General features: G+C 66.9%; 51 protein-coding genes and 1 riboswitch (2 of these 52 cut by a window edge). Of the genes, 29 read left to right on the forward strand and 22 right to left on the reverse strand.

Going from position 1 to position 56973, the window contains the following annotated elements; all coding sequences use genetic code 11:
• Positions 1-208, reverse strand: the 5' portion of a protein-coding gene (locus tag ACQY9P_RS00550; RefSeq protein ID WP_421737196.1) for a type I secretion system permease/ATPase. The gene continues 1514 nt to the left of window position 1, outside the view; the window shows 208 of its 1722 coding nt (coding positions 1-208); the start codon lies at positions 206-208; its stop codon lies off the left edge, out of view.
• A gap of 317 nt (positions 209-525) precedes the next feature.
• Entirely contained in the window at positions 526-3780 is a 3255-nt protein-coding gene (locus ACQY9P_RS00555) for an S-layer protein RsaA (RefSeq protein WP_428150954.1), read from the reverse strand.
• A 262-nt stretch (positions 3781-4042) separates the two neighbouring features.
• Between ACQY9P_RS00555 and ACQY9P_RS00560 the strand changes: the two genes are divergently transcribed.
• The 6 genes from ACQY9P_RS00560 (at position 4043) to ACQY9P_RS00585 (ending at position 11231) form a co-directional block, all read left to right on the forward strand.
• Positions 4043-4342: a helix-turn-helix domain-containing protein gene (locus tag ACQY9P_RS00560; RefSeq protein ID WP_421737195.1), complete on the forward strand. Its 300-nt coding sequence runs from the start codon at positions 4043-4045 to the stop codon at positions 4340-4342.
• Positions 4343-4409: 67 nt separating this feature from the next.
• Positions 4410-5936, forward strand: a complete 1527-nt coding sequence (locus ACQY9P_RS00565; RefSeq protein WP_421737194.1) for a hypothetical protein — start codon at positions 4410-4412, stop codon at positions 5934-5936.
• A gap of 163 nt (positions 5937-6099) precedes the next feature.
• Positions 6100-7314, forward strand: a complete 1215-nt coding sequence (locus ACQY9P_RS00570) for an FkbM family methyltransferase (RefSeq protein WP_421737193.1) — start codon at positions 6100-6102, stop codon at positions 7312-7314.
• A 9-nt stretch (positions 7315-7323) separates the two neighbouring features.
• Positions 7324-8625 carry a glycosyltransferase family 4 protein gene (locus tag ACQY9P_RS00575; RefSeq protein ID WP_421737192.1) on the forward strand — a complete coding sequence of 434 codons (1302 nt, stop codon included), beginning with the start codon at positions 7324-7326 and terminating at the stop codon, positions 8623-8625.
• Positions 8626-8932: 307 nt separating this feature from the next.
• Positions 8933-10927, forward strand: coding sequence for a M10 family metallopeptidase C-terminal domain-containing protein (locus tag ACQY9P_RS00580; RefSeq protein WP_421737191.1), 1995 nt, complete (start codon positions 8933-8935; stop codon positions 10925-10927).
• Between the two features lie 151 nt (positions 10928-11078).
• A complete protein-coding gene (locus ACQY9P_RS00585) occupies positions 11079-11231 on the forward strand; it encodes a hypothetical protein (RefSeq protein ID WP_421737190.1) in 153 nt (50 codons plus the stop codon).
• Positions 11232-11304: 73 nt separating this feature from the next.
• Here the strand turns inward: ACQY9P_RS00585 and ACQY9P_RS00590 are convergent, their stop codons facing one another.
• Positions 11305-12099: a TOBE domain-containing protein gene (locus ACQY9P_RS00590; RefSeq protein ID WP_421737189.1), complete on the reverse strand. Its 795-nt coding sequence runs from the start codon at positions 12097-12099 to the stop codon at positions 11305-11307.
• Between the two features lie 86 nt (positions 12100-12185).
• On the opposite strand from ACQY9P_RS00590, the gene modA reads away from it, so the two are divergent.
• Both modA and modB read left to right on the forward strand, forming a co-directional pair.
• Positions 12186-12956, forward strand: a complete 771-nt coding sequence (modA, locus tag ACQY9P_RS00595) for a molybdate ABC transporter substrate-binding protein (protein ID WP_421737188.1) — start codon at positions 12186-12188, stop codon at positions 12954-12956.
• A 7-nt stretch (positions 12957-12963) separates the two neighbouring features.
• Entirely contained in the window at positions 12964-13626 is a 663-nt protein-coding gene (gene modB / locus ACQY9P_RS00600) for a molybdate ABC transporter permease subunit (protein WP_421737187.1), read from the forward strand.
• Here modB and ACQY9P_RS00605 read toward each other — a convergent pair.
• The 5 genes from ACQY9P_RS00605 to ACQY9P_RS00625 all read right to left on the reverse strand — a co-directional run bounded on the left by ACQY9P_RS00605 (position 13623) and on the right by ACQY9P_RS00625 (position 20628).
• On the reverse strand, positions 13623-14096 hold the full coding sequence (locus ACQY9P_RS00605) for a low molecular weight protein-tyrosine-phosphatase (protein WP_421737186.1): 474 nt from the start codon (positions 14094-14096) through the stop codon (positions 13623-13625). The two genes, modB and ACQY9P_RS00605, sit on opposite strands and share 4 nt — an antisense overlap.
• Positions 14093-17689, reverse strand: coding sequence for a hydantoinase B/oxoprolinase family protein (locus tag ACQY9P_RS00610; RefSeq protein ID WP_421737185.1), 3597 nt, complete (start codon positions 17687-17689; stop codon positions 14093-14095). The genes ACQY9P_RS00605 and ACQY9P_RS00610 overlap by 4 nt, the downstream gene beginning before the upstream one ends.
• A gap of 177 nt (positions 17690-17866) precedes the next feature.
• Positions 17867-18442, reverse strand: coding sequence for a TMEM165/GDT1 family protein (locus ACQY9P_RS00615; RefSeq protein WP_421737184.1), 576 nt, complete (start codon positions 18440-18442; stop codon positions 17867-17869).
• An 89-nt stretch (positions 18443-18531) separates the two neighbouring features.
• A riboswitch (yybP-ykoY riboswitch) is annotated at positions 18532-18640 on the reverse strand.
• 137 nt (positions 18641-18777) lie between these two features.
• Positions 18778-19515, reverse strand: coding sequence for a DUF2793 domain-containing protein (locus ACQY9P_RS00620; protein WP_421737183.1), 738 nt, complete (start codon positions 19513-19515; stop codon positions 18778-18780).
• Positions 19516-19620: 105 nt separating this feature from the next.
• Positions 19621-20628, reverse strand: a complete 1008-nt coding sequence (locus tag ACQY9P_RS00625; RefSeq protein WP_421737182.1) for an NAD(P)H-dependent flavin oxidoreductase — start codon at positions 20626-20628, stop codon at positions 19621-19623.
• Between the two features lie 227 nt (positions 20629-20855).
• Here ACQY9P_RS00625 and ACQY9P_RS00630 point away from each other — a divergent pair, with 227 nt between their 5' ends.
• On the forward strand, positions 20856-22247 hold the full coding sequence (locus ACQY9P_RS00630) for a methylmalonyl-CoA mutase family protein (RefSeq protein WP_421738280.1): 1392 nt from the start codon (positions 20856-20858) through the stop codon (positions 22245-22247).
• Positions 22248-22250: 3 nt separating this feature from the next.
• Positions 22251-24404, forward strand: a complete 2154-nt coding sequence (scpA, locus tag ACQY9P_RS00635; protein WP_421737181.1) for a methylmalonyl-CoA mutase — start codon at positions 22251-22253, stop codon at positions 24402-24404.
• An 18-nt stretch (positions 24405-24422) separates the two neighbouring features.
• Here the strand turns inward: scpA and ACQY9P_RS00640 are convergent, their stop codons facing one another.
• Both ACQY9P_RS00640 and ACQY9P_RS00645 read right to left on the reverse strand, forming a co-directional pair.
• On the reverse strand, positions 24423-24875 hold the full coding sequence (locus ACQY9P_RS00640; RefSeq protein WP_421737180.1) for a DUF4112 domain-containing protein: 453 nt from the start codon (positions 24873-24875) through the stop codon (positions 24423-24425).
• Positions 24876-24919: 44 nt separating this feature from the next.
• Positions 24920-25384 carry a DUF4112 domain-containing protein gene (locus tag ACQY9P_RS00645; protein ID WP_421738279.1) on the reverse strand — a complete coding sequence of 155 codons (465 nt, stop codon included), beginning with the start codon at positions 25382-25384 and terminating at the stop codon, positions 24920-24922.
• A gap of 191 nt (positions 25385-25575) precedes the next feature.
• Between ACQY9P_RS00645 and ACQY9P_RS00650 the strand changes: the two genes are divergently transcribed.
• Positions 25576-25893, forward strand: coding sequence for a heavy metal-binding domain-containing protein (locus tag ACQY9P_RS00650; protein WP_421737179.1), 318 nt, complete (start codon positions 25576-25578; stop codon positions 25891-25893).
• A gap of 4 nt (positions 25894-25897) precedes the next feature.
• On the opposite strand, the gene ACQY9P_RS00655 is transcribed toward ACQY9P_RS00650, so the two are convergent.
• Both ACQY9P_RS00655 and ACQY9P_RS00660 read right to left on the reverse strand, forming a co-directional pair.
• Positions 25898-26686, reverse strand: a complete 789-nt coding sequence (locus ACQY9P_RS00655) for a hypothetical protein (RefSeq protein WP_421737178.1) — start codon at positions 26684-26686, stop codon at positions 25898-25900.
• 76 nt (positions 26687-26762) lie between these two features.
• Positions 26763-29726: a TonB-dependent receptor plug domain-containing protein gene (locus ACQY9P_RS00660; RefSeq protein ID WP_421737177.1), complete on the reverse strand. Its 2964-nt coding sequence runs from the start codon at positions 29724-29726 to the stop codon at positions 26763-26765.
• Between the two features lie 212 nt (positions 29727-29938).
• On the opposite strand from ACQY9P_RS00660, the gene ACQY9P_RS00665 reads away from it, so the two are divergent.
• Positions 29939-31984: an alpha/beta hydrolase family protein gene (locus ACQY9P_RS00665; RefSeq protein WP_421737176.1), complete on the forward strand. Its 2046-nt coding sequence runs from the start codon at positions 29939-29941 to the stop codon at positions 31982-31984.
• Between the two features lie 6 nt (positions 31985-31990).
• Here ACQY9P_RS00665 and phaH read toward each other — a convergent pair whose 3' ends face one another.
• The 3 genes from phaH to rlmJ all read right to left on the reverse strand — a co-directional run bounded on the left by phaH (position 31991) and on the right by rlmJ (position 34947).
• Entirely contained in the window at positions 31991-32758 is a 768-nt protein-coding gene (gene phaH / locus ACQY9P_RS00670; protein WP_421737175.1) for a phasin PhaH, read from the reverse strand.
• A gap of 84 nt (positions 32759-32842) precedes the next feature.
• Positions 32843-34120: a chromate efflux transporter gene (gene chrA, locus ACQY9P_RS00675; RefSeq protein ID WP_421737174.1), complete on the reverse strand. Its 1278-nt coding sequence runs from the start codon at positions 34118-34120 to the stop codon at positions 32843-32845.
• Positions 34117-34947, reverse strand: a complete 831-nt coding sequence (gene rlmJ, locus ACQY9P_RS00680; protein ID WP_421737173.1) for a 23S rRNA (adenine(2030)-N(6))-methyltransferase RlmJ — start codon at positions 34945-34947, stop codon at positions 34117-34119. The genes chrA and rlmJ overlap by 4 nt, the downstream gene beginning before the upstream one ends.
• 66 nt (positions 34948-35013) lie before the next feature.
• Between rlmJ and ACQY9P_RS00685 the strand changes: the two genes are divergently transcribed.
• Positions 35014-36024: a DNA topoisomerase IB gene (locus ACQY9P_RS00685; RefSeq protein WP_421737172.1), complete on the forward strand. Its 1011-nt coding sequence runs from the start codon at positions 35014-35016 to the stop codon at positions 36022-36024.
• Here ACQY9P_RS00685 and ACQY9P_RS00690 read toward each other — a convergent pair.
• Both ACQY9P_RS00690 and ACQY9P_RS00695 read right to left on the reverse strand, forming a co-directional pair.
• Entirely contained in the window at positions 36021-36458 is a 438-nt protein-coding gene (locus ACQY9P_RS00690; RefSeq protein WP_421737171.1) for a hypothetical protein, read from the reverse strand. The two genes, ACQY9P_RS00685 and ACQY9P_RS00690, sit on opposite strands and share 4 nt — an antisense overlap.
• 91 nt (positions 36459-36549) lie before the next feature.
• On the reverse strand, positions 36550-37530 hold the full coding sequence (locus ACQY9P_RS00695; protein WP_421737170.1) for a helix-turn-helix transcriptional regulator: 981 nt from the start codon (positions 37528-37530) through the stop codon (positions 36550-36552).
• A 70-nt stretch (positions 37531-37600) separates the two neighbouring features.
• Between ACQY9P_RS00695 and ACQY9P_RS00700 the strand changes: the two genes are divergently transcribed.
• Both ACQY9P_RS00700 and ACQY9P_RS00705 read left to right on the forward strand, forming a co-directional pair.
• Entirely contained in the window at positions 37601-37945 is a 345-nt protein-coding gene (locus ACQY9P_RS00700; protein WP_421737169.1) for a hypothetical protein, read from the forward strand.
• A gap of 288 nt (positions 37946-38233) precedes the next feature.
• Positions 38234-40855 (forward strand): TonB-dependent receptor plug domain-containing protein, encoded by a 2622-nt coding sequence (locus tag ACQY9P_RS00705; RefSeq protein ID WP_421737168.1) that lies wholly within the window; start codon positions 38234-38236, stop codon positions 40853-40855.
• Between the two features lie 101 nt (positions 40856-40956).
• On the opposite strand, the gene ACQY9P_RS00710 is transcribed toward ACQY9P_RS00705, so the two are convergent.
• On the reverse strand, positions 40957-41502 hold the full coding sequence (locus ACQY9P_RS00710; RefSeq protein WP_421737167.1) for a GNAT family N-acetyltransferase: 546 nt from the start codon (positions 41500-41502) through the stop codon (positions 40957-40959).
• Positions 41503-41806: 304 nt separating this feature from the next.
• Between ACQY9P_RS00710 and ACQY9P_RS00715 the strand changes: the two genes are divergently transcribed.
• The 6 genes from ACQY9P_RS00715 to ACQY9P_RS00740 all read left to right on the forward strand — a co-directional run bounded on the left by ACQY9P_RS00715 (position 41807) and on the right by ACQY9P_RS00740 (position 47101).
• On the forward strand, positions 41807-43411 hold the full coding sequence (locus ACQY9P_RS00715) for a flavin monoamine oxidase family protein (protein WP_421737166.1): 1605 nt from the start codon (positions 41807-41809) through the stop codon (positions 43409-43411).
• A gap of 14 nt (positions 43412-43425) precedes the next feature.
• Positions 43426-43815, forward strand: coding sequence for a c-type cytochrome (locus ACQY9P_RS00720; RefSeq protein WP_421737165.1), 390 nt, complete (start codon positions 43426-43428; stop codon positions 43813-43815).
• A gap of 23 nt (positions 43816-43838) precedes the next feature.
• Complete coding sequence (locus tag ACQY9P_RS00725) at positions 43839-44333, forward strand: RidA family protein (RefSeq protein ID WP_421737164.1); 495 nt, start codon at positions 43839-43841, stop codon at positions 44331-44333.
• A gap of 328 nt (positions 44334-44661) precedes the next feature.
• A complete protein-coding gene (purB, locus tag ACQY9P_RS00730; RefSeq protein ID WP_421737163.1) occupies positions 44662-45972 on the forward strand; it encodes an adenylosuccinate lyase in 1311 nt (436 codons plus the stop codon).
• Between the two features lie 2 nt (positions 45973-45974).
• Positions 45975-46577 (forward strand): 2OG-Fe(II) oxygenase family protein, encoded by a 603-nt coding sequence (locus ACQY9P_RS00735; RefSeq protein WP_421737162.1) that lies wholly within the window; start codon positions 45975-45977, stop codon positions 46575-46577.
• The gene (locus ACQY9P_RS00740) at positions 46574-47101 is read left to right on the forward strand and encodes a DNA-deoxyinosine glycosylase (RefSeq protein ID WP_421737161.1); all 528 of its coding nucleotides are present in this window, start codon (positions 46574-46576) and stop codon (positions 47099-47101) included. The genes ACQY9P_RS00735 and ACQY9P_RS00740 overlap by 4 nt, the downstream gene beginning before the upstream one ends.
• On the opposite strand, the gene ACQY9P_RS00745 is transcribed toward ACQY9P_RS00740, so the two are convergent.
• Together ACQY9P_RS00745 and ACQY9P_RS00750 are read right to left on the reverse strand one after the other, a co-directional pair.
• A complete protein-coding gene (locus ACQY9P_RS00745; RefSeq protein ID WP_421737160.1) occupies positions 47085-47471 on the reverse strand; it encodes a type II toxin-antitoxin system VapC family toxin in 387 nt (128 codons plus the stop codon). The genes ACQY9P_RS00740 and ACQY9P_RS00745 overlap by 17 nt on opposite strands.
• Entirely contained in the window at positions 47468-47710 is a 243-nt protein-coding gene (locus tag ACQY9P_RS00750) for a type II toxin-antitoxin system Phd/YefM family antitoxin (RefSeq protein WP_421737159.1), read from the reverse strand. Before ACQY9P_RS00750 ends, ACQY9P_RS00745 begins: the two co-directional genes overlap by 4 nt.
• 143 nt (positions 47711-47853) lie before the next feature.
• On the opposite strand from ACQY9P_RS00750, the gene ACQY9P_RS00755 reads away from it, so the two are divergent.
• From ACQY9P_RS00755 to ACQY9P_RS00770, 4 genes are all read left to right on the forward strand, one after another.
• Positions 47854-49860, forward strand: coding sequence for a M13 family metallopeptidase (locus ACQY9P_RS00755; protein WP_421737158.1), 2007 nt, complete (start codon positions 47854-47856; stop codon positions 49858-49860).
• A gap of 95 nt (positions 49861-49955) precedes the next feature.
• On the forward strand, positions 49956-51332 hold the full coding sequence (locus tag ACQY9P_RS00760; RefSeq protein ID WP_421737157.1) for an ethanolamine ammonia-lyase subunit EutB: 1377 nt from the start codon (positions 49956-49958) through the stop codon (positions 51330-51332).
• Positions 51329-52108, forward strand: a complete 780-nt coding sequence (gene eutC, locus ACQY9P_RS00765; RefSeq protein ID WP_421737156.1) for an ethanolamine ammonia-lyase subunit EutC — start codon at positions 51329-51331, stop codon at positions 52106-52108. Before ACQY9P_RS00760 ends, eutC begins: the two co-directional genes overlap by 4 nt.
• 174 nt (positions 52109-52282) lie before the next feature.
• Positions 52283-53776 carry an amino acid permease gene (locus ACQY9P_RS00770; RefSeq protein ID WP_421737155.1) on the forward strand — a complete coding sequence of 498 codons (1494 nt, stop codon included), beginning with the start codon at positions 52283-52285 and terminating at the stop codon, positions 53774-53776.
• A gap of 62 nt (positions 53777-53838) precedes the next feature.
• On the opposite strand, the gene ACQY9P_RS00775 is transcribed toward ACQY9P_RS00770, so the two are convergent.
• Positions 53839-54156 (reverse strand): DUF1476 domain-containing protein, encoded by a 318-nt coding sequence (locus ACQY9P_RS00775; protein WP_421737154.1) that lies wholly within the window; start codon positions 54154-54156, stop codon positions 53839-53841.
• A 367-nt stretch (positions 54157-54523) separates the two neighbouring features.
• On the opposite strand from ACQY9P_RS00775, the gene purC reads away from it, so the two are divergent.
• From purC to ACQY9P_RS00790, 3 genes are all read left to right on the forward strand, one after another.
• Positions 54524-55282: a phosphoribosylaminoimidazolesuccinocarboxamide synthase gene (purC, locus tag ACQY9P_RS00780; RefSeq protein ID WP_421737153.1), complete on the forward strand. Its 759-nt coding sequence runs from the start codon at positions 54524-54526 to the stop codon at positions 55280-55282.
• Positions 55283-55448: 166 nt separating this feature from the next.
• The gene (purS, locus tag ACQY9P_RS00785) at positions 55449-55688 is read left to right on the forward strand and encodes a phosphoribosylformylglycinamidine synthase subunit PurS (protein WP_421737152.1); all 240 of its coding nucleotides are present in this window, start codon (positions 55449-55451) and stop codon (positions 55686-55688) included.
• A gap of 12 nt (positions 55689-55700) precedes the next feature.
• On the forward strand, positions 55701-55931 hold the full coding sequence (locus tag ACQY9P_RS00790; RefSeq protein WP_421737151.1) for a hypothetical protein: 231 nt from the start codon (positions 55701-55703) through the stop codon (positions 55929-55931).
• 9 nt (positions 55932-55940) lie between these two features.
• Here the strand turns inward: ACQY9P_RS00790 and ACQY9P_RS00795 are convergent, their stop codons facing one another.
• On the reverse strand, positions 55941-56567 hold the full coding sequence (locus ACQY9P_RS00795; protein WP_421737150.1) for a TetR/AcrR family transcriptional regulator: 627 nt from the start codon (positions 56565-56567) through the stop codon (positions 55941-55943).
• An 86-nt stretch (positions 56568-56653) separates the two neighbouring features.
• Between ACQY9P_RS00795 and ACQY9P_RS00800 the strand changes: the two genes are divergently transcribed.
• On the forward strand, positions 56654-56973 hold the 5' portion of the coding sequence (locus tag ACQY9P_RS00800; protein ID WP_421737149.1) for a cytochrome P450. It continues 955 nt past the right edge of the window; 320 of the gene's 1275 nt are visible here — the first part of the coding sequence; it begins with the start codon at positions 56654-56656; its stop codon lies off the right edge, out of view.

Raw genomic sequence — 56973 nt, forward strand, 5'->3', positions numbered from 1 at the left:
GGAAGATGCAGATCAGCGTCAGCACGACCAGGGTCATGACATTGCGGCTGGACAGCACGCGGTCATAGACCTGGAGCATGTAGAGCGGGCTGACCAGGGCCAGGATGTTGATGAAGAAGCTGAACACCATGGCGGTGATCAGGGCCGGCCGGGCGGCGTTGGCCGCCACGTTCAACGGCGTGAGCTTCTCGATTTTCTTAGCTGACATCAGGGTTCACAGACCAAGCCGTAGGATGCGGATCGACGACTATCGCCGCGCCGCGATCGACCACGCAATTGTGGCCAAAAATTAGTCGCCGCGCGGCCCCCGCGATAGCGCGCCCGACGGCGCGTTCCCCGGTTGCGGCACAAGCCGAATTCGCCCCGTAGCGCCCCCTCTCGTCCGGTGTCAAGCGGCTTCGCCCCGACCGGTCCAAGGCGGAGCTTGGGTCCTCGCAACAAAAAAGCGCCGCTCCGGAAAACCGAAGCGGCGCGATCTTGGCCAAGTCGCCAGCCGGAGAGAACCCCGGCTGGCTTCCAGGTCTCTTAGGCGAAGGTCAGCGTGTTGCTGCCGGCAGCGTAGGAAGCCGAAGCGAGACCCGACGAGGTCGTACCCGCCAGCTTCACAACGATGTCGCCAGCGTCGAGGTTGGTCGACGCACCGAGGTGCTCCACGATGTAGGTGTCAGCGCCATACACGAACCAGTAGATCTGGGCGTTCGTGTCACCAGCGGCGGTGATCGCGAGGTCCAGAGCGTTGGCGAGCGTGACGGCGGCACCAACGTTGGCGGCGGTGCTGTTGAACACTTCCGTACCGCCGTTGGCGAACACGAGCGAGTCACCGGTCCCGGTCGCGTCAGCGATCGTGATGGTGACGCCAACCGAGGCGGCCACGTTCACCGCGTCCGTACCGCCACCCAGGGTGATGGACGAAGCGTGAGCCGAGGTCGTGATCGTGTCGTCGCCAGCGCCGGCGTTAACCGTCGAAGCGCCGCCCAGGGTGATGACGTCGTTGCCAGCGCCCGAGTTGATCGTGGCAGCGCTGTTGACGACGATGGTGTCGGCGCCGTCGCCGGTCGAAACCGTGAGGGCCTTCGTCAGAGCAGCAACCGTAACCGAGTCATCGGCCGAGCCGGTCGTGATCGTCAGACCACCTTCAGCAACGCCCAGGTTGGCGGTGTTGAGGGTGACGATGCCCGTAGCGGCCGACGCGTTGATCGCGCTGACGCCATTGCCGTCGCCGCCAGCGCCGGCGGTGCCGAAGGCGCCGGTGAAGCTGATCGTGGTGGCTTGAGCGCCCGTAACGGTCAGGGTGCGAGCAGCCGCGTCCGTCAGCGAGATCGTGTTGGTCGTGAAGCCCGAAGCGGCGCCCGAATTGATGGACACAGCTTCGATGCCAGCGATCGAAACGATCTTGGCGTCGACGGTGTTCGGGGCCGAGATCTTGGAGCCGCCAACACCGGCGAAGCCGATGGTGTAGGCGTCAGCCGAACCCGAAACGCCCGAGAACGTCAGGGTGGTGGTGCCCGCGGCGGCCGTACCGGTGACCGACAGCGATTGAGCGGTGGTCACGTTCGAGAACGTACCGTTGCCGCCACCAGCGCCCAGTTCCAGCGACGTGATGGTCGAACCCGTCAGCAGAGCGGCGTCGAGCGTGTTGGCGCCCAGACCCAGCACTTCGAAGTTCTTGAACATCGAGCCGTTGCCGGCGTTGATCAGGGCCGAGGCGACCGTGTCGGAGCCGGCGCCGCCGTCAACGACGGTGCTGCCCGAAGCGGTGATCACCGTGGTGCCCAGCAGACGGTCGTCGCCGCCACCCAGGGTAACCGACGAAGCGGTCGGCAGAGCGCCAACCAGCGTCACGTAGTCGGCGCCAGCGCCGCCAGCGTAGGTGACCTTGGTCGCGTCGATCGACACCGTGGTGGTGCCGGTCGTGCCGGTCGTGTCAACCTTCGTCAGGGTGGTCAGGCCGTTGAGCGTAGCCGTCAGGCCAGCGGTACCCGAAACGTTAACCGTGGTGGCGGCGGTGAGGCCGGCAGCCGAGGTCAGGGTCAGGAGGCTGTTGCCGGCGACGTTCAGGGTCGTCGCGGCCGAACCAACGATGTTGGCAACGGTAGCAGCGCCCGAGGTCGTGGCGTTGATGGTCTTGTACTGAGCGCCCGTGATCGCGCCGGTCGAACCCTTACCAAGGTTCAGGGCCAGAGCGGTCGTGGTGTAGCCCGCGCCCGAGTTGACCGTGACGGCGCCGACGGTGCCCGACAGGTTCAGGGTCGCCAGCGAGTTGTCAGCGATCGTAACGGCGCCGGCGTTGGCGACGGTGACGGTGGCGATCGTGCCGGCCTTCGTCGCGTGAGCGCCATTGGCGTCATTGATGGTCACGGCGCCGGCGGTAACGCCAACGACCGAAGCACCGGCCGTAGCGGAAGCCGTTTGCGAGACCGAGACCGAGGTGGTGGCCGAGGTGCCGGTAGCCGTAACGGCGCCCAGAACGGCGGTCGTGTTGACCACGGCGTTCGTCGCGACTTGCGTCACGCCGATGCTGGTGCCGCCGGTGACGGCGATGTTGCCTTGCGTGTTGGCGCCGGTTTCGGTGGCCTTCACGGTGACAGCGCCGGTCGGAGCGGTGGTGCCGCCAACCGTGATCGTGCCGGTGCCGGCCGAGGTGGCCGTAACCGAAACCGACGAACCGCCTTCAACAGCGATGGCGCCAGCGGCTTGGGTGGCGTCGGTGACCGTGACGGCGGTGGTGCCGGCGGCGGTGACCGAAGTCGCGCCGATCGAGGTCACGCCAACCGAGGTCAGGCCGCTGAAGCCGCTGACGTCAGCCGTCACAGCGCCGATCGAGACGATGGTGGCGGCTTCGACGTTGGCGACCTTCAGACCAGCGATGGAGCTCAGGTTCAGAGCACCGGCGACATCAACGATGGCGAGGGTGTCGTTGCCGGCGCCGCCGTCGATCGAGTCGAGCGTCGTCAGGGTGGTGTTGGTGGCGTTGATGACGTCGTTGGCCGAGGTCAGGGCCAGGGTGTCAACGCCGGTCGTCAGAGCGGTGGTGACCGAGGCCTGCGTGCCCGGATAGGCCGTCAGGATGTTGACGCCAGCGGCGTTGTCGGTCGACAGCGTGCCGTCAACCAGGTCGTTGATCAGAGCGGTGGTCGCGGCGGCATAGCCACCCAGGCCCGACGTCGTGGCGGCCGACAGGATTTCGCCGATCAGGGCGGCCTTGACGGCCAGATCGATGTCAGCAGCGGCGGTCAGGCCGGTGTTGGCCTTCACGAACGCGGTCAGATAATCGATGTTGGCTTGACGGCTCAGGTAAGCAACGGCGGCGGCGACATCAACGCCAGCGGCGGTGGCGACGGCGTTGCCGATGATCTTGTCATAGGCCGTGGCGACCGTCTGAGCGATCGAGACCGAACCGTAGGAAGCGGCGAAAGCGGCGGCGCCTTCACCAGCGCCCGTGGCGAGGTTGATCGAGAAGTTGATGAAGCGGTTTTCCTGAGCGAACTTCGAGTAGTAAGCGTCGTTCAGGTCGTTGGTGTTGGTGGTCGAGTCAACCAGGTAGTCCAGGCCAGCGGCCGACGGGGCGTGGCCCGTGAAGAACTGGTAGGTTTCGACGGCGACGGCCGTCGTGGCGTTGACCAGCTTCAGGGTGTTGGCGAGCGCGACGGCGTCGGTGACGCCGCCCGTTTGCGATTGCGTGGCGTAGGCGTCGAGGGTCAGCGTGGTCGCCGAGTCAGGCGCCTTGCCGAGGTTGGCGTTGGTGTACGCAGTCACCAACTGAGCCGTAGTATAGGCCATCGGATAGTCTCCCAAAAAAATCCCAACCCCCTGCGGCGCGTTGGCACACATGGGAGCAGTGAGGGCTATAGAGCAAATGACATACGCCGACAATCCGGAATTTTGAGCCGTGCAGCATTTTCCATACCGGTACAGCAAATACGAATGTCGTAATCCTTGAACCCCCCGGTTTTCGCGCGTATATAGAATGCGTGATTTCACCTGCCGGACGAGCTGGCGCGCCCCGCGCGGCTCTCCCCCGGTCTGGCGCGGGACAGTAGTAATGTACGGTAATCCACAACGCCGGAACGCCTCGGACGTTCAGGACCTGCGCCGCGAAGGCGGTCGCTGGCTCAAGGAGCGTCGCGAGGAGATCGGCCTGTCGCAGCGTCAGCTGGCGGCCAAGGTCGGCGCCGACTATTATACCTTCATCTCGCAGCTGGAGACGGGTCGCGGCCGCATTCCGCCGGACCGTTACCGCGACTGGGCCCGCGCCCTTGAGGTGCCGGAAAAGGTGTTCGTTCGCGAACTGCTCCGCTTCTACGATCCCACCACCTACGAAATCCTGTTCAGCGAAGACTAGTTCGTCTAGGGTGCCGTTAACCGACAAAAGTCGGACTACGGGTCGGGCGTAAGGAAACTACCGCCGCATGGTCGCGCAGATCGTCTCTTTCTTTCAGCGGACGCCCCGCTTCTCGCCGACTCCGGCTGACTGGAGTCAGCAGGAACTGGCCGAATTCTATCGGGTCGAGAACGCCCTGATCCGCGCGGGCATCCGCGTCGGCACCGATCGCGGCCTGAGCGACGAGAACGAGCCCTGGTTCATCTTCTATCGCGCCGATGACGGCGAGGTGGTGATCCATTTCGCGCGCATCGACGGCGAGTACCTGATCGCCGGCCCGGCCTATGAAGAGATCGCGCGGGGCTACGACTTCTCGGCCCTGGTGCGCAACATGATCGCGCGCCATCCGCTGGTTCGCCGGTCGCACCAGAACGACAACGTCTCGATCCACCCCGCCGCCCTGCTGATCGCCGTCGTCGGCACCGCCTTCTTCAAGACGGGCGAAGCGCGCGCGGCCGAGACCAAGGATGGCGCGCCCAGCCGCCCTGCCCTGCTGTTCGGCTCCAGCGCGCCCATCGCCGTGCAGGCCGCCGCCCCGCAGCATATCGATTCCGTCCAGATCCCCGCCAACCAGGCGGTGCTGATCCTGGCCGCCGCGCTGCTGGCCTCGAACTATTCGGTGGAAGCCGCGAGCATCGACGCCGCGACCCGCGCCGCCCTCAAGGCGACGGCCGCCGCCCTGGATTTCAGCGGCGTGTCGCACACGCCGGTCGGTCCCGCCCCGGAGGCCGTCGGCCCCGGCGCGGCCCACGCCGTGACGCCCGACGCCTCGGCCGCCCAGCACATGTCGTCGGTGCTGTCGCTGGTGGCGATGCTGAGCACCATGCCGCAGGATCACGTCCTGGCCGAGAGCGCCGCGCCCCCGGAAACGGCGCTGACACAAGCGGCTCTGCGTCACGACCCGATCTTCAACGCCGTGCCGGCCACGTCGGAAGACCATGGCTGGTCGATCGACGTGCGCCTCAGCGCCGGCGCGCTGCCGTCTGTCGAGGCCATCCAGCTGGTTCGCGGCTATCTGGGCGAAGCCGGCTACGGCAAGATCTCGGTGATCGAAGTCACCAAGCTGCCCGAAGTGCTGGCCGACCTGATCAATCGCGGCGAGCACGTGTTCACCCCGGTCACACCGGACACCACGACCACTCCGCCGATCACGCCACAGCCCGTCACCCCGACGACGCCCGACGCCAGCGGCGGCGGCGGCGGCGATAGCGGCGGCGGCGGCAATGGCGGCGGCGGCGATAGCGGCGGCGGCGGCAATGGCGGCGATGGCGGCCATACTGGCTACACGCCCCTGCCGATCGAGCCGACGCCGCAGCCCACGGCCTTCGCCACGACGGAAATGGTCAAGCAGTTCATCGACTACTTCATCAGCCACACTAGCGACGTGACGGTGATGCAAAACGGGCCGTCGATCGTAATGTTCGACTCGCGCGTGCTGCATCACGTGGAAACGATCGTTCACCTGACCAGCCTGACCTTCGACTTCGCCGACGGCGGGTCGATCAGCCTCGTGGGCGACTCCTCCTCCTTCCTCAATAATCATTTTCTGACCTGAGCCCACGCGGCGGAGTCTTCGAGACTTCGCCGTGTTTCTGGCCCGGGTTTCTGGGCCAGGTTTCTGGTATGGCTGAACCGCAAGAGCGGCGGGTGCTTGATTCCGCGCTCAAGGAAGGACTGTCTTGAGGCCCGCACGTATGGATCTGGCGATCCGATCCGCCATGCGCGCGCCGCGGATCGCCCCTGAAACCGCCACCGCTCCGGAACCGCAGGGTGGTCCGCCGCCCAAACGCCGTTTCGGTCTGGCCCGGCGGTTGCTGGCGCCCGTGCTGGCGCCCCTGGCCCACTATGCACGCCGCTACCTGCAGGCCTCGGTCGAGCACCAGTTGCACGAAACGCGCGCCCATCTGCTGGCCGTGTCGCAGGACCTGGCGCGGGTCAATGACCGGCTGGATCGCACCGAGCAGGCTCTGGACGCCGTCCTGCGCCGCCAGGACAGCGCCACCGAAGTGATGCGCGCCGTCGCCGCCCAGCTGTCGGTGATCCAGACCCAGGGCGCCAGGACGTCCGACGACCTGATCCGGCTGCCTGGCCTGTTCGGCCCCCGCTTCGACGAGATCGAGATCAAGCTGCGCCCGCTGGTGCCGTATGACGACGAGTCGGTCGCCGTGCGGATGCATGAGGGCTATGTCGTCGCGCCGCGCAGTTCGCCCAACTTCGTCACCATGCTGGCCAACGCCTCCAGTCGGGGTCTCGAGCCCGGCACGCGCGACGTGCTGCGCCGCTTGATCCAGCCGGGCATGACCGTCGCCGATATCGGCGCCAATATCGGCCTGCTGACCCTGGTCTGCGCCTGGTCCACCGGCCCGAGCGGCCGGGTGATTGCCTTCGAGCCCGAAGCCGTGCCGCGCGCCAATCTGAACAAGATGATCTCGCTGAACGGCCTCAGCTGGGTCGAGGTCCGCGACCAGGCCGTCGGCGCCGCCGCCGGCCGGCTGACCTTCCACGTCAGCGACATCATCGGCCACAGCTCGCTGTACGCCCTGCCCGAGGACGAGGAAGCCCGCGCCCGCATCGTCGAGGTCGAGGTGCTGCCGCTGGACAAGGTGCTGGCCGGCAAGCGCCTGGACGTGGCCAAGATCGACGTCGAGGGCGCCGAGCTGGACGTGCTGGCCGGCATGGCCGCCGCGCTCAAGGGCAATCCCGACCTAGCCATCGTCGCCGAGTTCGGTCCGGTCCACGTCAAGCGCGTGGGCCAGACGCCGGCGGGCTGGTTCAAGACCTTCGCCCAGGCCGGCTTCAAGCCGTACATGATCAACGAGACCACCGGCGACTGCGAACCCTGCACCGCCGCCAGCGCGGCCAAGGTCGTCTCGGCCAATATCGCGTTCGTACGGCCCGGCGGCGACGCCGAACGCCGCCTCCTGAAGCTGTAGAGACCCGCCATGAAGATCGCCTGGGTGACGCCGTTCGCGCTGCGGTCCTCGATCGGCCGGGTCAGCGCCGAGGTCACCCGTGTCCTGGCCTCGCGCGGCCATGAGGTCGAGATCCTGCGCTGCGAGGACGAGAACGACGCGAGCGAGCCTTTGCACCCCACCCGCCTGCCCGTCCGGCACTGGCGGGCCTATCCCCTGCACGATCTGAAGACCGAGTTCGACCTGGTGGTGGTCAATATCGGCGACAACTACCCGTTCCACGCCGGGATCTTCCACGTGCTGGAAGCCGCCAGCTGCCTGGGCGTGTTCCACGACTTCTATATCTACAACCTGTTCTCCGGCTGGCTGCACTTCAACCATCTGGACTATCGCCGTCACGACGCGGAGATCATCGCGACCTATGGCCCGGACAGGACCGAGGACGCCGTCGCGACCCGCTCGGGCCTGCGCGACATCAGCCAGATCGCCGAACGGATCCCCATGGCCGAATGGCTGGCCGCGCGCTGCGGCGGGGCCATCGCCCACGCCCGGTTCTACGCGCCGCGTCTGGAGGCCGCCTGCCCCGGCCCGGTCTCGGTCCAGCCTCTTTGCTGCCCCGACCGCGCCACGCCGCCCCCTCCGCCCGTCGCCGGCGATCGCCTGACCCTGACTACCGTCGGGGTGATGAACGCCAACAAGCGCGTGGCCGACATCATCCAGGCCATCGGCGGATCGCCGCGCCTGCGGGACTGCGTCTATCGCCTGGTGGGCCCCATCTCGCCCGAGGAGCAGGCCCGCCTGGAAGCCCTGGCCGAGGAGGTGGGTTTCGCGGGTCTGGAGATCGACGGCGCCGTGGACGACGCCCAACTGGACCAGCGCCTGGCGCAGGCCGACATCATCTGCTGCCTGCGCAAGCCGGTGCTGGAAGGCGCCTCGGGCTCCGCGATCGAAGGCATGCTCAGCGGCCGCCCCACCGTGGTGGCGCGCGCCGGCTTCTACGGCGAACTGCCCGAGGATCTGGTCTTCAAGGTCGATGGGGCGATCGATGTCGCCGAGATCCGCGCCGTGCTGGAGCGCCTGGCTGACGATCCCGAACTGCGGCTGCGCACCGGCAAGGCCGCGCGCGCCTGGGCCCTGACCACGCTGAACGCCGAACGCTATGTCGATGGCGTCGAGGCGATGGCCCAGGCCATGATCCTCAACCGGCCCCTGCTCGAGATCGGCCGACGGATCGGCGGCGAACTCAAGGCGCTAGGCCTGGACGAGACCGACCCCGCCGCCGACCGCATCGGCGCGACGTTGCAGAAGCTGTTCGCGCCGCTGGACGCCTAGAGCGCGACGACAGGTTGCCTGTTCGCCTGTGGCGCCCCTGCCAAGTTTAAAGACTTAAGATCTCACGGCAAAGCTTTAAGGGCTTGGCAATATTTCGGAAAATTTCCTCACGAAACCTTGACAGTAAGGAGCGGGCAATTCAGCACGAAACCTTGTGATTTCCAAGGGCACGTCTCATCCTGCCATAGGGATTTGACGTGAGCATTGTACCGGGTGAGGCTGACTGTGCGAAATCGCCGCAAGCTCGCACTATTGCCGTCCGCAGCCATCGGACTCTTATACGCCTGTAACCGTATGGATTCTTCCGATGAGCCTAGATTCCTTTCCCGCAGCGCCCGAGGCCCTGAGCATCGACGTCGAGACTGGCGACGTGTTCAGCGCGTTCGTGAACGCGGACTCCCGGATGGGTGTGGTCGCCGGCAAACAGAGCCTGACCGTAAGCGGCGCCGCCTACCAGCTGCTGCGTAGTGAGCCCGGCTGGTCCAGTGCGCTGGGGGTGTCCTTCACGGTCAGTTACGGCTTCCGATCGACCGCGCCGTCCTCGATGCCGACCGACACCACCGATTTCACCCGCTTCAACGCCGCCCAGATCTACCAGGCCGAACAGGCCCTCACCGCCTGGTCCGACGTCGCCAACATCACCTTCGTCCGCGTGGGCGAAGGCGCCAACGGCGAGGCCGCCTATACCAACGCGGCCTCCATTCTGTTCTCGAACTACAGCGACACCTCCAGCACCGCCGCCTCGGCCTTCGCCTTCTATCCGGGCAATGTCGCCGCCTCCGCGAGATCCGGCGACGTCTGGGTCAATACCTCGCTGTCGTACAACCGCGCGCCCACCGGCTCGAACTATGGCGGGATGACCCTCGTCCACGAGATCGGCCATGCGATCGGCCTGGCCCACCCCTCCGACTATGACGCCTCCGACACCGCCAAGGCGACCTATGCCGCCAGCGCCGGCTATTACGAGGACAGTCGTCAGTACACGGTGATGAGCTATTTCAGCGAGACCAACACCGGCGGCCAGTTCAATGGCATCTACGCCTCGGCCCCACTGCTTGACGACATCGCCGCCGCCCAACTGGCCTATGGCGCCAACATGACCACCCGCACGGGTGACACGGTCTATGGCTTCAACGCCAATGCCGGTCGTGACTGGTTCGAGACCAGTTCGGCGTCGCGCAAGCTGATCTTCGCGGTGTGGGACGCCGGCGGCGTCGATACGCTGGACTTCTCCGGCTACGCCAACAACCAGACCATCGACCTGCGGCAGGGCTTCTTCTCAAGCGTCGGCGGACTGGTCGGCAACGTCACCATCGCCATCGGCGCGGATATCGAAAACGCGCGGGGCGGTACGGGCTCCGACATCATCGTCGGCAACGCCCTGGCCAATGTGCTGGAAGGCGGAGCCGGCGCGGATTCGCTGGATGGCGGCGCCGGTCGGGACTCGGCGCGCTATTCCGGCGCGTTCGGGCGCTACACCCTGACCGCGACCTCTGACGGCGGCTGGACCATCCGCGACACTGGTTCCGACGGCCAGGACAGCCTGCTGAACATCGAGACCCTGCTCTTCACCGACCGCTCGGTGTCGATGGTCGACAGCCGGGTGGCGACGGCCATGAACAACATCCTCCGGCTGAAGGCCTTCACGACGGCCGCCGAACCGCTGACCAGCAGCCTGGGCGCTAGCATGGCGGCCGGCGCCCTGAAGGCCGAGGCGATCGCCCAGGTCATCAAGACGGCGGCCGACACCAGCGCCGTGGCGGTGCTGACCTACCAGTTCTTCACCGGCAAGACCCCGTCCTCGGCCGGGATGGACTATCTGATCGCGCCCGACGGCCCGAACGCCAACAATCTCAATAGCGCCTACTACCAGAGCTTCGGGTTCGAGAACCGCTACATCAACTTCGCGGTCAACCTGGGCAAGATCGGCGAGGGCGCGACCGCGTTCGCGTCCAAGTACGGCGCCCTGACCCTGTTCGACGCCACCAAGCAGGCCTATGGCGTGATCTTCGGCGCCGCGCCCACGGACGAAAAGGTCCACACGCTGCTGGACGCCACGTTCACCCTGAACGGAGCGACCCTGACACGGGCCGACTATTTCAACGCCTATGGCCTGGACGGCCTGAACGGCCAGGGCACCAAGGCGGCCATGGTCGGCTGGCTGCTGGCCGAAGCCGAGAAGGCGCATGTCGGCGTCTACGCCCTCTCCGCCGAGTCGTTCTTCAACGCGCTGGCGAACGGCGATGTTCTGGGCGTCGACCTGATCGGCGTCTATGCCAAGCCGGAATACAATCTGGTCTGACCGCCATTGCCGGCGCCGCTCAAACCGGCAACGCCGACCGAGCGCCAGCGTGACCGCGACTCGGGCTGACAATCCAGCGTGACCGTGGCAGCGTGCGGCGGGGTTTGTAGAGCGACGGTCGTCCGACGCCCCCGCATTCAAGAGCAGTTCCATGACCACCACGCCTCCCGAAGACGACACCCCCGAGACCGAAGCGCCGCACGCCGCCAAGGTTGGCGTCATCGACACCGGTCACAACGTCACCAGCGCGGCTGGCGAACCGATCAACGGCCTGCTGGCCGACATCGCCGACGGCGACATCTGATATCCGGCGCCGTCGCGCCGCGAGTCTTGATCGTAGCGTGACGGCCTCTGATGCGGCGGCCAGATTTTCCGCCCTATTCGACCGCGAGAATGACGTTCGCGGGCTCGATAACGGCAACGACCGACGCACCGACCACGATTCCCGCCCCATCGATCCCGGACCGTGGCGTTGTCGCCACCAGCGTCTTTCCCGCGGCAAGGGTCAGGCGGATTTCACTGGTGGTCTCTCCATCCTCGCGATCAACAACCACCCCGGCCAGCGCGTTGGGCCCAGATGCCGCCTCGCGACCGAGCGAGACGAAGCTGGACTTGATCAGGGCGATCGCGGGCTTGCCGATCGCCAGGCCCAGTTCGTCGCAGCTGCGGCGGGTAATCACCGAAACAATCTCGACACCGTCCCCCAGCGCCAGGGCGACCTCGACAGTGACCGCGCCGAGCGCGATGCGGGTCACCACGCCGCGCAGGGCGTTACGGGCGCTGGTGCGCAGTCCCAGACTCCAGAACAGGTCGCCCAGCCCGGTGTCGCCCCCCGAGCTCAAGCCGACCTCCAGCCGCGTCAGGACCGCGCCGATCTCGCGCTCGACCTGACGGAATGCCTTGATCACCGCGTGGCCGCGAGGGGTGATCACCGCCGCGCCGCCGGCTCTGCCACCCGAACTGGCGGCAATCAACGGCGCGTCAAACAGGTTGTTCAGCGCCTGGATGGCGTCCCAGGCGCCCTTGTAGCTAAGGCCCAGCTGTTTGGCCGCCGCGGCGATCGAGCCGCGTTCCCCGACCGCTTCCAGCAAGGCGATGCGTTCCAGCCCGACACGAGCCAGCGCCCCCCGACGCAGAACAAGCGAAGCGCTGAGATCGCCCTCGGCGGACATGGTTGCTCCTGATCGGGCGGGACAGCGTTATGTAGTCTTGCTACATAACGCTGGTTCGTCGCCGGCTCCAAGTCCCCAGGTCTCGCATGCCCGTTCCCCAACGCCTGCTCGCCGCCACCTTCGCCGCCCTTGCCGGAGGCGCGCTGTCGCTGCTGCTCGGGGCCTCGGCTCTGGCCGCCGAGACCAAGGTCGCGGTCGCCGCCAACTTTACCGAGCCGGCCAAGGAGATCGCCGCCCGGTTCCAGGCTCGCACCGGCCACAAGGCGACCCTGAGCTTTGGTTCTTCAGGCCAGTTCTACACCCAGATCGCCAACGGCGCGCCGTTCGAGGTGTTCCTGTCGGCCGACGCCGAGCGCCCGACCCGGGCCGAGGCCGAGGGCCTGGCCGTGGCGGGCACGCGCTTCACCTACGCCACCGGTCGGCTGGTGCTGTGGAGCAGGACGCCCGGCCTGATCGACGGCAACGGCGCGGTGCTGGCCAAGGGCGGGTTCGAAAAGCTGGCCATCGCCGACCCCAAGGCCGCGCCCTATGGGCAGGCGGCGGTCGAGACCCTGACCCGTCTCAAGCTCTATGATGCGGTGAAGCCGAAGATCGTGACCGGCTCGTCCATCACCCAGGCCTTCCAGTATGTGCAGACCGGCGCGGCGGAACTGGGTTTCGTGGCCCTGTCACAGGTGATCAACGAACCGGGCGGCTCGCGCTGGATCGTACCCGCCGCCGACCACACGCCCATCGACCAGCAGGCCGTGCTCCTGAAGACCGGCGCGAACAACGACGCCGCCAAGGCGTTCCTGGCGTTCTTGAAGAGCCGCGAAGCCAAGGCCATCATCAAGCGCTACGGCTACGAGGTTCGCTAGAAATCCCATGCTTTCGGTGCTGTGGCTGACGATCAAGCTGGCGGGGATCACCACAGCCCTGCTGCTGGTTCTCGCCACGCCCCTGGCCTGGTGGCTGGCGCGCGGCGCCTCGCGCTGGAAGCCCGTGGTCGGGGCCGTAGTCGCCCTGCCGATCGTGCTGCCGCCGACGGTGCTGGGCTTCTATTTGCTGATCGCTCTGGGACCGCACAGCGTGCTGATGGCGCCGTTGCAGGCGTTCGGCGTCCGCACCCTGGCCTTTACCTTCGAGGGGCTGGTGATCGGCTCGCTGATCTATTCCCTGCCCTTCTCCGTCCAACCCCTGCGCAACGCCTTCATCGCCATCGGCGACGAGCCGCTGGAGGCCGCCGCCTGTCTGGGCGCGACGCGGTGGCAGGCCTTCGCGCGCGTGGCCCTGCCGCTGGCCCTGCCCGGCTACGCCGTCGCCGCCATCCTGGCCTTCGCCCACACGGTCGGCGAGTTCGGCGTGGTGATGATGCTGGGCGGCGGCATCCCCGGTCAGACCCAGGTGCTGTCGGTCGAGATCTTCCAGTTGGTCGAACAACTGCGCTGGGGCGAGGCGCACCGGCTGGCGGCGCTGCTGCTGGCCTTCGGCTTTACGGTGACGCTGACCCTGCTGCTGCTTGAAAGGCGGGCGACCAAGGCTAGCTAGTCCGTCCGCGTCGCCAGCGACAGCGCCAGGCCCTTGGCCGCCGCCGTGACCTCCCTCCAGGTCACGTCAAAGCCCGCCTCATTGCCACAGTAGGGATCGGCCACCGCGCGTCCCTCCAGCCCGTCGGCATAGTCCAGCAACAGGCCAAGCTCGGCCGCGCCATCGACAGGCCGCAGCGCCCTGAGAGCCTTCAGATTGTCGTGGTCGAGGGCCAGGATGTGGGTGAACCGCCGGAAGTCGTCGGGCGTCACCTTGCGGGCCCTCTGGCCGCTGATATCGACGCCGTTGCGACGCGCGACGGCGATGGCGCGGCGATCAGGCGGATGGCCCTTGTGCCAGCCACCGGTCCCGGCGGAATCGATCACCACGTCCAGGCCCAGGCGCTGGGCCTCGGTGCGAAAGGCGCCTTCGGCCAGGGGCGAGCGACAGATGTTGCCCATGCAGACGAACAGAACCGAATGACCGCTCATGCCGCGCCCCAGCCGCCGCCGCCCGGCGTTTCGATGATGATGGCGTCGCCCGCCGCGACCTCGACCAGATCGGTGGCCGCCAGAACCTGAACCGTTCCACCGGCGCGCTCGACCCGCGCTGTCCCCAACGCCCCGCTACCACCCCCCGCCAGTCCGAACGGCGGCACGCGACGACGGTTGGACAGCAGGGTGGCGGTCATCGGCTCGCGAAAGCCGATCCGGCGGACCACCCCGTCTCCGCCGTGATGCGCGCCCGTTCCCCCTGAACCACGCCGGATCGAAAAGGCCTCGACGACCACAGGATAGCGGGTCTCCAGCACCTCCGGGTCAGTCAGGCGGCTGTTGGTCATGTGGGTCTGGACGGCGTCAGTCCCGTCAAAAGTGGGTCCGGCGCCCGAGCCGCCGCAGATGGTCTCGTAATACTGGCGGCGCTCGTCGCCAAAGGTGAAGTTGTTCATCGTGCCCTGCGCGCCCGCCATGACCCCCAGCGCGCCGTACAGCGCGTCGACCACGACCTGACTGGTCTCGACATTGCCGGCTACCACCGCCGCCGGATAGCGCGGCCGCAGCATCGAGCCCTCGGGAATCACCAGCTGCACGGGCCGCAGGCAGCCGTCGTTCATCGGGATCTCGTCATCGACCAGGGTGCGGAACACATAGAGCGCCGCCGCCCGGCAGATCGAGGCCGGGGCGTTGAAGTTGGTCGGGACCTGATCGCTGGTGCCGGTGAAATCGACACGCGCGGTGCGGGCGTGCTGGTCAACGGTGATCGCCACCTTCACCACGCTGCCATCGTCGAGCTCATAGGCGAACGCGCCGTCATTCAGGGTCGCCAGCACCCGCCGGACAGCCTCCTCGGCGTTGTCCTGCACATGGGCCATGTAGGCTTCCACCACGTCCTGTCCAAACTCGGCGACGAGACCCGTCAGGCTTTCGGCCCCCCGCGCGCAGGCGGCGATCTGGGCCTTGAGGTCGCCGATGTTCTGGTCGGGATTGCGAGCCGGCCACTTGCCCGAGGCGAGCAGGGCGCGGGTCTCGGCCTCCAGGAACCGCCCGCCTTCGACCAGCAGGAAGTTCTCGATCAGCACCCCCTCCTCCTCGACCGTGCGGCTGTTCGGCGGCATCGAGCCCGGCGTGATCCCGCCGATGTCGCCCTGGTGCCCGCGTGCGGCGACGTAGAACAACAGGGCAGCGTTCTTGTCGAACACAGGCATGACCACGGTGACGTCCGGCAGGTGGGTGCCGCCCTTATAGGGGGCGTTGAGCATGTAGACGTCGCCCGGCTTCATGCCGCGTCCATCGCTCTGCCGCGCCTCGCGGATGGCCCGAACGCTGTCGCCCATCGAGCCCAGATGCACCGGCATGTGCGGGGCGTTGGCGATCAGGTTTCCGTCGCGGTCGAACAGGGCGCAGGAGAAGTCGAGCCGCTCCTTGATGTTCACCGAATAGGCCGTGTTCTGCAGCGCGAAACCCATCTCCTCGGCTACGGCCATGAAGAGGTTGTTGAACACTTCCAGCATCACCGGATCGGCCTTTGTCCCGATGGCGCGGCGGGTCGGCAAGGCCTCGATGCGGTCAAGGATAAGGTTCAGCTGCGCGTCCACGGTCGCGCGCCAGCCGGGCTCGACGACGGTGGTGCCGGTGGCTTCGCGGATGATGGCGGGGCCCTTGACCTCGGCGCCCACGGCCAGGACCTCGCGGTCGAACACCGGGGCCGCCCTGGTCTGTCCGGCCATGCGGACATCGACCGTGGTCAGGGCCACGGGCGCGCCCGAGGCGCGAGACCCCAGATCCGGCGCCGCTCCGGCGTCCGAATGACCGATGGCTTCCACCGACAGAGTCTCGACCACGAGCGCCGTGGTTGGCGAGGTGAAGCCGAAGCGGCGCTGATGCATCTCTTCGAACGCGGCGCGGACGCCCGCCTCGTCGGCCAGCGGCACGACCAGCGGCGTGTCGGTCCCGGCATATTTCACGCGCAGCGTGGACTGGGTCTCGACCGAGGCCATCGGCACGGCCTGGGCGCGCAGGGCGGCCTCGGCCTCGACAGACAGCGCCTTCGCCTGCTGGGCCAGATCAGCGGCGGCCTGCGCCAGCGGTCGCTCCACCGTCGCTTCGCGGATCAGCCGCAGATCCGCCAGACCCATTCCGTAGGCGGACAATACCCCGGCGAACGGGTGGATCATCACCTTCGTCATGCCCAGCGCGTCGGCCACCAGACAGGCATGCTGTCCGCCCGCGCCGCCGAAACAGGCCAGCACATAGCGGGTGACGTCATAACCCCGCTGGATCGAGATCTGGCGCACGGCCTTGGCCATGTTCTCGACGGCGATGGTCAGGAAGCCCTCGGCGATCGCTTCGGGGGCCATGGCCTCGCCGGTGGCGGCCAGGATCTCGGCGGCCAGAGTGTCGAAGCCGGCAGCCACCGCCCGCGCGTCCAGCGGCTGGTCCGCATTGGGACCGAACACGGCGGGGAAGAACGCCGGCCTCAACTTGCCCAGCATGACGTTGCAGTCGGTGACCGTCAGCGGTCCGCCACGGCGATAGGCGGCCGGACCGGGCACGGCGCCGGCCGAGGCCGGTCCCACCCGCAGCCTCGCGCCGTCGAACCCGCAGATCGAGCCGCCGCCGGCCGCCACGGTGTGGATGTTCATCATCGGCGCGCGCATCCGCACGCCGGCCACCACGGTCTCGAAGGCCCGTTCGTAGTCGCCGGCATAGTGGCAGACGTCGGTCGAGGTGCCGCCCATGTCGAAGCCGATCACGCGGTCAAAGCCCGCCTCCTCCGCCGTGCGCGCCATGCCCACCACCCCGCCGGCGGGACCCGACAGGATGGCGTCCTTGCCCCTGAAAGCCCGCGCGTCGGTCAGGCCGCCGTTCGACTGCATGAACAGCAGCCGCGTGTCCTCGCCCAGCTCGCTTGCCACGCGGTCGACATAGCGGCGCAGGATCGGCGACAGATAGGCGTCGACCACCGTGGTGTCGCCGCGCCCGACCAGCTTCATCAGCGCGCTGACCTCGTGACTGACCGAAACCTGGGAGAAGCCGATGTCGCGGGCGATGGCGGCGACGCGGGCCTCATGATCGGTGAAGCGGAAGCCGTGCATCAGCACCACGGCCACGGCCCTGAAGCCGGCGTCGAAAGCGGCTCGCAGGCCCGCCCGCGCGGTGTCCTCGTCCAGCGGTCGCAGCACAGCGCCCTCGACGCTCACCCGCTCGTCGATCTCGACCACGCGGTCGTACAGGGCTTCGGGCTTGACGATGTGGCGGTCGAACAGTTTCGGGCGCGCCTGGTAGCCGATCCGCAGAGCGTCGGCGTGGCCGGCGGTGATCGCCAGCACGGTCGGCTCGCCCTTGCGTTCCAGCAGGGCGTTGGTGGCCACCGTGGTGCCCATCTTGACCGCGTCGATGGACGCGCCGGCCGGCAGCAGGGCCCGTACGCCCGCCACGGCGGCGTCGGCATAGTGTTCCGGATTTTCCGACAGCAGCTTATGGGTGACCAGCGATCCGTCGGGTCGCCGCGCGACGATGTCGGTGAAGGTGCCGCCGCGATCGATCCAGAACTCCCAGCCTCGCAGGTTCTGATCGTCAGTCATGAGGCGGCGGGGCTCCGAGTCCATTTGCCGTCCATACCTCTTCCGCTCTTCCCGGCGAAGGCCGGGACCCAGATTCATCCCGTGAGTCTGGGATGGACGCGCAGACCGCCTGGATCAGACTCGCGATGCTCAGGGTTCGATCTGGGCCCCGGCCTTCGCCGGGGAGAACGGGAGGATTTAGCGGAACACCCCCGCCGCCTGCGCGATGCCCCAGATCCCAAGGCCCAGGAAGATCAGCGCCGCGCCGATGCGCACGTACTTCAACGGCACGATCTTCGTCGCCGCCTCGCCCAGATACACCGCCGGGATGTTGGCGATCATCATGCCAAGGGTCGTGCCGGCGGCCACCCAGGCGATCGAATGGAACTTGGCCCCCAGGGCCACCGTGGCGATCTGGGTCTTGTCGCCCATCTCGACCAGGAAGAAGGCGATCGTGGTGGTCAGGAAGACGCCGTAGCGGCCAGCTTTGGAGCCATCCTCGTCATCGGCCTTGTCCGGAATCAGCGCCCAGGCGGCCATGGCGATGAATGAGATGGCGATGGCCCACTGAAACCAGGCGCCGCTCAGCAAGCCGGAGACCCAGTAGCCCGCCGTCGCCGCCAGGGCGTGGTTGGCCAGGGTGGCGACCAGGATGCCCAGGATGATCGGCACGGGCTTCTTGAACCGGGTGGCCAGGATGATGGCCAGCAGCTGGGTCTTGTCGCCGATCTCGGCGATGGCCACGACCAGGGTCGAAACGAATAGAGCTTCCATGACTTCAGATAACCTTCCGGGCCGGGCGCATGCCAATAGCGTCGACGTCCCACCCGGCCCGGGAGGATATCGGCGCCATTGGTCTCGCCATGGAAGCGGATCATCGCTTCCCTCCCCGCGCCATGGCCCCGAAAGACCAAGTGTGTTGACGCTGGGCCCGCTGATCGTCGCGGGCGGCTACTCCCCAAAGGTGAGCGGCGTTTAGCGGTAGGATCGCCCGTGGTCAATCTCCCTTCCCCCTCGATGGGGGAAGGGTCGGGGATGGGGGTGATGCGGCGGGGGCGACTGAACCGCCCGATCACCCCCACCCAACCCTCCCCTATCAAGGGGGAGGGCTATACACTTGCCGGCGCATCGAACCGCAGCAGATGCACCGCCACCCGCACCTTGCCGCCGGTGAAGGTCCCGCCCGCCGCCGTCAGCAGCACCGGTGTGTCGGCATAATAGGCCGTCGGGCCGATCACCCCGACATTGCTGGCGTTCTTGGCTACGCCCAGCGATCCGCCGAACTTGGAGGCTTCGCCCGTCACGCCGCAGCTGTAGGAGGTCGCTCCGGTCACCGCGACGGTGGTCCGCGTCGAGACCGCCAGCACGATGGCCCGCGCCGGGATGACCATGGCCGTCGAGGTCGTGGCGCCCGACAGCGTCGTCTCCTCCTCACGGATCTCCATCCGGGTGCTGGCCAGGCCCGGCGAGACAGCGGCGGTCAGGCTCTTGAAGGTGGCCGACAGCGGGACCCAGGCGGCGCCGTCGAAGGCGACCATCTGGTTCTCGTCCTTGACCCAGGCCAGCACGCCCTCGGCGGGCGCCAGAGCCTCCCAGGCGCCGGCCTCGAACCGCATCAGGGTCCCGACCGACTGACCGGCCCAGGCCGCGCCCGTCGCGGCGGCCGGCAGGATCCAGACGCCACCCGCGACCGGACTGGCGGGTTGCGCGGCGACCCCGCGACTCTCGACCGCCAGCTGGACCAGACCGTCCAGCCGGGCGAGGCTTTCATTGATGGGAATATGCTTCTGGGCCTGGGCGGCGACCACATAGGGCAGGCCCAGGCGCGGGGTGGTTTCGTCAAACATGCAAGATCCTCAAAGGCGTTGAACTCGCCTTGAGGATCACCCGGCCGGGAGAGCCGGGGATCGAACCTCGTCGATCCCCGTTTCCATGCCCGTTCGAGCGTGTCGCTACTCGGCCGCGAAAGCCAGGTGGCTGCCCGAAGTCAGGGCGGTCTTGGCGGCCAGTTCGGCCTTGGCCTGCTCGTACTCTTGCGCGAACTTGGCGATGAGTTCGCCGGCGGTCAGCACGTCTTCAATCGCGCCGATGCCCTGGCCGCAGCCCCAGATGTCGCGCCAGGCCTTGGCTTCCTGGTTGCCGCCCGAGCCGAAGTTCATCTTCGACGGATCGCTGACCGGCAGGTTGTCCGGATCCAGGCCCGCCTTGATCACGGACGGGCGCAGATAGTTGCCGTGCACGCCGGTGAAGAGGTTGGAATAGAGGATGTCGTCGGCGTGGCTCTCGACGATCATGTCCTTGTAGCCCTGCACTGCATTGGCTTCCTGGGTCGCGATGAAGGCCGAGCCGATATAGGCCAGGTCCGCGCCCATGGCCTGGGCGGCCAGGATCGAGCGGCCGCAGGCGATGGCGCCCGACAGGGCCAACGGTCCTTCGAACCAGCCGCGGATCTCCTGGATCAGGGCCAGGGGCGACAGGGTGCCGGCGTGGCCGCCCGCGCCGGCCGCGACGGCGATCAGGCCATCGGCGCCCTTTTCGATCGCCTTGCGGGCAAAGCGATCGGTGATGACGTCATGCAGGGTGATGCCGCCATAGGAATGGATCGCGTTGTTCAGATCCTCGCGCGCGCCCAGCGAGGTGATGACCACCGGCACCTTGTGCTTGACGCACATCTCGATGTCTTCCTCGAGACGATTGTTGGTCTTGTGGACGATCTGGTTGACCGCGAACGGCGCCGACGGCGCTTCGGGATGAGCCTTGTCGTGAGCGGCAAGTTCCTCGGTGATGCGGGCCAGCCACTCGTCCAGCTGCGAGATCGGCCGGGCATTCAGGGCCGGGAACGAGCCGACGATGCCGGCCTTGCACTGGGCGATCACCAGGTCCGGATTGCTGATGATGAACAGTGGCGAGGCGATGACCGGCAGTCGAAGACGGTCGCGCAGGATCGGCGGCAAGGCCATGAAGGACGGCTCCCTGAGGGCGGCGTTGCGCGCCGCGCATGTAAACAGCGTTAGCTTAAACGCCCGTTCGCATCCGGCGCAAGGCTTGACGGCCCTAAGGGCACGGGCGCATCACCGTCGAAAAAGAAAATGCTGCACCGCAGGAGAGAGACGTATTGACCCAGTCCGCCACGCCTCTGGCCGATGATTTCGCCGGACAGGACGACGCGACGTCGCGCGCCCGCTGGATGGCTCTGGTCGAGAAAACCCTCAAGGGCCAAAGCTTCGATGAGGCCCTGACGGTCAGGACGCCCGACGGCATCACCCTGCAGCCGCTCTACACAGCCGCGGACGGCGTGATCGTCGCCCGAGACCTGCGCGCGCGCGACGCCGACCGTCCCTGGGACCTGCGGATGCGCATGGCCCATGCCGATCCCGCGCGCGCGTCGAAGGATATCCTGGTCGACCTGCAAAACGGCGCCGCCTCGGTGCTGCTGGCCGTCGATCCGGCCGGCGTCAAGGGCGTGGCCATCGGCTCGGCCGATGACATGGCCAGGGCGCTGGACAATGTCCTGATCGACCTGGCGCCCGTCGCGCTGGACGCCGGCTATCTGGGTCCGAAGGCCGCCGACTGGCTGGGCGCCGTGGCCAAGGCCGCACCCAATGCGCCGATGGCCTTTCACATGGATCCCCTGACCGCCTTCGCGCAATCGGGAACCAGCCCCGGTCCAATCGAGAGCCACATCTTCAACGCCGCGACGGTGGGCGCGCGTCTGGCGACCACCTACGCCCGGGCCAGCCTGTTCCTGGCGACCGGGCGCGCCGCGCACGAGGCCGGCGGTTCCAACGTCGAAGAGCTGGCGCTGATGATCGCCAGCGCCCTGGCCTATGCCAAGGCCCTGGTCCGCTCGGGCCTGTCGATGGAAGAAGCCTTCGGCCGCATCGTGCTGGGCGTCAGCCTGGACGGCGAGTATTTCACCGGCGTCGCCAAGGTCCGCGCCGCGCGGGCCCTGTGGGCGCGGCTGACCCAGGCCTGCGGCGTCAGCGTTGCGGCTGCCATCGAGGCGCGGTCCTCGGATCGGATGCTGACGACCAAGGACGCCTGGACCAACCTGCTGCGCCTGACCTCCGCCGGGTTCGCCGGCGCGGTGGGCGGGGCGGACGCCATCGTGCTGGGCGCCTTCACCGACGCCATCGGCCTGCCCACCACCTTCGCCCGCCGTCAGGCCCGCAACACCCAGCTGGTGCTGATGGAAGAGAGCAATCTGGGCCGCGTCGCCGATCCGGCGGGCGGCTCCTGGTATCTGGACAGCCTCACCGATCAGATCGCCAGCGCCGCCTGGACCCGCTTCCAGGCCATTGAGGCCGCCGGCGGAGTGGTCAGGGCGCTGGAAGCTGGCCTGATCGCCGACGCCGTCGCCGCCGGCCGCGCGTCGCAGGAAGCCGCCTTCGCCGACAAGAGCCGCAAGATCCTGGGCGTCACCGTCTTCCCCAACGCCGACGACAAGGCCGCCGAGGTCGAGACCGTCGATCCGTCCGCGTTCGCCGTGGAGGGGCCTGATCCAACGCTGCCGGGGCCGGATTCGACGTGCCCCGCCCTGACGCCCATCCGCTTCGCCGCCGCCTTCGAGGGAGCCTGAGCCATGACCAAGTTCCCTGACTTCACCACCATCGCCTTCGCCGAGGTCGCCGCCGACGCCGCCCCCGAAGGCGCCGTCTGGAGCACGCCCGAGGGCGTCGATGTCGCCCCCGCCTTCACCGCCGCCGATGTCGAAGGCCTGGACTTCACGGGCGGCTATCCCGGTGTCGCGCCGTTCGTGCGCGGCCCCTACCCGACCATGTACGTCACAAACCCGTGGACGGTGCGGCAGTATGCGGGCTTCTCGACGGCCGAGGACTCCAACGCCTTCTATCGGCGCAACCTGGCCGCCGGTCAGATGGGTCTGTCGGTGGCCTTCGACCTGGCCACCCACCGGGGCTACGACTCCGACCACGAGCGGGTGAAGGGCGATGTCGGCATGGCGGGCGTCGCCATCGACTCGATCCTGGACATGCGCACCCTCTTCTCGGGCATCCCGCTCGACAAGATGAGCGTGTCTATGACCATGAACGGCGCGGTGCTGCCGATCCTGGCGCTCTATATCGTGGCGGCCGAGGAACAGGGCGTTTCGCCCGACAAGCTGTCGGGGACCATCCAGAACGACATCCTCAAGGAGTTCATGGTCCGCAACACCTACATCTATCCGCCCGCGCCTTCGATGCGGATCATTTCCGACATCTTTTCATACACTTCGGCCAAGATGCCGAAGTTCAACTCGATCTCGATCAGCGGCTATCACATGCAGGAGGCCGGAGCGACGGCCGACCTGGAGCTGGCCTACACCCTGGCCGACGGCGTCGAATACGCCCGGGCCGGCGTCGCGGCGGGCATGAGCATCGACACCTTCGCGCCGCGCCTGTCGTTCTTCTGGGCGATCGGCATGAACTACTTCATGGAAGTGGCGAAGATGCGCGCCGCCCGCCTGCTTTGGGCCCGGCTGATGAAGCGCGAGTTCGATCCCAAGGACGACCGCAGCCTCTCGCTGCGCACCCACAGCCAGACTTCGGGCTGGTCGCTGGCGGCGCAGGACGTGTTCAACAACGTCTCGCGCACCTGCGTCGAAGCCATGGCCGCCGTGAACGGCCAGACCCAGAGCCTGCACACCAACGCCCTGGACGAAGCCCTGGCCCTGCCCACCGACTTCTCGGCCCGCATCGCCCGCAACACCCAGCTGTTCCTGCAGATGGAAAGCGGCACGACCCGCGTCGCTGACCCCTGGGGCGGCAGCTACTATGTCGAGCGCCTCACCTATGAGCTGGCCCAGAAGGCCCTCGCCCATATCGAGGAGGTCGAAAAGGCCGGCGGCATGGCCAAGGCGATCGAGCGCGGCATTCCCAAGCTGCGCATCGAGGAAGCCGCCGCCAAGACCCAGGCCCGCATCGACGCCAATCGCCAGAGCGTGGTGGGCGTCAACCGCTACAAGCCTGACGTCGAGGACGTCATCCCGATGCTGAAGGTCGACAACAGCTCGGTGCGCAAGCAGCAGCTGGAAAAGCTGGCCCGCCTGAAGGCCGAGCGCGATCCGGCCCGCACGCAAGCCGCCCTGGATGCGCTGGAAGCCGGCGCGCGGGGTGACGGCAACCTGCTGGCCCTGGCCGTCGATGCCGCCCGCGCCCACGCCACGGTGGGCGAGATCAGCTATGCGCTGGAGAAGGTGTTCGGCCGCCACCGCGCCGTGATCCAGGCCATCGAGGGCGTCTATGGCAAGGAAGCCGGCGCCGATCCCAAGGCCGCCCGCGCCCGGGCCATGGTCGCCGCATTCAAGGAAGCCGACGGCGGCCCGCCGCGCATCATGGTCGCCAAGATGGGCCAGGACGGCCACGACCGCGGCCAGAAGGTGATCGCCAGCGCCTTCTCGGACCTCGGCTTCAAGGTCGAGATCGGCCCGCTGTTCCAGACCCCGGCCGAAGCGGCCGAGGAAGCCATCAAGGCCGGCGTCCACGTCGTCGGGGCCTCGTCCCTGGCCGCCGGCCACCTGACCCTGGTGCCGGAACTGAAGGCCGAACTGGCCAAGCGCGACCGCTCCGACATCGTGGTGGTGGTGGGCGGCGTAATCCCGCCCCAGGACTTCCAGGCCCTGCTCGACGCCGGCGCCGCCAGCATCTTCCCACCGGGCACGGTGATCGCGGAAGCGGCCATCGAGGTGCTGGAGAAACTGAACGTTCAGCTGGGCTACACCCAGGGCGCGACGGCCTGAGGCGGAAGCCGTCGGGCTTCAGGGCCGCTTGGCGGCCTTGCGGCGCTGCTTGGGTGACATCGCCGCCGCGATATCGTCCGGCAGGCCGTGCCGCGCCTCGATGTCCTTCTGCAGCGCCTTGGCCGCCATCAGGTGGCCGGGGAAGATCATGTCGACCATCGAGCCCGCGATGGGCACGGCGTCCGTGGCGGTATCCATGACCACATAGGTCAGCATCCGCAGCAGGGTGAAGGGCGAAGCGCCGCCCTGCAGGCCATGCATCAGGAGCAATCCGCCGGCGCCCATGCTGTAGAGCGGCCCGACAACTGGCACCCAGGACAGCACGCCGTCCAGGCCCAGGCCGAAGGGGCCGATGCCGATCAGGCGGTCGGACAGCCGCTTGACGGTGTCGGCGGACTTCCAGGCCCGGTGCGCGCGGGCGCGTTTGCTGTCGCCATGGGCGGAGACGTGCGGGGCGGCTTCAATGGTCATGCTCGATCAACGCCTCGCCCGCCGGATGGTTGTCTGTCGCCGCGTCAGCCCAGGAAGACGACCCGACGCTTTTCCTTGCCTGCCTGGATGCGGGCCAGCAGGTCGCGATATTCGGCGGTCCCCTGCGCCTCTTTCCGCGTGCCCTCGAAATAGATGGTGTCGTCCATGTGCTTGACCAGCATGTCGGCCGACCATTTGTGGCCAGTAAACAGCATGTCGGCCACCTTGCCGGCCACGGGCAGCGCCCCGGCGACGGTGTCGATCAGGATGATGGCGGTGATCTGGATCACGATCATCGGCGCGGCGCGGGCGCGGACGGCGTCCATGATGATCAGCCCGCCGGCCCCCAGGCTGTAGAGCTCGCCGGCGCCCGGGATCCAGGTCAGCAGGCCGTCCAGGCCAACACCCAGCGGTCCAATGCCGACCACATTGTCGGACAGCTTCTTCACCCGCTCCACATTGCTCCGGATGTTGTGCAGGTCGAGATGCGACTTGGCGAAGATCACCAGAAAACTCCGGGGGCGAAGACTGGCGTCAATCTGCCTTAACCCTTGGCTTGCAGGAAGTGGGAGAACGCCAGATTCCCCCGTCGCGCGAGAACGACGCCATAAAGTCTCGCTTTCCGGGGGAGCCTCTCGGCAACAGCGGCATTTGCGCCTAAGTTAAGGACGTTGGCGTGCGCGTCGCACAGGGGTTTTTCATGCTCATCTCGACCACGCCCTTCATCGAAGGTCGGCCGGTTCAGGACTACAAGGGCGCGATCTACGCCCAGTCGATCCTTGGCGCGAACGTGGTGCTGGACCTGATGGCGGCCATCCGCGACTTCATCGGCGGCCATTCCAAGTCCTATGAGCGGGTCCTGGCCCGCGCCCGCGAGGACGCCCTGAACAACCTGGTCAAGGAAGCCGAGAAGCTGGGCGCCAACGCCATCCTGGCCGTCGACCTCGACTACAACACCGTCGGCCCTAACGGCTCGATGATGATGGTCTCGGTGTCGGGCACGGCGGTGGTTCTTTAGGGCCTCAAGCGTAGCCCAGCAGCGCCCGCAGGCCGGGCGCGTGGAAATCCACCACCCGCTTGTGAACGTCCGACAGCGTCTTGGGCAGTTCCGCCGTGATGTTCAGGTTCTCGCTGGCCGTGCGGCTTTCGCGGCGGTCCGCGCCGGCCTCGACGCGGTCGCGCCAGTCGGCGGGCAGGTCCAGGCCGCAGTCGGCCAGCAGCTTGCCGAAGAAGGCCTCGGCCCGCTTCGACCCCAGGTCGTTGAGGCTGTCGACGATATCCTCGTAGCGCACGATGACCGCGCTGGAGCCCATCCAGGCCACGGCGTTCATGCTGAAGATGTCCTTCAGGTCGGGCACGCGGCCGTGCGCGCCCAGGATCATCATCATGATCACGTCCTCGATCGCGGCGCCGCCGTTCTTGATGTGGTTCAGGTTGCCCTGGAATTCGTCGGACAGGTAGAAGCGCGCCCGCGCCAGCACCCAGTCATAGGGATCGCGCACCAGCACGATGTGGCGCACGTCGCGCAGGGCGATCGCTGACTCGTCCGAGAACAGCATGTGGCCCCAGCTGATCATCGGCCTGGCCGCAGAGAAGGCGTCCGCCGCGTACTGTCGCAGGATGGCGTGCTGGATGTATTCGCGCCGCCAGTGCTGCTCGGGCGCGACGAACATCCGCAGGATATTGCGGATCAGGTGGGTGCCGGCCTTGGGCACGCTGTTGAGATAGACTGGCGTCGAAAGGGTCGCGCGATCAAAGCGCAGGCCGATCTCGTCCAGATTGTCGGGCTTGCCCCGGATGATGGCGTTCACGCGAGACACTCCCTGGGTACGCAAAAACGGCGGCGGGTCGCCCCGCCGCCGTCGATGTTAGCGCAATGGACCGAGACTAGAAGCGCGCCGTGATGTTCACGAACATGCGGCGGCCGATGTAGTCATACTGCGACGAGAAGACCGAAGCCCCCACCGTGTTGTAGTTGCCCTGGCTCAGCGAGACCGCCGGAGGCGTCTCGTTGAACAGGTTGGCTACGCCGCCCAGAAGGGTCCATTCGTCGAACTTCTTCTGCAGCGACAGGCTGTGATAGGCCGTGAACTCGGTGTGGATCTTGTAGAACGTCGTGCGGGTGGGGTTGGCGTCCGCATAGTCCTCGGCGTCGGAAGCCTTGCCCACCATGTTGACGCCCCACAGGGCGGTCCAGTCGCCGCGCTGGAAGCGGAAGTCGACTTGGCCGGTCCAGTCCGGGTCACCCACGAAGCCATTACTGTCGACCACCGTGCCCGCGAACAGCGCGGTGGTGTCTTCCAGTTGCCAGGTCGATTGCAGGTCGACCGTCAGCTTGGTGTCCCAGGGCAGTTGCTGACCATAACGGACGGTCAGGTCGATGCCGCGGTTACCCTGCTCGGCGATGTTGATGTAGTTGTCGGTGATGCTGGTGATCAGGTGCGAACCCGAATTGCGGGTGAACAGGCTGCACAGCGGGTCGGTCGGGAACGACAGCGAGCGATAGCAGCCCGAGACGATCCGGGCCGCGCCCAGCTGGGTGACTTCGTTGGTGACGTTGATGTCGAAGTAGTCGACCGCCACGTTGAGGTCGGCGAAGCTGGGGGTCCAGATCACGCCATAGGTGACCGCCTTGGAGGTTTCGGCCTCCAGACGACCCTTGCCGCCGCCCGCCGTGATCGTGGCCGACGCGCCCGCGCCGGAGTAGGCGCCGGGAACGCCTGCGGCCGAGCAGTTATTGGCCACATATTGCGGGATCAGACCCTGGGACAGGTTCTGGGCCCAGTTGATGCACGGGTCGACCGCGCGTTGCGACAGGAAGCTGGTTTCCTTATTCTTGTAGAGTTCGAACAGGGCCGGCGCGCGGAACGAGGTGCCCTTGGTGGCGCGCAGGCGCAGCGACGGAATGATCTGCCAGTTCAGACCCAGCTTGTAGGTGTCGTCCTTGCCGTAGCTGTTGACCTTGGTATGGCGGCCCGACAGCGACAGTTCGACGTTCTCGGCGAAGGGCAGGTCCTTCAGCAGAGGAACGCTGAGTTCGCCGAACAGTTCGCGCGCAAGGTCGTCGCCCTTGGTGATGCCTGCGGTCGACGAGCCCCAGACGTTATTGGACTGGGTGATCGCGCCTGGCGTGTCGTTGATCGAGTCCTTGCGGTAGTGGAAGCCGACGGCGGCGCCCACCGGACCGGCCGGCAGCTTGAACAGGTTGCCCGAGGCCGAGCCTTCGAACACCAGTTGCTTGTAGGTGGTCTTGCCCGTCTCGGTGTCGAACAGGAACGCCTGTTCAGCCGCCGTGTACTTGCCGGCCAGGAAGTCGGGCGTGACCCAGCTGACGTCCACGCAGGACTTCTTGCTGATCGGCGTCACCTGGCCGATGCACGAACCGGTGCGGAACGCGGCGATGTCGACGGCGTCCTTCAGGATCACGTCCTGCGAGTAGGCGCCCTTGGAGTGGCTGTACTGGGTGAAGATGTCCCAGTCCCAGCCCTTCAGGAAATCGATCTTGCCGAAGTCGCCGCGGAAGCCGCCGACATAGCGCTGGTAGTCGACGCGCTGGCCCGAACGGTTGAGGTTGGTGACCGGGGTCGGCGACAGGATGAAGTCACCGGTGAAGCCGGCCGAGAACGGGTCATAGTCGCCGGTATAGAAGTAGCTCCAGAACTGGCGATAGCCGTTAGTCTTGGTGGCGCGACGGTTCAGCAGCACTTCGCCATAGGCTTCGACGCTGTCGGTGATGTCGAACGAGCCCTGAGCGTAGACGGTGTTGCGCTCGTTGCGCGGGGTCAGCGACTGGGCCAGATTGAACGGGCTGTTCAGGTCCTGCACGCCGCGGTCGGGCGCCGAGGGATCGGTGCTGTAGCCGACGGTGTAGAAGCCGGCCGGAACGCCCGGATAGTTGGCCGCCTGACCGGTCGGGATCTGGGGAATCAGCGAACCCAGCTTGCCGTCGTAGTCATATTGCAGCTTGCCGGCGATGCCGCCGAAGCTGAAGTCGTAGAGCCAGATCTGGTCATAGGCCAGGTCGCGGCACTGGACCTTGCCGGTGCGCGGATCGATCGTGTCCTTACGCTTGCCGCTGGAGTCGGTGATGTATTGCCGGCCGCAGTTGGTGTAGCTGCGATCGCCGTTGGTCTGCTCCGCCGTCTTCGAATACTCGTAGGACAGGTTGAAGAAGCCGCGATCGAAGGTCTTGCCCCAGCTGAGGCTGCCGCGCGACTGCTCGCCGCCATGCTTCTGGGGCTGGCTGAAGAAGGCGTCCAGCTCGATGCCGTCGGTGTCGCGCTTGGTGATGATGTTGACCACGCCGGCCACGGCGTCCGAGCCGTAGATCGACGAGGCGCCATCCTTCAGGATGTCGATGCGGTCGATGGCCGAGGCGGGGATGACGTTCAGGTCGACGGCCGAGACGCCGCCGCGCACGCCGGCGGGACCGGTGCGACGACCATTGACCAGCACCAGGGTGCGATTGGCGCCGAGGCCGCGCAACGACACGGTTTCCGAACCGGGGCCGCCGTCGGTGACAAAGGCGCTGGAGATCGCCGACGTGATCTGCGGCGAGCCCGACGCGATCGTGGACGTCTGCAGCAGGCCGGCGGCGCTCGAAATGCCCTTCAGCTTGCCCTGCTCGGCGCTGATCACCTGGATCGGATCGGGGCTGTTGAACTCGCTGCGCTTGATGCGCGAGCCGGTGACGATCAGGGCCTCGACCTCGGTGGCGTCAGATTTGGGTTGCTCGTCGGTGGTCTTCAGCGGCGCGGCGGCTTGCGCGAACGCCGCAGCCGGAGCCAGGACGCTGGCGGCCAGCCCGGCGATGACCGTGGAGGCAAGAAGATACTTACGATGACTGGACATTAGCGATAACGCCTCCCGAGCTTCACATAGAGCGGTAACCTCGACCCACTGCCCAGACTTGGCGTGTGATGTTTTACCGCAGGGTACAAGAGAGCGCGTTTGGGATGTGCGCCGCAACTTTCGTGTCGTGTTCGCGTCACAATTCAGACTTGGTGTTGCCCGGAGCACGCAGTTGCCCGATCCTGCGGCGCCTCGCCGCTCTGGAGCTTCCCGTGAAATTCGATCCACGCCCGCTTTTCGCGACCATCGCCCTGCTGGTCGCCGCCGGTCCGGGAACCTCGCGCGGCGCGCCGCTCTCCGCAAAGGCGTTTTCAGACCCGCCGGCCATCAGCGATGTCCAGATTTCTCGCGATGGGAAGCATATCGTCGCCCTGACCTCGGCCAACGGTCAAAGTCCCACCATCGCGGTGTGGAGCACCGACGCCCTGGACAAGCCGCCCACGACGATCTCGGCCCAGAAGGTCCGGATCCTCGGCGTCAGGTTCCTGAAGAACGACCGGCTGCTGGTTAACACCATCCAGACCTTCACGACCGGCGCGTGGAAGGGCCATCTGAACCGCCAGTATGTCTCGGACCTGCAGGGCAAGGCCTGGACCAGCCTGCTGCCGGACGGCCCGGCCCGATCGGAAACCGAGGCCTTCGCCGCCAAGTTCGACGATGCGGCCATCATCGACTTCCTGCCCGCCGACCCCCGCCGCGTGGTTGTGACCGACCTGCGCCCCGACACCCGTGGCGATATCCTCAAGCTGGACATCTATTCGGGCGCGACCGAGCGGCTGATGCGGGGCTCTGACCAGTTCAGCGGCTTCCGCACCGACCTGAAGGGCCAGATCCGCGCGCGGCAGGAGGTCAACTACGACAACGGCGCGGTCTATTTCGCCCAATGGCTTCGCGATCCGGTGACCGACGAATGGTCCGAGCACTTCCGCTGGTACGCCAAGGACCGCGAGCCGGTCTCGATCGCCGGTTTCACCAGCGATCCGAACATCATCTATATCTCTTCCAGCAAGGGCCGGGACAAGGCCGGGCTGTATGTCTACGACATCAAGGCCCGCCAGGTGGTCGAGCCACTGCTGGAGCACAAGCTGTTCGACGCCGGCGGCGTGGTGCTGTCAACCGTCGCCGCCGACTATGGCCAGGTCCTGGGCTTTTCCTATGCCGGCCCCACCAACAAGGTCTACTGGACCGACGAGAGCTTCGCCGCGCTCGACAAGAGCCTGCGCGCGGCGCTGGGCCTGAAGACGACGACGGTCAACTGGATCGATCCGGGTTCCGGCGCCGCCGCCCGCCTGCCGGTGGCCGACGGCGCGGACGCGGCGATCACCAGCTGGTCCGAGGACCGGTCGCACTTCATCGTGGTCAAGACCGGGCCGTCCAATCCCGGCGAGTACTACTTGCTCGACAAGTCGGGCGCCCTGACCCTGCTGGGCAAGGCCCGGCCGGATCTGGATACCGCCGCCCTGGGAACTACGCGGCTGGTCGAATACAAGGCCCGCGACGGCCAGCAGATCCCCGCGTTCCTGACCACCCCGCCCGCCGACAAGTATGGCCCTGGCCCCTATCCCACCCTGGTTGAACCGCATGGCGGCCCTTGGGCGCGCGACGACCTGGACTGGGATCCGGCCGGCTGGGTGCAGTATTTCGCCAGCCGGGGCTACGCGGTGCTGCAACCCCAGTTCCGGGGCTCGGAAGGCTGGGGCCAGAAGCTCTGGCGCGCCGGCGACGGCGAGTGGGGCCAGAAGATGCAGGACGACAAGGACGACGGCGTCCAGTTTCTGATCGACCAGAAGATCGCCGCCCCCGGCAAGGTGGCCATGTTCGGCTATTCCTATGGCGGCTACGCCGCGCTGGCGGCCGCGATCCGCCCCAACGGCCTCTATCGCTGCGCGATCTCTGGCGCCGGCGCCGGCGATCTGGCCAGCATCAAGCGCGCCACCTTCGACGACCGCCTGCAACGCGAATTCCAGAACCCGACGATCAGGGGCCTGGACGCCCTGGAGCACGCCCGGGAGGCGCAGATTCCGCTGCTGATCTATCACGGCGACCGCGACCAGACCGTCGACGTCAGGCAGTCGCGAAAGTTCGCCGAGGCCCTGAAGGCCGCGGGCAAGCCTTACCGCTACCTGGAGATCAAGGACATGGGCCACCAGCTGACCACCATGGAGCCGGCCATGGTCGAACTCCAACTGGTCGAGATCGAGAAGTACCTGAACACCGAGTGCGGCGCCGGGGGCATCGGCGCCCCCGAGCCCCGCTAGCTCGGGTCAGGCTTCCAGGGCGCCGACGAGGCGCTTGGCCTGGGCGATCCAGGCGTCGCGATCGGCGCGGCCCTTGAGGTTGAGCAACTCGTCGATCGACTTGAGGTCTTCGGATGTCCAGCCCGCGATCTGGCTGAAGCGGGTGACACCCAGCTCGCTCAGCGAAGCCGCCAGCTTGGGACCAATGCCGACCAGGCGGGTCAGGTCATCGATCTCCGCGGCGACCAAGGCGAGCGGCGCCTCGGCCACGACGTCCACGGCGTCCGGAACCGCGAGGGGTTCGTCTGCTTCGACCGACGCCACGACGAGGGGCTCGAGGGTCTCTGGAACCGTCTCGGCGACAGCCTCGACCACTTCGACCGTTTCAGCCGCGGCGGCGTCGATGGTCTCCTCGACCGCTTCAAGCGCTTCGCCGGCGGTCTCGACGGTGACATCATTGGCGACTTCGACGACCTCCTCGACCGCTTCCAGCGTGGCCGGGCTCACCTGTTCCAGGGGCTCAACCACCGCCTCGAACGGCGTCTCGACCGTCTCGACAGCCGTGAGCGCCAGCGGTTCCGGCGCGAGCGCTTCGGGCGTGGAACCGGCGAGGGCTTCCAGGTTGACGGCCTGACGCCAGCGCGACGCCCACCACCACCATGTAGCCCCCGCGGCGGCCGCGCCGCCGAAGACCAGCCACAAGGGCGAGGCCGCGCCGACCATCAGGCGAGGCCCTGCTTCGGGGTCGACCCGATCAGTCTTGAACTCGGAAAGGAAGGATGAGGAAGAAACCATGGCGCGCGCTCCGGCAACCGCGATTTGTGCAGCGCAGCATAACACAGATCCCACATTCGCAAGTGCGAAAATGTTGCCCCTACGTCAAGTTAGTCCGACCACCCTCAGGGCCAGGCCCGCCGCGACCATCGCCGCCACCAGAGCCAGCACGGGAAGCCTTAAAGCGAAGGTCAGGGCCAAGGCCAGAACCGTCAGACCCAGCGCCGTCTGATCCAGACTGGACATGTCGGGAACGGTCACCTGGAAGACGCCGCTGGAGAATGTCTCTCCGGTCCGGAACAGATAGTGGGTGGCGAACCATGCCGCCAGCTGGCCGATGACGCCAACCGCCGCCGCCGAGACCATCGCCAGGGCCCGGGCCGGCCGGGGCCGGGCGCGAAGGCGTTCAAAGAACGGTCCGCCGGCGAAGATCCACAGGAAGGACGGCGCGAACGTGGTCCAGGCCGCCATCAAGCCGCCGGCCACGCCGGCGACCCAGGCCCACTGGGGCGTCGCGGCCTGATAGGCGCCGACAAAACCCACGAAGGTGAAGACCAGAACCAGGGGTCCGGGCGTGGTCTCGGCCAGTCCCAGTCCATCCAGCATCTGGCCCGGCGTCAGCCAGCCGAGGCTGGACGCCATCTGCCCGAGATAGGCCAGGGCCGCATAGGCGCCGCCGAAACTGACCACGGCCAGGCCGCTGAACACCAGACCCATGCGGGCGATCACGGACTGGGGCGCGATCAGCAGCGCCACGCCGACCGGCGCCAGCCAGATCACAAGCCACAGCGCGACCGTCTTCCAGAGACCGCGTCGCGGCTCCGGCTCTCCGGCCTCGCCAACCCTGCCATTGCCCAGCAGCCATCCCGTCGCGCCCGCGACCAGGATCAGCAGCGGGAACGGCAGGCGGGTGAAGGTCAGGGCCACGAAGGCCAGGATCGCCACCACCAGGGCGGCGCGATCGCGGATCGTCCGTCCGCCCATGCGGATCACGGCCTGGGCCACCAGCGCCACGACCGCCGCCTTCAGTCCCATCAGCACCGGACCGGCCCATTCGGACCGCCCATGCGCCATGTAGAGCGCCGACAGGCCCAGCATCACCAGCAGGCCAGGCAGAACGAACAGCAGCCCGGCCGCGATCCCGCCGCGAACGCCATGCAGGCGCCACCCCAGCCAGACGGCCAGTTGCTGGGCCTCGGGCCCGGGCAGCAGCATGCAGAAGCTCAGCGCGTGGGCGAAGCGCGCCTCGTCGATCCAGCCCTTTTCCTCGACCACCGCCTTATGCAGGAGGGCGATCTGACCGGCCGGACCGCCAAAGCCCAGGCAACCGACCTTCAGCCAGACCCGCAAAGCCTCGCCAAAACGCGGCGCGGACCGGCTCACGCCGCCTTGGTCCGCCAGATACGCGCCGAGCCGCCCTTCTGGCCCAGCCGCTGGACGATCCATTCGGTGGCGGCGGCGACAGCCGGTTCGATACTGGCGGGGGCCCCGACCATGACCATGGCGCTTCCGTTCATCTTCATCGGGTCCAGCAGAGGGCGGAGCCTGACCTCGGCGACTAGCGCATCATCCGTGACAGTTTCGAGGGCGCGGATGAAGGCATCGAAGGTTTCAAGGTCCTTCAGGGGCGTCCAGATCGCCAGGACGGCGTCTGGATCACGCGCCAGCACGTCGCGGGTCACCCCCACGATGCGGCCATAGTCGTCGGGACGTTCGAACGGCGGGTCGATCAGCACGAAGGCCCGCCCTCCCCGGCCCGCCCTGGCCGCCGCCGTCTCGAAGCCGTCGGCCTTTGAGGCCTGGGCGAAGGCGTAGGGCGCCAGGGATCGGCGCAGCAGGTCGAAGTCGTCGTCCCGAAGCTCGCAGGCGGTATAGCGGTCGTCGCGACGCAGGCCCCCGGCGATCAGCAGCGGCGAGCCGGGATAGAGCGGCCCATCCTGTCCGCCATTCATGGCCCGGAATCGGGCGATCAGCGGCGCGAAGACAGCCGGAGCGTCGCCGGACTCGATCAGACGAAAGATGCCCGCCTCGGCCTCGCCCGAGCGCCGCGCCATCTCGCCGCCGAGGTCATAGCCCCCCGCGCCCGCGTGGGTGTCGATCACCGAAAGCGTTGGCGTCTGAGCCTTCAGCGCCTCCAGCAGGGCCAGCAGGATGGCGTGCTTCTGCAGGTCCGCGAAATTGCCGGCGTGAAAGGCGTGGCGATAGTTCATGTCTGACTTGGGGCTCCTGGAACCGGCGCTTCCTCTATCACGTTGCTGGTCGATAGGGAGGCAGGCATGGCCCGCGACACACAGCACATCGCGCCGATCGACGACTCTGGCCTGGTCTATTGCGACGACCACCACAACGGTCTGAGGCGACGGACCGCCGCGTCCGGCTTTGACTATGTGGGGGAAGACGGCAAGGCGCTGAAGGATGAGGCGACGCTGGCCCGCATCAGGGCCCTGGCCATCCCGCCCGCCTGGACCGAGGTCTGGATCTGCCCCAATCCCCTCGGCCACATCCAGGCGGTCGGCCGCGATCAGAGGGGCCGCAAACAGTATCGCTATCACCCCGACTGGCGAGCCGACCGCGATATCAAGAAGTTCGAGCGGATGGCCGCGTTCGGTCGCGCCCTGCCCCGCCTGCGCAAACGGGTCGAGGCCGACCTGGCCCGGCGCGGCCTGCCCCGCGAGAAGGTGCTGGCGGCGGTGGTCCGCCTGCTGGAGCTGACCCTGATCCGGGTGGGCAACGAGGAATATGCCCGCACCAACAAGAGCTATGGCCTGACGACGTTGCAGAAGCGCCACCTGCGCCTGGCCAGCGGAGGCGCGGTGTTCGAGTTTCGCGGCAAGAGCGGCAAGACCCACAGGACGGGCTTTCAGGATCGGCGCCTGGCCCGGATCATCCGGGCCTGCCAGGACCTGCGGGGGCAGCGCCTGTTCAAATATGTCGATGAGGACGGCCAGCGGCGGGCCATCGAGTCCAGCGACGTCAACGACTACATCCGCGCCGCCTGCGGGGCCGAGTTCTCCGCCAAGGACTTTCGCACCTGGGCCGGATCGCTAGCGGCCTTGAAGGGCCTTCGGGCCACGCCGCCCGCCACGTCGAAGACCGACGCCAAGCGCGCGGTCAACACGTGCGTCAAGGCCGTGGCCGGACTGCTAGGCAACACCCCGGCGGTCTGCCGCGCGGCCTATATCCATCCCCGCGTGCTGGCCGCCTATGAGGCGGGGACATTGCCCAGATCAGGAAGCGCTTCGGCCAGGGCCAGCGAGCTGGCCCTGCTGCGCCTGGTCACCGCCTAGGACGGGGTCGCGGGTGTCGAGCGCAACACGCCGCTGCGCGCCATGGGCAGGAGGAAGGCCGCCAGGAACAGCGTATTGGAGATCGCGTTGACGCCAAAGCCGGTGGCGATCGAGAGGCTGCTGTCGATCACGTACCAGCTCACCACGCTGACGATCACGCCCACCCAGGTCGACCGGCCCGCCGCGCCCAACTGCTGGGCGGCCTTGATCGCCGCCATCAGGGTGATGCTCCAGCCTATCGTCACGGCGCCCATCAGGGCCACGCTGAATCGCATCTGGGCGTTCAGCACCAAGGCCTCTGGGCCCTGCAGCAGCGCGAAGACCAGGCGGACCGGACCGCTCGTGACGTCCAGACCCGCGCCCGCCAGCACGACGCCGAACACGCCCACCGCCCAGCACCATCCCGTCATCCAGTTTCGCCAGAACACCGACATCTTCCGTCCCTTTCGCTGCGTTTGAAGCACCGTAGCCAGACGCGGCGCGCGGACAATTACCTGTCAGGTCATGGTCAGGGCTGGACCGTGACTAGGCCTCGTGGGCGGCGAGCGCGCGGCGCAACTCGGTGACCATCAGCGCGCGCAGGCTGGGCGGCGAGACGATCTCCACTCCGTCGCCCCAGGTGAACAGGTGCCAGGCCAGTTCCAGCATCCCGGCGGCGCGGAAGGCGACGGTCACGAAGCCATCGGGTTCCGGACGAACGGTCTGGGTGGAATGGAAGCGCCAGCGCAGGGCGTCCTCGGCGCGGTCGGGGCGGATGCGCAGCACCACGTCCTCGATGGCTCCGTGATAGATGCCGAAACTTTCATCGGCGAAGGCCTGCAATGAAAAGTCCTCCGGCGGCGCGGCCGCCCGGTCGAGCACGCGCAGCGCCTTCATCTTGTCCAGCCGCCAGGAGCGCGGACGCGGATCGTCCCCCTCCAGCGCCACCAGATAGTTGCTGCGGGCGAACAGGATGCCCAGCGGCGTCACTTCGCGGACGCGGCCCGGCGTGCTGCCGCCGTCATAGCGGAAGGCCAGGGCGCTCAGCCCCTTGATGGCCGCGCGGATGGCCGCCAGCGCCGTCTCGTCCTCATAGGGCCTTGGTCCCGCGTGCACGCCGATGGTCTCGGCCTGGACCAGCGCCTCGACATCGGGGGCCACCTTGCGGCGGGCGGATCCGCGCAGAGCCGACAGCAGCTTTCGCTCCAGCGCATAGAGCGAAGAGGCCCGCCCCTCGGCGCCGGACGCCTTGTAGGAATCCGCCGCCGTCCGAAGCGCCGCCAGCTCCTCGGCGGTCGGCGTCTGGAACAGGCCATCCAGCCCCGCCGGGATGCGGAAACGCCGGGTGGGCGGATCTTCCACCACCTCCATCTGCGGGAAGGCGGCCCAGACGGCGTCGCGCATCCGCTCGGCGGTGCGACGCCCCACCTCAAGCGCCTGGGCCATCTCGTCCAGGGTCATGCCTTCGGCCGAGCCCGCCAGCATGCGGGCCAGGTCGAGCAGTCTCGCAGCCTTTTCGTGCCTCATACGTTCTCCATACGACCGTTTCTGGCGCACCGCACGTGCATTTAGCTCTGGTCGAACCAAGGAGACGTTCATGTCCCGCTTTGCCTGCCCTGCCTGGGCCATCGCTCCCGTCAACGCGCCCATGATTTCCGCGGTTCTGGCGTTCGCCGATATCCACCGTGACCTCGGCGCGGGACGCACCCTGATGCGCATCAGCCCCGAACGCGCCGCCCGCGCGGACGTCATCCTGTTGCTGGGTCGGGACGCCGAGCGCGTTATTGACCTGGGCGTGGTCTGGAACGATCGCGAGGATCAGATCATCCGCATCATCGACGACGCCGAACTGCGCGACTCACGCCTGGCGGCCTGGGAAGACGCGTTCGACCTGTTCGAGACGGAGACGCACGAACCGGTCCCAGAGCGCCTCGTCGCCTGACCTAACGTCACGCCACACCCCAATCTGGGTAACGAAAGAGCAACGTTCTGCCTAAAAATGCGGTCTCGACGCCACCCAAAGGGGCGCCGAGGCCGTCGTGCGTTCATGTGACCGTTTCTTCCGGCTGCCCCCCATTGCCGAAGCGATCCAGTTGGCACCACGCTGTAATCGGTCGGCAAAGTCCGAGTGAAAACCAGCGTTAGTGCCAAAAACAACAAATCATCGGGAGAGAAGCGTCTTGGAGAAGGAATCAATCGTGCGTTGATAAATGAAATAAGGGGGCTCTTAATGAATCGGCGTTTTAAAACGACTCTGCTCGCAGGTATTTCTGCGATGTGCGTTACTATTGGATACTCTATTACGGCACAGGCCGCCGAAAATCCGGCCGATCCTGCGGTGGATACCGCTTCCGAAATCGAAACCGTGGTCGTCACGGCGCGCGGCAAGCCCCGCACGGTTCTCGACAGCGCGGTTCCCGTCGACTCCTTCAGCGAAGGCGACCTGAAATCGGCGGCCTTCACCGACACCAACGACATTCTGAAGACGCTGGTCCCGTCCTATACCCTGGCTCGCGAGCCGATCTCGGACGGCGCCACCTTCATCCGCCCCGCCTCGCTGCGCGGCCTGCCCACCGACAAGACCCTGTTCATGGTCAATGGCAAGCGCCGCCACCGTTCGGCCCTGGTCAGCATCGGCGGCACCGGCTCGCAGGCGCCCGACGCGGCGACCATCCCCGCCTCGGCCCTCAAGAACGTGGTCGTCACCCGTGACGGCGCCGGCGCGCAGTACGGTTCGGACGCCATCGCCGGCGTCATCGACTTCCAGCTGAAGGACAGCCCCAGCGGCGGTTCGCTGACCGCACAATACGGCCAGTTCTATCTGGGCGACGGTGAAGACGTGCTGGTGACCGGCAATCTGGGCGTTCCGCTCGGCGACAGCGGCTTCGTCAACGGCACGTTCGAATACACCAGCCAGAACCAGGTCAATCGCGGCAAGCAGTACTGCAACGTCGGCATTCCCAACCAGTCGGCCGGCTTCTGCGTCACCAGCTATGCGGCGGCCAATCCGTCGTATGGCGCCCTGATCACCGACTATGTGCAGAAGTGGGGTCAGCCCGACGCCGAAGCCCTGCGCGGCGTGGTCAACGCCGGCTACGACATCTCCGACACGATGTCGCTCTACGCCTTCGCCAACTATTCGAAGAGCAAGGCGACCGAGTATTTCAACTATCGTCCGCCGGTCAGCAACGCGGTCAACGCCACGCCGATCCGTCAGAAGGACGGCTCGATCTTCCTGTTCAGCTCGATCTTCCCGGCCGGCTTCACGCCGATGTTCGGCGGCAACATCACCGACTACAGCCTGACCGGCGGCCTCAAGGGCAAGCTGAGCAACGGCCTGCAGTATGATTTCAGCGGCCGCTACGGCAACGACAAGCTGGTCTACACCCTGTGGGACACCGTCAACCCGTCGATGGGTCCGGCCTCGCCAAAGTCGTTCTATGTCGGCTCGCTGATCTCGACGGAATCGGCCGCCAACGCCGACTTCGCCTATGACTACGCCGTGGCCGGCCTGAACACCCCGATCACGCTGAACTTCGGCGCCGAATACCGCAAGGAAGGCTACGAGATCGGCGCGGGCGACGTGCCCTCCTACGTCGCGGGCACCTATGCCGTGCCCAACCCGTACGGCTTCTGCAACACCACGACCCACACCGCGACCGCCGCCGGCCTGGCCCTGCCGGCCACCGCCGGCCTGAACTGCGCCAACTACCTGTCCAGCGACGCCGACGGCTTCGCCGGCATCGAACCGACCTACAACGCCCTGGCGGTGGGCTCGAACGGCGCCCCGGGTTCGCCCCCGGCCTATGCCGGCAAGCTGACCCGCGACTCCTACGCCGGTTACGCCGAAGCCTCGGCCAACGTCACCGAGGCCTGGTACGTGGACGCCGCCGTTCGTGGCGAGCACTTCTCTGACTTCGGCAGCACCTGGAACGGCAAGCTCGCAACGCAGTACCAGATCAACGATAAGTTCGGGGTTCGCGCCTCGATCGGGTCCGGCTTCCGCGCGCCGACCCCGGGCCAGTTGTTCACGACCAACGTCTCGACCCGCGTCGAGAATGGCGCGATCATCGCCTCGGGCCTGTTCCCGGCCACCAACCCGGTGGCCCAGTTCATGGGCGCCAAGGTCCTGAAGCCCGAAAAGTCGCTGAACATCGCGGCCGGCTTCACCGCCTCGCCGATCGATGGCCTGAGCCTGACGGTCGACGCCTACAGCATCAAGATCAAGGACCAGTTCTACGCCACCACCCCGATCACGGTGACGGCGACCATCAAGGCGGCCCTGCTGGCGGCCAGCGTGCCCGGCGCCGACACCATCGGCCAGGTGCAGTTCTATCAGAACGCCTTCGACTCCACGACCACCGGCGTCGACGTCGTCGCCACCTACAAGGTCAACTGGGCCAACGGCCAGTCGACCAGCTTCACGGCCAGCGGCAACTACAACAAGTTCAAGATCGACAAGGTCTTCTCGGCGCAGTTCTTCGACGCCGAAGGGGTCTTCGACTTCGAGAACGCCCAGCCCCGCTGGCGCTCGGTCCTGTCGGCCAGCCATGAGGTCGGCAAGCTGAAGGCCGTCGTCCGCGCCAATATCTGGGGGCCGTACAAGAACCAGTTCAGCGTCGCCAACCCGATCGTCCAGAAGTGGGATCCGGAAGTCTTCGTCGACACCGAGTTCAGCTACAAGGCGACCGACGCCTACACGGTCTCGGTCGGGGCCCGGAACCTGTTCGCCAACTATCCCGATCCCGACAAGACCGGCGAGTCGGCCACCAACGGCCGCATCTATCGCTCGGACTCGGTCACCGATTGGCAGGGCGGCTTCTGGTACCTGAAGGCCACCGCGACCTTCTAGGGTTCGCGATCCAGCCACAACGGAAGGGCCAGGCGAAAGCCTGGCCCTTTTGCGTTGCGACCAGTCAGGCTGGCCGCCCTCCCCGCCGTCGGTCGCGCGTTTTACAGGGCCTTGCCCATCCGGATCAGGGGCACCGCGTAGCCGCTGGACGTCGCCGCCGTGAAGGGCTCGATGTCGTGATAGCCGCAGGCGCGGTACAGCGGCTCGCCGCCCAGGGTCGCGGCCAGTTCGCAGCGGGTGAAGCCCTCGGCCGCCGCCGCCGCCTCGCAGGCCGCCAGCACCATCCGCCCCACACCTTTGCGGGTGTGATCGGGATGGGTGTACATCGCCCGCACCCGCGCGGCGTCTCGCGCCGGGTCCAGAACGGCCGCGTCGCGTCCGGCCGAATGATCGCCCCCAAACAGCGTGGCGCGCCGGCTCCAGCCGCCGCAACCGGCGATCGCATCGCCATCCTCGACCACGAAATAGGTCCCGTCGCTGATCAATTGGGTGTCCAGGCCCATGATCTCATACGAGGCCTTCACCCCCTCGGGCGGCAGAAATCCCTGAAGCAGCGCGCCGATCGCCGCGTCCATCAGGGCCGACAGAACAGGCATGTCCTCGTGACGGGCCAGACGCAGGCGGAGGGGGGCTGGGGTGACGCTCATGGAGACTCCTTCAACGTCCGACGGCGGACTGGGCAAAGACCGATTCCGTCCCGACGCGCTTATCTTTCCGGCCCGCCCACGGTTCGCACAGGCGGCGCTCACGGCGCCCAAGCGGGGAGCATCCCGCCCTGATCTAACATGTCAGATCGGACCACGTTCGAAATGGGTTGCGCCCGTTGCCCTGAAATTTCGTGATGCACGGGACCTCGGCGGAGACGCGTCCGACCGAGGCGATATGCGTGTATCGTCACCACCGACACAGGCATTCAAAAAGCGTCGGGGTTTTTAAGCGGGCGAGATTTTCATGGACATGATTGAAGGCGCGGCGACGGGCGGAGTGCTCACCCGGCGGCGGTTTTTTGAAGGGCTGGCCGCGGTCGGCGGGATTTCCCTGGCGCTGTCGGGCATGGACGCCCTGGGCTTTGGCATGGCGTCGGCCACCGAGCTGCCCCCCACCCTGACGGGCGGAGCCAAGGGGACGAAGGTCGTCATCCTCGGCGCGGGTCTGGCCGGCATGACCGCGGCCTATGAAATGAGCAAGGCCGGCTATCAGGTCCAGATCCTGGAAGCGCGATCCTTCGCCGGCGGCCGCTGCCAGTCGGCCCGCAAGGGTTTCCAGCACACCGACCTGATCGGCCACAAGCAGACCTGTGAGTTCGACGAGGGGCTGTATATCAACCACGGTCCGTGGCGGATCCCGTATCACCACCGCTCGACCCTGCACTACACCAAGCTGTTTGGCGTCCTGCTGGAGAGCTTCGTCAACGACAACGACGCGGCCTATGTCTATTTCGAGAAGGGCAAGGGTCCGCTGGCCGGCAAGCCGGTCCGCAAGGGCGAGCTCGCGGCCGACGCGCGCGGCTACGCCGCCGAGCTGATCGCCAAGGCCGCCAGCAAGGGCGACCTGGACGCGGCCCTGTCGCCGGCCGACCGCGAGACCTTCATCGCCTACATGATCAATGAGGGCCGTCTGTCACCCAAGGATCTGGCCTATACGGGCACGGAAGGTCGCGGCTTCTCGGTGCATCCGGGCGCCGGCGTCGATCCCGGCCCAGGCAAGCAACTGCCGCCGTTCGCGTTCAAGGACGTGCTCGACAGCAAGGCCTGGCGCGTCCTGTCTTCGGTCACCGGCTACGAGCAGCAGCGCACCATGCTGCAGCCCATCGGCGGCATGGACCAGATCGCCAAGGGCTTCGAAAGGCAGGTCGGCTCGATGATCCGCTACTCGACAGTGGTCGAGAAGATCAAGCAGTCCGACAAGGGCGTGACGGTCTCGTTCAAGGATGGCTCGGGCAAGACCGGCGAGATCACCGCCGACTACTGCATCTGCACCATCCCGCTCAGCGTGCTCAAGCAGATCGACCTGGACGCCTCGGCGCCGTTCAAGGCGGCGATGGAAGGCGTGTCCTACGCCCCGGTCAACAAGATCGGCCTGCAGATGAAGACGAGGTTCTGGGAGGAGAACCACCACATCTATGGCGGCCACATCTATAACGACATGCCCGGCATCGGCACGATCACCCTGCCCTCCACCGGCTGGCAGAGCCAGAAGGGCGTGCTGCTGGGCTATTACGCGTTTGGCGGCGAGGCGGTGAAGATCAGCATGAAGACCCCGGCCGAACGCGCGGCGTTCGCCGTGGCCGGCGGCCAGAAGGTGTTCCCGGAATATACCGACAGCTTCGAGAACGCCTTCTCGTTCTCCTGGCACCTGGCCGAGTTCAATCTCGGCGGCTGGGCCGAATGGAGCCCGGACGGTCGCCGCGACTCCTATCCTCTGCTGTGCCAGCCCGACGGTCGGCTCTATCTCGCCGGTGAACACCTCAGCTACCTTGGCGGTTGGCAGGCCGGGGCCATCGAGTCGGCCTGGCAGCAAATCGCCAAGATCCACGCCCGCGTGCAGCAGGCCTGAAACCCGAGGACCCGATGATTTTCGCTTCCCGCTTTTCCCTGCTGGCGCTGGCCCTGGCGGTGTCGGCGCCCGGGATCGCCCTGGCCGCGCCACCGCCGCAGGGTCTGTTCATGGACAACTGCTCGGCCTGCCATCAGGCCACCGGCAAGGGTATCAAGGGGGCCTTCCCCGCCCTGGCCGGTTCGCCGCTCGTGCAGGGCGAAGCCTCCATCGTCGTCAGCACCGTTCTGAACGGCCGCGCGGGCATGCCCGCGTTCAAGGACGATCTCAGCGACGCCGACCTGGCGGCGATCCTCACCTATGTCCGCTCGTCCTGGGGCAACAAGGCCAAGCCGGTGACGGCCGCCGATGTCGCCAAGGTCCGCAAGGCGCCCCCGAGCGCCCGCGGCCTGCAAGCCCACTGATCGATCCCTTCAAGGAGATGACCATGAAACGCTTTGCTCCCCTCGCCGCCGGCCTGGCCCTGGCCGCTGTCTTCGCCGGCTCGGCCTCGGCCCAGATCGTCCGCGGCGGCGATCCCAAGTCGCCGATCGCCAGCGTCGTCACCGTGCCGGCCGGCTATGACACCATCTATGTCAGCGGCATGACCCCGCCGATGCTGGACCCCAAGGGCGATCCGGCCCTGACCGCCACCTTCGGCGACACCAAAGCCCAGACCCTGGGCGTGCTGAAGCGCATCGAGGACGCCCTGAAGACTCAAGGCGCCACCATGGGCGACGTCGTGATGATGCGCGTTCTGCTGGTCGGTGACCCGGCCAAGGGCGGCAAGATGGACTTTCCCGGCATGATGGAGGGCTACAAGACCTTCTTCGGCACCGCCGAACAGCCCAACAAGCCCTCGCGCATCACCAGCCAGATCGTCTCGCTGGTTCAGCCCGGGATGCTGGTCGAGATCGAGGTCCAGGCCGCGAAGAAGAAGTAGCCGTCCCGTCCGGCGCGGCCGGACTGGACTGATTGATCGACAGAGGGAGATGGGTTCGCGCCTGTCTCCCTTTTGTTTTCAAGGTGTTGGCGAGCCACGCGCCGTCGAGCGAACCGTCTGGGAGCGCCTATTCACCATCTCTGGAATTTATTTCCATGACAACGTTGTCAAACAAATTGAGCCGCGCTATACAGGTCGTGCCCTTCCAGGGCGTTTCCTCCCAATGACTCGGCCGCCTTCTCCTCCTGGAGGGCGGCCGTCTTTTTGTCCGGCCCGCGCCGGCCATCATGCTTGACTCAAGCGACGGTCCGGCCGAAACGCCCCGTCCATGATCAGCCGCTACGCCCGCCCCGAAGCCGCCGCCATCTGGTCCAGCCAGACCAAGTACAAGATCTGGTTCGAGATCGAGGCCCACGCCGCCGACGCCATGGCCGAACTTGGGGTCATCCCCAAGCTGTCGGCCCAGACGATCTGGGAAAAGGGCCGCGACGCGGTCTGGGACAGCGACCGCATCGACGAGATCGAGCGCGTCACCAAGCACGACGTCATCGCCTTCCTGACCCACGTGTCGGAAATCGTCGGCCCCGAAGCCCGCTTCCTGCACCAGGGCATGACCAGCAGCGACGTGCTGGACACCTGCTTCGCCGTGCAGCTGTCGCGCTCCACCGATCTGCTGATCGAGGGCGTCGACCTGCTGCTGGCCGCGCTGAAGCGTCGGGCCCTCGAGCACAAGATGACGGTCTGCGTCGGTCGCAGCCACGGCATCCACGCCGAGCCGATCACCTTCGGCCTGAAGCTGGCCGGCTACTATGCCGAGTTCCAGCGCGCCAAGGAGCGCCTGGCCATGGCCAAGTTCGAGATCGCCACCTGCGCGATCAGCGGCGCCGTCGGCACCTTCGCCAATGTCGATCCGCGCGTCGAAGAGCATGTCGCCAAGATGATGGGCCTGACCGTCGAGCCGGTCTCGACCCAGGTCATTCCGCGCGACCGCCACGCCGCCTATTTCTGCGCCCTGGGCGTGGTCGCCTCGTCGATCGAGCGCCTGGCCACCGAGATCCGCCACCTGCAGCGCACCGAGGTGCTGGAAGCCGAAGAGCCGTTCGATCCGGGCCAGAAGGGCTCGTCGGCCATGCCGCACAAGCGCAACCCGATCCTGACCGAGAACCTGACGGGCCTGGCCCGCCTGGTCCGCTCGGCCGTGACTCCGGCGATGGAAAACGTCGCCCTCTGGCATGAGCGCGACATCAGCCACTCGTCGGTCGAGCGCGGCATTGGGCCCGACGCCACCGTCCACCTCGATTTCGCCCTGCGCCGCATGGCCAGCGTCATCGAGCGCTTCAACATCTATCCCGAGAACATGGCCAGGAACCTCGACAGGCTGGGGGGCCTGGTGTTCTCGCAGCGGGTCATGCTGGCCCTGACGCAGGAAGGCGTCTCCAGAGAGGACGCCTATGCCGCCGTGCAGGGCAACTCGATGAAGGTGTGGCGCGGCGAGGGCAAGTTCATCGACTTCCTCAAGGCCGACCCCGTGGTCTCCAAGGCCCTGTCGGACAGCGTGCTCGAAGAGCTGTTCGACTACGGCTACCACACCAAGAATGTCGACGTGATCTTCAAGCGCGTGTTCGGCGAACAGGGCTGAGCATGAGTGAGCCGCCGGTCCTTCGCCTCAATCCGGCGTTGGATCCGGCGGATATCGCCCAGGCCCTGGCGCGCGAGGGCTGGGTTCGGGTCCAAGCCGCGCTGGAAGCGCCGGTCGCTGACCGACTGGCCGGACTGCTCGAAGAGACCATCGACTGGGCCGATTGCGCGACCGCCGCCCCGTCCGAAACCGCCGACTATCTGGCCTATCCGATGCTGACCGCCCTGGCGGAAGGTCGCGACCCCGGCCACCCCATCCACACCGTGACGGCCTTCCTGGGCGCCGGCCTGCTGGAGTTCGCGCGGGCGGCGACAGGCCAGGCGCTGACCTTGCGAACGGCGGAGGCGCGCCTCTACGGCCCGGGACACTTCCAGGGCCTGACCCAGGACACCGGCCTCGGCTTCAGCCTGGATCTCACCCGCTGGTGGCGACCTGATTGGGGCGGACAGCTGTTGTTCCACGACGCGGCCGGCGACATCGCGCGCGGCCTGGCCCCCGATCTCGGCGGCCTGATCCTGTTCGACGCCGCCCGACCGCACTCGATCGCCCCTGTGGCGCCGGCCTCGCCCAGGCCACGCCTGGCCATCGAAGGGCGTCTTGGGTGACGACGTCGCCCCGCAAGCGCGGCTTTCCACCCGTCGTCGACGCCCGCACCCGCCTGCTGATCCTGGGCAGCCTGCCCGGCGAGGCCTCACTGGCCGCCGGCGAGTATTATGGAAATCCGCGCAACGCCTTCTGGCGCCTGCTGGAGGGCGTGCTGGACGAAGCCCTCGTTCCCCTGCCCTACGCCGAGCGCCTGGCCGTCCTGCAACGACATGGCGTGGGCCTGTGGGACGTGGTCGCCGAGGCCGAGCGGCGCGGCAGCCTCGACTCCTCGATCCTCAAACCCGACGCCAACGACCTGCTGGCCCTGGTCGAAACCCTGCCGGCCCTGCGCGCCGTCGCTTTCAACGGCGGCACGGCGGCCAGGCTGGGCTCGCGCCTGCTGGCGCCGGCGGCGGACCGCCTCGCCCTGATCGCCCTGCCCTCGTCCAGCCCCGCCCACGCGGCGCGGAGTTTGGCGCAGAAGGCGGCGGCGTGGAGCGTGTTGACGTCGGTCCTGGATGCGCGATCTACCAGAAGCGACTGACGCCGAAGCTGTCGAACACCGGCTCGTTGGAGACCAGTGTCATCGGTTCAAGAAGGCCCTGCGCGATCAGCAGACGATCGAACGGGTCCTTGTGGGAGATGGGCAAAGACCCCGCGCATTCAGCGTGCGCCATCGTGATCGGCAGCGGCAAGAACCCCTTCTCCGCCACCGTCGCTTCGAACCGCTTGGCCAGGATTTCCGCAGAAGGCAGCTTGCCGAGCCGAAACTTGGTCGTCACCTCCATCGCCGACACGGCGCTGACGAATACCTCATGCGCATCATCCTGAAGGGCGATACGCACCGCCAACGGCAGGCTTTCAGAGCCCGCGAGGAACCAAAGCAGGGCGTGGGTGTCGAGCAGGAACCTCAAACAGTATCGCCTTCCCAAAGCGCCAATTCGTCATCGGGCAGAGGCTCAAAAAACGTCTCATCCACTGCAATCTGCCCCCTCATCGATCCGAACACGCGCTTGGAAGGCGTCGGCGAAACGGGAACAAGACGGCCTATAGGCGTCTTACCCCGCGCGATGACCACTTCGCCGCCGGCTTCGACCTCGGCGAGCAGGCGGGATAGATTGGTCTTGGCGTAGTGAATGGTGACAACTGTCATGGCGGCCTCACTTAGCTAAACAAATTAGCTAAGACGGCGATTTCAGGCAAGCGCGTCGCCAAGCCGCACATTACGCGATTTTCATCTGCGTTCCGCCCGCGCTTGGGGCAGCATCGCGCCTTCCTGGGGAGAGACTTCCAATCATGCGCCTGATCCTGCTGGCCGCGACATCCGCCGCCGCTCTTTGCCTGGCCGCTCCGGCCGCCTTCGCCGCTGATTCCAAGCCGATGTACGGCGCCTGGGGCGTCGACCTGACCGCGCGCGACACCTCGGTCTCGCCGGGAACCAACTTCGACAAGTATGCCAACGGCGCCTGGGAGGCCCGGACCCAGATCCCCGCCGACCAGCCCTCGGCCGGTGTCGGCTATGACGTCTTCAACCGCTCGCAGGACCAGCTGCGCACCCTGATCGAGACCGCCGACGCCTCGACCCAGATCGGCGGCCTCTACAAGAGCTTCACCGACGAGGCCCGCGTCGAGGCGGTGGACGACAAGCCGCTGAAGGCCGACCTGGCCGCGATCGGCGCCGCCAAGACCAAGGCCGAGTTCGCCCTGGCCATGGCCTGCGCCCATGGCGGCTTCGGCGCCGACATCTTCTCGCTGGACGTCTACGCGGACGCCAAGACCCCCGAGATCAACACGATCTATATCGGCCAGTCGGGCCTGGGCCTGCCTGACCGAGACTACTATCTGACCGACGGCTTCAAGCCGCAGCTGGCGGCCTATACGGCCTTTGTCGAGCGCGCCCTGAAGTCGGCCGGCCATGCCGATCCGGCCAAGGCCGCCGCCGACGTCGTCGCCTTCGAGACCGCCATCGCCAAGGTCAGCTGGGCCGTGGCAGAGCGCCGCGACATCGACAAGGTCTACAACCCCGTCAGTGTGGTCGAACTCAACAGCTATGCGCCGAACTTTCCGTGGTCGGATTACCTCACCGCCGCCGGGATGCCCGGCCTGACCAAGGTGGTGCTGGGCGAGAAGACCGCCGTGCGCGACATCGCCAAGATCTATAACGACACGTCGCTGGACACGCTGAAGGCCTGGCAGACCTTCCACACCATCGAGGAAGCCTCGCCCTATCTCTCCAAGCGGTTCGTCGACAGCCGGTTCGAATATGTGAAGGTGCTCAGCGGCCAGTCGGCGCTGCGTCCGCGCTGGAAGCGCGGCGTCAGCCTGGTGGACGGCAGCCTGGGCGAAGTGGTCGGCCAGACCTATGTCGCCAAGTATTTCCCGCCCGAATCAAAGGCCAAGATGGTCGAGCTGATCGCCAATCTTAAGACGGCGATGTCGCAGCGCATCGACAAGGCCCCGTGGATGGCGGCCGCCACCAAGACCGAGGCCCAGACCAAGCTCTCGAAGATGCAGGTCATGGTCGGCTATCCCGACAAGTGGCGCGACTATTCGGGTCTGAAGATCGACGTCACCGACCTCTACGGCAACGTCAAGCGCAGCCGGGCCTTCGAGTGGAACTACGCCCTGGGCGACCTGGGCAAGCCGGTCGATCACGGCAAGTGGGGCATGACCCCACAGACCGTGAACGCCTATAACGGTGGCTTGGAGAACAAGATCGTCTTCCCGGCCGGCATCCTGCAGGCGCCGTTCTTCGACCCGGCCGCCGATCCGGCCGTGAACTATGGCGCGATCGGCGCGGTGATCGGTCACGAGATCAGCCACGGCTTCGACGACCAGGGCCGCAAGATCGACGCCAAGGGCGCCCTGCGCGACTGGTGGACGCCCGAGGACGCCAAGCGCTTCGAGGCCCAGGCCGAAATTCTGGGCAAGCAGTACGACGGCTACGAGGCCGCCCCCGGCATGTTCATCAACGGCAAGCTGACCATGGGCGAGAACATCGCCGACCTGGCCGGCCTGCAGGTGGCGCTCGACGCCTATCACGCCTCGCTGGGCGGCAAGCCGGCGCCGGTGATCGACGGCATGACCGGCGACCAGCGCCTGTTCCTGGCCTTCGCCCAGGCCTGGCAGGACAAGTCGCGCGACGACTCGCTCAAGCAGCAGATGGCGTCCGATCCGCACTCGCCCTCGGCGTTCCGCGTCATCGGTCCGACGCGCAATGTCGACGCCTGGTACGACGCCTTCGGCGTCAAGCCGGGCGAGACCTATTACCTCAAGCCCGAGGCCCGCTCGCGGGTCTGGTAGCGTCGGCTGACCACAAGCACGGCAATGGCGGGGGCGTGGTGATCACGCCCCCGCTTTTGTTTGTCGGGATCAGTTTTCGGAGGCAGGCTGGCGCGATGACCTATGCGCGCGCCGTGGCCGGAACGACCTATGCCTTCGAGGGGCTGGGCGATGTGATGGCCAAGGCCTCGCCGCTCCGCTCGGGCGATGTGCTGGCCGGCGTCGCGGCGACCTCCGCCCAGCAGAACGTCGCCGCCAAGATGGTCCTGGCCGACACGCCGCTGAAGGCCTTCCTGTCCGAGGCCCTGGTCCCCTATGAGACCGACGAGGTCACGCGCCTGATCCTCGACAGTCACGACCCGGCGGCCTTCGCGCCGGTGGCCAGCCTGACCGTCGGCGGCTTCCGCGACTGGTTGCTGTCGGAGCGCGCCACACCGGCGGCGCTCTCGCGCCTCGCCCCGGGGCTGACACCGGAAATGGTCGCCGCGGTCAGCAAGATCATGCGCAACCAGGACCTGATCCTGGCGGCCAGCAAATGCCGGGTGACGACCAGGTTCCGCAACACCATTGGCCTGCCCGGGACCATGGCCGTGCGGCTGCAGCCCAACCATCCCACCGACGACCCGGCCGGGATCACCGCCTCGATGCTGGACGGCCTCCTGTATGGCTGCGGCGACGCGGTGATCGGCATCAACCCGGCCAGCGACAACCTGTCGGTGCTGGGCGATCTGGTCCGACTGATGGACGATGTGATCCAGCGCTTCGAGATCCCGACCCAGTCCTGCGTGCTGACCCACGTGACCAGCGCCATCGCCCTGATCGAGCGCGGCGCGCCGGTGGACCTGGTGTTCCAGTCGATCGCGGGCACAGAAGCGGCCAATGCCAGCTTCGGGGTCACCCTGTCGCTGCTGCAGGAAGGCCTGGACGCCGGCCGGTCGCTGAAGCGCGGCACGGTGGGCGACAACGTCATGTATTTCGAGACCGGCCAGGGCTCGGCCCTGTCGGCCGGGGCGCATCACGGGATCGACCAGCAGACGCTTGAGGCCAGAGCGTACGGCGTGGCGCGGGCGTTCGAGCCGCTGCTGGTCAACACCGTGGTCGGCTTCATCGGCCCCGAATATCTCTACGACGGCAAGCAGATCATCCGGGCGGGGCTGGAAGACCACTTCTGCGGCAAGCTGCTGGGCGCGCCGCTGGGCGTGGACGTCTGCTACACCAACCACGCCGAGGCCGACCAGGACGACATGGACAGCCTGCTGACCCTGCTGGCGACGGCGGGCGTCACCTTCATCATGGGCGTGCCCGGCGCCGACGACGTGATGCTGAACTACCAGTCGACCTCGTTCCACGACGCCCTCTATGTCCGCGATCTGCTGGGCCTGAAGCGCGCGCCGGAGTTCGAGGCCTGGCTGGAGCGCTTGAAGATCACCGGCGCCGACGGCCGCCTGGCGCCGTCCTCGGCCGGCCATCCGCTGCTGACGGTCGGCGCATGACGGCGCCCGTTCCGCCCGATCCCTGGACGGCCCTGCGCCGGCACACCACCGCCCGCATCGCCCTGGGCCGGACAGGCGCCAGCCTGCCGACCCACGAGGTGCTGGCCTTCGCCCTGGCCCACGCCCAGGCGCGCGACGCGGTGCATACGGCCTTCCAGGCCGGGGAGGTGTCCGAGGCCATCGAAGCGCTGGGCCTGCCCACCCTGCCGGTCGAGAGCGCCGCGCCCGACCGCGCGACCTATCTGCGTCGGCCAGACCTGGGGCGACGGTTGTCCGCCGCCAGCCGCGACCTGCTGACGGCGCGCTCTCACAAGCCGGCGGACCTGGCCATCGTTGTCGCAGACGGCCTGTCCAGCACCGCTGTCCATGCCCACGCCGCGCCGCTGATCGCCGCCCTGCTGCCGCTTGTCCGCGCCGAGGGCTGGAGTCTGGCTCCCGTCGCCGTCGCCCATCAGGCCCGCGTGGCCCTGGGCGACGAGGTGGGCCAGATCCTGGGCGCTCGCCTGGTCCTGCTGCTGGTGGGCGAGCGGCCGGGCCTGTCGTCGCCCGACAGCCTGGGCGCCTACCTGACCTTCGCGCCGAGGGTGGGGCTGACCGACGCGGCGCGAAACTGCGTCTCCAATATCCGGGGCGAAGGGCTGTCGTACCCGCAAGCCGCGGCCAAGCTGGTCTGGCTGGCGCGCGAAGCCCTGCGCCTGGGCGAGAGCGGGGTGGCTCTGAAGGACGAGAGCGACACGGCGCTGCTGGTGGCCCATCCCACCCTGCCATCCGCATAGAATTTCATCCCTGGCTCTCCGCGACCGGATGACATGGTTTTGCGCGCCATCCCCCTCTGGCGCCGAAATAGTGAACGTTGATCGCCGAAACGGCCTTTCATCTCCCGCCAGAGTGGCCGACGCTCCCGCCAGGGCGCAGCTTCGGGAGCAATTTCGCACTCAGGGGGCTGAAGAATGAGCGAACCAACAGCAGGCGGCGGCGTCAGTTACGAAAAGGTCGACGAGGCCTATTTCGACAAGCGGGGCCTGAAGCGATACGCGGGCGTCTTCTCGCTGTGGGCGCTGGGCGTCGGCGCGGTGATCTCCGGACAGTTCTCGGGCTGGAATCTGGGCATGGGCGTCGGCGGCTGGGGCGGCATGCTGGTGGCCACCCTGATCATCACCGTCATGTATCTGGGCCTGACCTTCTCGATCGCGGAAATGGCCGCGGCCCAGCCGCACACCGGCGGGGCCTACTCCTTCGCCCGCGCCGCCATGGGGCCGTGGGGCGGCTTCATCACCGGCCTGTGCGAGAACGTCGAATATGTGCTGACCGCCGCCGTCGTCTGCTTCTTCATCGGCAGCTATCTGGGGGGCATCTTCGAGACGCCGGCCTGGGTTCAACCGCTCTACTGGGTGGGGGCCTATATCGTCTTCGTCGGCCTGAACGCCGGCGGCGTGGCGATGTCGTTCCGCTTCACCGTGTTCATCACCCTGCTGGCCCTGGCCTGCCTGGCGGTGTTCTGGATCAGCGCCCTGCCCCATGCCGACTTCATGAAATACGCCCTGAACGTGGGTCCCGGCGGGACAGAGCTGCCGAACGGCCATGGCCCCTTCCTGCCGGCGGGCATCGGCGGGGCCCTGGCCCAGCTGCCGTTCGCGGTATGGCTGTTCCTGGCCATCGAGCAACTGCCCCTGGCGGCCGAGGAATCCCATACGCCGCAGCGCGATCTGCCCAAGGGCATCATCCTGGGCATGCTGACCCTGATCGTCTCGGCCCTGCTGGTGCTGTGGCTGAACGCGTCGATCCCGGCCGGGACCTTCGCCCTGTCGAAGTCCGGCGAGCCGATCCTGGACGGCTTCCGCGCGATCTACGGCGGGGCCCTGGCCAAGGTCCTGGCGGCCGTGGCGGTAGCGGGCCTGATCGCCAGCTTCCACGCCATCATCTTCGCCTATGGTCGGCAGATCTATTCGCTGTCGCGGGCCGGCTATTTCCCGCGCGCCCTGTCGGTGACCCACGGCGTGCGCAAGACGCCGGACGTGGCCCTGATCACCGGCTCGCTGGCCGGCCTGCTGGTCATGCTGGCGGTATGGTTCGGCCTGGGCGCCGAGAAGGGCGCGGCGGTGATCGGCGGCACGCTGCTGAACATGGCCGTGTTTGGAGCCATGCTGTCCTATGTCGCCCAGGGCGTGTCGTTCATCCTGCTGCGCCGCAAGTTCCCGAACATGGAACGGCCCTACAAAAGCCGGTTCGGCCTGACCGGCGCGGGCCTGACGGTGGTCATCTCGCTGGTGACGATCGTCTATCAGCTGAAGGACCCGATCTATCGCGGGGGCGTGATCGGCGTGGCGATCTGGTTCGCGATCGGCATCGCCTATTTCGCCGCGTTCGGCCGCAAGAAGCTGGTGCTGTCGCCCGAGGAAGCCTTCGCGATCAGCGGAGGCAAGGCGACCTACGAGACCCACTAGGGCCAAAAGAAAAGGGCCGCCCTCGGCGAGGGCGGCCCTTGTTCATGCGTTGGCGCGTGAACTCAGACGCCGGTCTTGATCTGCTCGCGCGCCTGGGCCAGCAGCTCGTCCATCTTCATGCGAACCTCGGCTTCGGACACCGAGACGCCCGAACCCTTCAGGTCGCCGGAGACCTTGCGCAGCACATCCTCGTCGCCGGGCTGTTCGAAGTCGGACTTCACGACGGCGCGCGCATATTCTTCCACCGTGGTCAGGCCCATCAGGCCGGCGGCCCATTCGCCCAGCAGGCGGTTGCGGCGCGCGGTCGCCTTGAATTCAAGCTCTTGGTCGTGAGCAAACTTGTTTTCGAAAGCCTGTTCGCGGTCGTCGAAGGTGGTCATGAAGGCCCCAATGTCGTGTGGAGTCCGCCAATTCTACACGAAGCGGGCGGGCTCCAACTGAAATATCTGTGGTGCGATGGCCGCCGAAACCGGCACCCAGCCTCGGCTATCGCGATCTAGGCGGCTGCATATCCCGTGACGGGCGCCGCCGCAATCGGCGGATACGTCGCGGGTTCGGTTTAGGCGTTCGAAGCTGAACGGAACCTGACCCCGCGTTTGCGCGCCGCCCGTCATTCAGATAAGTTCCGACTGACATTTTTAGTGAGCGGCCTTGAGTCGAACGCCGCGCGCAGCTATCCGCCGCGCGCGCTTTTCGTTTCTTCGACGAGGACGCGCTTCGCATCCATGAAGGGCCTCGACGAGAGCCATGACCACCCGCCGCAAGAAGATCTACGAAGGCAAGGCGAAGATTCTGTACGAGGGCCCCGAGCCCGGCACCCTGATCCAGTACTTCAAGGACGACGCCACCGCCTTCAACGGCGAGAAGAAGGCCCAGCTCGAGGGCAAGGGCGTCATCAACAACCGCATCAGCGAGTACGTCATGACTCGCCTGAACGGCATCGGCGTGCAGAACCACTTCATCCGCCGCCTGAACCTGCGCGAACAGCTGATCAAGGAAGTCGAGATCATCCCGCTCGAGGTCGTGGTGCGCAACATCGCCGCCGGCTCGATCGCCACGCGCCTGGGCCTGACCGAAGGCCAGCCCCTGCCGCGTTCGATCATCGAGTTCTACTACAAGGACGACAAGCTGAACGATCCGATGGTCTCCGAGGAGCACATCACCGCGTTCAACTGGGCCGCCACCCAGGAAATCGACGACATGATGGCCACGGCCCTGCGGGTGAACGACTATCTGTCGGGCCTGTTCAGCGGCGTCGGCATCACGCTGGTGGACTTCAAGATCGAGTTCGGCCGCATTTATGAAGGCGACTTCTCGCGGATCATCCTGGCCGACGAGATCAGCCCCGACAGCTGCCGCCTCTGGGACAGCCAGACCAACGAGAAGCTGGACAAGGACCGCTTCCGTCGCGATCTGGGCAATGTCATCGAGAGCTATACCGAGGTGGCCCGCCGCCTGGGTATCATGAAGGAAATGCCCACCGTCATTCAGGGCGGCATGCATTAGCCCATTGGAACCTTCTCCCAGAGGGAGAAGGAGGGGCCCGCGCCGCAGGCGCGGGAGGATGAGGGGTTAAACCCTCTCCGGTTGGCCCCGTAGCCCCTCACCCGCCCATGCCGCGCATGGGTCCCTCCGTCTCCCTCTGGGAGAGGGTCGAAGAAGGTCGAACTTGATGAAAGCCAAGGTCCAAGTGTTCCTCAAGCCCGGCGTCCTCGACGTTCAGGGCAAGGCGGTCGAAGCCGCCCTGCATGGCCTGGGCTGGGCGGACGTGAAGAATGTCCGCGTGGGTCGCACCATCGAGTTCGACGTCGCCGACGGCGACGCCGAAAAGGCCAAGGCCGAGGTCAAGTCGATGTGCGACAAGCTGCTCGCCAATACCGTGATCGAAAGCTATTCTGTCAGCTTGGGCTAACGGGATACGCCAATGGGCGAAGCCACAAACGACCTGATCTATGAGGTCCTGAAAGCCATCCAGAACGATGTGGCGCAGGTTCGTTTGGATGTCCGCGAACTCAAGGCCGAACTTCAGGCCATGCGCGGGCATATGCTGGCGACCCATCAGGACGTCGCCAATGTCTATCTGGCCCTGGATCGTCAGGACGGCCGCCTAAACCGCATTGAACGCCGGCTGGAGCTCTCCGAACCTGTCCTCTGAGGCAGGCCGTCAAGCGCTGAAGCTGACCCTCAGGGTCATCAGGCTGGTTTCCCGGATCGGTTCCAGATCGAGGCCGGGATCCACCAGCATCTGGGTGCTGAGACCCAGCAGCAGGGCCCCCACCATCAGGGCGGCCGCGTCGGCGTTGAGGCCCTGACGGATCACGCCCTCGGCCTGCCCCCGCAGGAACATCGCCTCCAGGCGGGTTTCCACCTCCTTGTGCACGGCGGCGAACGGTCCGCGCAGGTCCGAGACCTCGGCCACCGCCCCGGCCATCAGCACGAAATAGGCGCGCATCTCTCCATCGTCGGCCAGATTGCGCAGATAGATGTCGACGAACCCCAGGATCGCCTCCAGCCCGTTGGCGCAGTCCAGCTGGCGATCGGCCAGCAGATCCTGCAGCCGCGTCTGAAGCCTGACGATCAACGCCTCGATCAGCCCCTGCTTTGAGCCGAACCGCTGGCTGACCAGCCCCCGGCTGTAGCCCGCCCTCGCCCCGATATTCTCGAAGGTGGCCGCGGCCATGCCGCGCTCCACGATCAGCTCGGCCGCCGCGCGCAGCAGCTCGCTTTCAGACTGCTGACGCCGGTCGGACTGGCTGCGACGGACAAGCGGAACCTTAAGGGTGGATGTCATCTTGCGAAGGCTACTTATTTGTTGAACAACTAGCAAATAACAAAGGCGGCCGCAGAGCCGCTCCCGGAGGAGCCAGGAGTTCGCGCATGACCATCCCCGTTGATATCGCAAACACCATCGTCGACCCAAAGGCCTATGCCGACGGCGATCGCATCGACCAGGCCTTCGCCCGGCTGCGCCGCGAAAGCCCGCTGGAGGTGGCCCAGCCCGACGGCTTCGATCCTTTCTGGGTGGTCACCCGCCACGCCGACATCCTGGAAGTCGAGCGCCAGAATGAGCTGTTTCACAATGGCGACCGCGCCACGATCGTCACCAATATCGAGGCCGACAAGAAGGTGCGCGAGATGATGGGCGGCTCGCCCCATCTGGTGCGCTCCCTGGTCCAGATGGATAATCCCGACCACTT

It is taken from the genome of Caulobacter sp. (assembly GCF_965279145.1).
Taxonomy (GTDB): domain Bacteria; phylum Pseudomonadota; class Alphaproteobacteria; order Caulobacterales; family Caulobacteraceae; genus Caulobacter.

Coding starts and splice junctions, on each gene's coding strand:
- ACQY9P_RS00555 (WP_428150954.1), bottom strand. CDS start 3,780: ATGGCCTATACTACGGCTCAGTTGGTGACTGCGTACACCAACGCCAAC.
- ACQY9P_RS00560 (WP_421737195.1), top strand. CDS start 4,043: ATGTACGGTAATCCACAACGCCGGAACGCCTCGGACGTTCAGGACCTG.
- ACQY9P_RS00565 (WP_421737194.1), top strand. CDS start 4,410: ATGGTCGCGCAGATCGTCTCTTTCTTTCAGCGGACGCCCCGCTTCTCG.
- ACQY9P_RS00570 (WP_421737193.1), top strand. CDS start 6,100: ATGCGCGCGCCGCGGATCGCCCCTGAAACCGCCACCGCTCCGGAACCG.
- ACQY9P_RS00575 (WP_421737192.1), top strand. CDS start 7,324: ATGAAGATCGCCTGGGTGACGCCGTTCGCGCTGCGGTCCTCGATCGGC.
- ACQY9P_RS00580 (WP_421737191.1), top strand. CDS start 8,933: ATGAGCCTAGATTCCTTTCCCGCAGCGCCCGAGGCCCTGAGCATCGAC.
- ACQY9P_RS00585 (WP_421737190.1), top strand. CDS start 11,079: ATGACCACCACGCCTCCCGAAGACGACACCCCCGAGACCGAAGCGCCG.
- ACQY9P_RS00590 (WP_421737189.1), bottom strand. CDS start 12,099: ATGTCCGCCGAGGGCGATCTCAGCGCTTCGCTTGTTCTGCGTCGGGGG.
- modA (WP_421737188.1), top strand. CDS start 12,186: ATGCCCGTTCCCCAACGCCTGCTCGCCGCCACCTTCGCCGCCCTTGCC.
- modB (WP_421737187.1), top strand. CDS start 12,964: ATGCTTTCGGTGCTGTGGCTGACGATCAAGCTGGCGGGGATCACCACA.
- ACQY9P_RS00605 (WP_421737186.1), bottom strand. CDS start 14,096: ATGAGCGGTCATTCGGTTCTGTTCGTCTGCATGGGCAACATCTGTCGC.
- ACQY9P_RS00610 (WP_421737185.1), bottom strand. CDS start 17,689: ATGACTGACGATCAGAACCTGCGAGGCTGGGAGTTCTGGATCGATCGC.
- ACQY9P_RS00615 (WP_421737184.1), bottom strand. CDS start 18,442: ATGGAAGCTCTATTCGTTTCGACCCTGGTCGTGGCCATCGCCGAGATC.
- ACQY9P_RS00620 (WP_421737183.1), bottom strand. CDS start 19,515: ATGTTTGACGAAACCACCCCGCGCCTGGGCCTGCCCTATGTGGTCGCC.
- ACQY9P_RS00625 (WP_421737182.1), bottom strand. CDS start 20,628: ATGGCCTTGCCGCCGATCCTGCGCGACCGTCTTCGACTGCCGGTCATC.
- ACQY9P_RS00630 (WP_421738280.1), top strand. CDS start 20,856: ATGGCTCTGGTCGAGAAAACCCTCAAGGGCCAAAGCTTCGATGAGGCC.
- scpA (WP_421737181.1), top strand. CDS start 22,251: ATGACCAAGTTCCCTGACTTCACCACCATCGCCTTCGCCGAGGTCGCC.
- ACQY9P_RS00640 (WP_421737180.1), bottom strand. CDS start 24,875: ATGACCATTGAAGCCGCCCCGCACGTCTCCGCCCATGGCGACAGCAAA.
- ACQY9P_RS00650 (WP_421737179.1), top strand. CDS start 25,576: ATGCTCATCTCGACCACGCCCTTCATCGAAGGTCGGCCGGTTCAGGAC.
- ACQY9P_RS00660 (WP_421737177.1), bottom strand. CDS start 29,726: ATGTCCAGTCATCGTAAGTATCTTCTTGCCTCCACGGTCATCGCCGGG.
- phaH (WP_421737175.1), bottom strand. CDS start 32,758: ATGGTTTCTTCCTCATCCTTCCTTTCCGAGTTCAAGACTGATCGGGTC.
- rlmJ (WP_421737173.1), bottom strand. CDS start 34,947: ATGAACTATCGCCACGCCTTTCACGCCGGCAATTTCGCGGACCTGCAG.
- ACQY9P_RS00685 (WP_421737172.1), top strand. CDS start 35,014: ATGGCCCGCGACACACAGCACATCGCGCCGATCGACGACTCTGGCCTG.
- ACQY9P_RS00690 (WP_421737171.1), bottom strand. CDS start 36,458: ATGTCGGTGTTCTGGCGAAACTGGATGACGGGATGGTGCTGGGCGGTG.
- ACQY9P_RS00695 (WP_421737170.1), bottom strand. CDS start 37,530: ATGAGGCACGAAAAGGCTGCGAGACTGCTCGACCTGGCCCGCATGCTG.
- ACQY9P_RS00700 (WP_421737169.1), top strand. CDS start 37,601: ATGTCCCGCTTTGCCTGCCCTGCCTGGGCCATCGCTCCCGTCAACGCG.
- ACQY9P_RS00705 (WP_421737168.1), top strand. CDS start 38,234: ATGAATCGGCGTTTTAAAACGACTCTGCTCGCAGGTATTTCTGCGATG.
- ACQY9P_RS00710 (WP_421737167.1), bottom strand. CDS start 41,502: ATGAGCGTCACCCCAGCCCCCCTCCGCCTGCGTCTGGCCCGTCACGAG.
- ACQY9P_RS00715 (WP_421737166.1), top strand. CDS start 41,807: ATGGACATGATTGAAGGCGCGGCGACGGGCGGAGTGCTCACCCGGCGG.
- ACQY9P_RS00720 (WP_421737165.1), top strand. CDS start 43,426: ATGATTTTCGCTTCCCGCTTTTCCCTGCTGGCGCTGGCCCTGGCGGTG.
- ACQY9P_RS00725 (WP_421737164.1), top strand. CDS start 43,839: ATGAAACGCTTTGCTCCCCTCGCCGCCGGCCTGGCCCTGGCCGCTGTC.
- purB (WP_421737163.1), top strand. CDS start 44,662: ATGATCAGCCGCTACGCCCGCCCCGAAGCCGCCGCCATCTGGTCCAGC.
- ACQY9P_RS00735 (WP_421737162.1), top strand. CDS start 45,975: ATGAGTGAGCCGCCGGTCCTTCGCCTCAATCCGGCGTTGGATCCGGCG.
- ACQY9P_RS00750 (WP_421737159.1), bottom strand. CDS start 47,710: ATGACAGTTGTCACCATTCACTACGCCAAGACCAATCTATCCCGCCTG.
- ACQY9P_RS00755 (WP_421737158.1), top strand. CDS start 47,854: ATGCGCCTGATCCTGCTGGCCGCGACATCCGCCGCCGCTCTTTGCCTG.
- ACQY9P_RS00760 (WP_421737157.1), top strand. CDS start 49,956: ATGACCTATGCGCGCGCCGTGGCCGGAACGACCTATGCCTTCGAGGGG.
- eutC (WP_421737156.1), top strand. CDS start 51,329: ATGACGGCGCCCGTTCCGCCCGATCCCTGGACGGCCCTGCGCCGGCAC.
- ACQY9P_RS00770 (WP_421737155.1), top strand. CDS start 52,283: ATGAGCGAACCAACAGCAGGCGGCGGCGTCAGTTACGAAAAGGTCGAC.
- ACQY9P_RS00775 (WP_421737154.1), bottom strand. CDS start 54,156: ATGACCACCTTCGACGACCGCGAACAGGCTTTCGAAAACAAGTTTGCT.
- purC (WP_421737153.1), top strand. CDS start 54,524: ATGACCACCCGCCGCAAGAAGATCTACGAAGGCAAGGCGAAGATTCTG.
- purS (WP_421737152.1), top strand. CDS start 55,449: ATGAAAGCCAAGGTCCAAGTGTTCCTCAAGCCCGGCGTCCTCGACGTT.
- ACQY9P_RS00790 (WP_421737151.1), top strand. CDS start 55,701: ATGGGCGAAGCCACAAACGACCTGATCTATGAGGTCCTGAAAGCCATC.
- ACQY9P_RS00795 (WP_421737150.1), bottom strand. CDS start 56,567: ATGACATCCACCCTTAAGGTTCCGCTTGTCCGTCGCAGCCAGTCCGAC.